Consider the following 57,671-nt stretch of genomic DNA (forward strand, 5'->3'; position numbering starts at 1 on the left):
AAAGAAGGTTCGAATCCAGTCCAAGCAGATATAGCCTGATTAAAGGTTCGAATCCCGCACCCAAAAAGGTAAGACCTGCAACGAAAAAATAGATTTTAAGGGATCGTATAAAAATATCTTCATACGTCTCCCGATTCTGTTCCTTGTTGGATTTTCCCTGTCCCCGTCTTGGAGGTTGTACAAGAACAGCAGCCAAAATACCGAAGGTAATGAGAGAAAGAATTACCTCGGGACCGACTAATCGGATAAGAAAGAAAAAGTCTTCATTAAGCTTGCTAATGGCTATAGTAGAAAGAGGTTCGCCTATAGGGGTCAACGCGGCTCCCAGACCGATCGAAAAGCAGCCCAATACGACGAACCGCACTTCGGAAGAACGTTCAAACCGTAGAGCGTTAGCGATTAAAACCAACACAAGAGCCGCGATGATCGCAGTGATAATACTGGATACTAAGCCCAGAAAGACGATAACCAAGGCGGTAAATACTCGAGCGGGCATCATTCGTCTAATACTCGAGATCGCATTCTCCAACGGGGTCTGAAACCATCTGAATAATAGACCGGCAATTAATACAGCAACTGAAATATAAATAGGGTCGAAGGCCGCTTTGAGAAATAAGGTGGGATTGAGCACCGCACTGACGATGGCGGCAAGTACCCCCATGACAAACAAAAAAAGTTCAAGATGATGTTCCACTACTTTGAGTGATAAAGGCAAGAACAAGACAAGGAGGAATATTATTACCAATCCGATGACCATGGTTAATCTTCTCCATCAGCGTATTATCCCACTCCGCTAGAATGGAACGTTATATTTATATGATCGAGGTGGGACAATCTTTCCTTTCGATTACAATTCGACTATAGTAGTACTATTGTACAAATAGAAGGTTGGTTGGAGAGGGTGGAATTTTCACGTGTGGGAAATAGTCGTGGCCATCATTTTAGGCGTTGTCGAGGGTTTAACGGAGTTTGCGCCTGTATCATCAACAGGACATATGATTATTGTCGACGATCTCTTTTTGCAATCCAAGCTCTTATTTTCTGAAGAGGTAGCCAATACGTTCAAAGTAGTTATTCAACTAGGCTCAATTCTAGCCGTTGTTATTGTCTATAAGCAACGTTTCAGAGAACTGCTGGGGCTTAAAGATCGTTCAGGACCATCTAGGCTGAAGTTGGAGACGATAGTAGTTGGTTTGCTCCCAGCTATAATCCTTGGATTCTTGTTTGAAGACTTTATCGATGAGTATTTATTTTCTATCCACACCGTTATCTTTGGATTAGTAATAGGGGCGCTGTTGATGATCGCTGCTGACCGTTTTCGACCTGTTCAACCCAAAGTTACAAATGTTGACCAAGTCAGCTACAAGCAAGCTTTCGCAATAGGGTTATTTCAATGTCTAGCCTTGTGGCCCGGCTTTTCCCGTTCTGGATCTACGATATCCGGTGGGGTCATTCTTGGATTGAGCCATCGGGCATCTGCTGACTTTACCTTTATCATGGCTGTACCCATTATGTTGGGAGCTAGTGCACTCTCGCTTTTAAAGCATTGGGAACATTTCACATTCGACACGGTGCCTTTTTTCTTAGCTGGTTTCATTAGCGCTTTTATCTTTGCGCTCATTTCGATCCGTTTTTTCCTTAATCTAATTAACAGAATTAAGCTTGTTCCTTTTGCTCTTTACCGGATCGCTCTTGCAGGACTTTTATATTTCTTGGTTAGCTAAATTACGCAAAAAGCTACTCTGCCTAAGAGTAGCTTTTTGCTAATGCTATTGGTAAAAATCTCGTCTCAACAGAACTTCCTTGGGCAGGCCCGTACCCGAGGTTCCCCGTTCGTCTGTTTCTCGTTCTTCCATAGGGTAATAGATAATGAAGCTATTTATTTTTTTCTTTGCGAGCTTCTTGGGCAGTTCCTCAAGCTCTGGATGCCAAGCCACGGTTCCAGCTCGTGCGCTTATTACGATGATAAGGTTGTCAGGATTAGGAAGGATGAAATCTTGGGTGTAAAGAGATTTCCAGCCGGGTACATATTCGATATGAGTAGGAGGCTGGTTTTTATTTTGCGATAAGTAATCCTCAAAGTCCTGTATTTTCTCCTCCATTGTCAAGCAATGCAGGGAGGCACCAAGTTCGACAGCCATGGCTTGAAGTCGAGCAAGAGATTCTCTAAAGCCATAGGCATAACGCACTCCTTTTGGAAATACCGCAAGGATTCGTTTTATTGTGGTAAGTGGATGATCTAACTTAGCGATCAGGACGGTTTGGGTAGTTTGATCCACGAATTGGTCTAATACGCTGCCAAATATTCGATGAGGCGTGGAAAGCTCAGCATTCCACCCCGCGATAATCGTTGTAATTCTTTCTTCCGTTACCGCTCTTACGATTCCATTGGCGATATTATGATCTACTCGGGTTAAAAGCTTAATGGGCACATCAGCGCCTGAGGCGTATTGCATAGCATGACCTAGTAGCTTCTCCGCGTTTTCGACTTTTCCTTCGACTCGTGAGGAACGGCTTTTGACGACGGATAGAGGATAGAGAGGTTGGTCTTGGCTGGAATGGTGGCGCAAGATAAAGGCGAGATCAAGTAAAGCTTCCATAGAGCGAGGAGATGTAATCGGAATCATAATTCTTTCAGGGGCCTCCGATTTGGTGTAAGGCTTTTGCTCTTCCTGGAAGGAGATTTTTCTCCCGAGTTTTTCTACCAGATAGGGACCTAGAATACACGTAATCAAAATTTTAATGATCACGGCATTAACAGTGGCTTGATCCAATAATCCCGTATTATAGCCTACTAAAGTAGCAGCAAGGGTAGCTGCAGCTTGCGGAATGGTTAGACCAAAGGTAATATGCAACTCATCCCGGCTATAGTTGTAGATTTTGTACGCAACCCAAGAGGCAAGATATTTTCCGATGATGACCCCAGATAAGATGAGAAAGGTTAAGAGCCAGGCTTTAGGACTGCCAAATAGTACTTTCAAGTCCATGAGCATCCCGACGGAGAGTAGGAAGAAAGGGATAAATAGGGCGTTTGCCGTGAATCGAATACGATTCATCAACGGTCCATGGCTAAATACAAGACGATTTAAGGCTAAGCCAGCTAAAAATGCGCCGATAATCGGTTGAACTCCTGCCACAATTGCAAGAAAAGCAGAAAGGAATAGCATGACGATCACAAACGTAAAGATGGTAGATCCATCTTGTGTCGTGTTCCGAAAAAACCATTTGGTTAGCAGGGGAACACCCACCGTGATCACGGCAACAAACAGAGTTAATGAAAGGAACAAAGTGAGAAGAAAGCCCCAGGTTAGGTTTCCGTTGGCAGCACCAGTGATCAAGGCAAGGGCAATGAGCGCTAAGGTATCGGTAAGCAGTGTTCCTCCGACAGCCGTTGTTACCGCCTTATTCTTAGACACCCCTAGCCGACTCGCGATCGGATAACCCAGTAAGGTGTGGGAGCCTAATATCGAGCCGAGCAAAATCGAGGCGGCGAGACTGTAGTCGAGCGTCAGCCCAATTCCCGTTCCGATTAAGAGAGGGAACATGAAAGACATGAGCCCAAACCATATACTGCGGTCACGATATTTTCGGAATCCGTCGATATCCATTTCTAATCCAGCGATAAAAATAATAAATAATAATCCGACCGTCCCAAGCAGTTCAATCGTAGCATCTCGTTGAAGCAGTCCGAATCCATGTGGTCCGATCACAATCCCGGCAAGTATGGGACCAATGATCCCAGGTATTTTCAGTGGCCGCATCAACATTGGAGTCAAAAGGAAAATGGTCATAGCTAAAGCAAAAATGATAACAGGGTGCTCTAGCGGAAGATCAAACAACTGGTTCCACCCCTCTCTAAAGCTTGGTTGTGTTGGACCATTCCTTTCATTCTATGGGGCAGGCCGGGTGAATACGACACTTGATGAATAGTTGAGTAGAAATCAATAATACTAAGCCTTAAAAACCAAGGAAAGGAAAGAGACGATGACTCAGCAGTTCAATGGACAAATTCTGCAGGGACTATGGGATAATGGCAGCCAGGAGCTTACTGTCTCTCGCATCAAGAGCGTAACTACGCAATCGGTTTGGGATGGCCATCAGATTAGAGAGATGTCCAATCAAGTTTCTAAGGCGCTGGAATTAGGGGAAGAACATATGATTGTTACCTTACGAGATGCTGTTCCCCTGGTTTTAGATCCAGATGAAATGCGTAATTTAAACGAAGATATTCATCAAATTCTGCAATTAACGAGCCGAGGATAAATGGTTTTTAGAAAGATAAAGAGGGATCTTCCCACCTGTTAGGGCTGGGGACCCTCTTTTCCCTACGATGTAATTTCTAAGGCTCCTCCGACGTCATACAATCCTAATTCAATGTCTAACTCCAGTCCTAAAGCAAGCTTAGCAAGTTGGTACCCTAAAAAAGGACCCATGGTTAGACCGGATGCTCCCAAGCCGTTAGCTACGAGAATGCCATCCCAACCTGGCAAGGCCCCGATAACGGGGAGAAAACCCGGAGTGAACGGGCGAAAACCCACTCTTGCTTCTAAAAAAGTGCTATCTGCTAAACCCGGAGCTGCATCTAGTGCATTGCTGAGCACTTCTTGGAGACCACCTGGTGTAATTCGGGTATCGAATGCCTCGATATCCTCGTGAGTTGCCCCAACAACCACTCTTTGATCCTCAAACGCCAACAAATATTGGCTGCCCGGAGGCATGACCACAGGCCAATGGTCTGTCTCGGTGTGGGGCAATTCTAAGTGGATAATTTGTGCTTTTTGGTAGGTAACTTGAAACTGGATACCTAACGGTTGAAGTAGAGGCTTTGCCCAGGCACCAGCGCAAGCAATAACGGTATCTGCGTCGAATACGTCCTCTCCCACCTTCACGCCAGTTACCTGCCGGTCTCGGTATTCAAGGCTAGCATCTCCTTGTATAAAAGTAGCTCCTGCTTTTTGAGCAGCACGCAGAAGAGCGTTGCAGAGTGCCCGGCCGTCCACTCGTGCAGCTCCTTCAACCCATAACCCTGTATATTTAGTTGCGAGAGGAGGGAATAGGGGACTGATGTCTTCTACTTGAAGTGGTGTAATGGTCCCAATCTCTGGCGCGTCCTCCTTGCGCAGAAGTGTTCGTTTTTGCATTTTGAGCAGCTTATCTGGGTCTTCGTGGAGAGCTAGCGCACCTACGCGGGCATACCCCGTATAGGTTTCCCCTGCTCGTTCAAGCTCCTCTACTAAGCCCGGATAGAACCGCGCCCCAGCCTTTGCCAGTTGGTACCAGGCTTGATTGCGCCGCTGGGAAATCCAGGGGCAAATAATTCCTGCAGCCGCATCCGTGGCTTGTCCTTTTTCTCTGCGATCAACAATAGTGACGGAGGCCCCCCGTTTGGCTAATTGATAGGCAGTAGAAGCCCCTAAGATGCCTGCGCCAATGATAATAAATGTAGGCATGAGATGATGATGTCCTTTTCTATATACTTTTGTTCTATAATATACTGATTGGTTACTATACTCAAACCAGGTAGCAATCCGGAAAATGAGGTGTACCTTGTGAGGCTAGGCTACGCAAGTATTAATTTATCGATCCCAAGCAAGTTTCGTACATGCAGGCTGCAAACGGTGGAAACCGAAGGCGTGGAAAAAGTCAAGGAGCTGACCCTGCATAATCTGGGAGAGGTTCTTAAAATTGTGAAGTGGAACATTGAACACGGTATTGGATTATACCGGGTAACCAGCAATCTTGTACCTTTTGGCAGTCACCCTATCCACTCCTGGAGATGGTGGGAGGATTCTGAAGTACTAGAGATTGCGGCTGAGATTAAACAGCTTAAAAGCCAGCACCAACTCCGCCTAACCGTCCACCCAGGCCAATTTACCCTACTGACAACGCCTAACGCTGAGGTATTGCAACGCTCTATCTGGGACTTGGAGTACCATGCAAGATTAATGGAATTACTGGATGGCGATGTGATTGTTTTGCACGTTGGGGGCGCGTATGGCGATAAAGAAGCGGCGAAAAAGAGATTTCTTCACCACTATCGTGAGCTGGATCCTAGCATTCTGAAGCTCCTTTGTCTAGAAAACGATGACAAAACCTATAATCTTCAGGATGTGGTGGAGGTTAGTTATGGGCACTCGCCACCCATTCCAATCATCTTTGATATCCACCACCACCGGTGCAACCCCTCAAGTCTGCCACTTACTGAGCTGCTGCCGAAGGTCATACAGTCTTGGGGACACGTGAGAAGACCTAAAGTCCATATCAGCTCCGGAAAAACCTCTCCGACGGATACAGCGCATCATGATTTCGTCTTCGAAGAAGACCTTGATGAGCTGCTCGCTGTGATGGGGGATCATTCATTCGATGTGATGCTTGAATCGAAGAAGAAGGATATTTCTTGTTTGAGGATCTTGAAGCATTTAGGGCGGGTGAAAGGGGAGTGAAAGAGCTCAGCGAGGGCATGAAAACGGTGGGCCGTTCAAATGGGGACGTCATCGGAGCGGAATGAGGGCATGAAAACGGTGGGGAGCTCTGATGGGGGCTTTAAAGAAATGAAGTATTCAAATCCCGTGTAGGAGTATGATACCTCGAACCCGCCTCAGATCCAAAATGAAGTAATCATAGCCTGGGTATGATACCTCGAACCCGCCTCAGATCCAAAATGGAGTAATCATAGCCTGCGTTTTGATACCTCGAACCCGCCTCAGATCCAAAATGAAGTAATCATAGCCTGGGTATGATACCTCGAACCCGCCTCAGATCCAAAATGGAGTAATCATAGCCTGCGTTTTGATACCTCGAACCAGCCTCAGTTCCAAAATGGAGTAATCATAGCCTGCGTTTTGATACCTCGAACCAGCCTCAGTTCCAAAATGGAGTAATCATAGCCTGCGTTTTGATACCTCGAACCAGCCTCAGTTCCAAAATGGAGTAATCATAGCCTGCGTTTTGATACCTCGAACCAGCCTCAGTTCCAAAATGGAGTAATCATAGGCTGCGGATGATACCTCAAACCCGCCCCGGTTCAGGGCACGAACCACGGTCTTTCGGTACCTCATCCGCCCGGTTCAGGGCACGAACCACGGTCTTTCGGTACCTCATCCGAGCGAACCGCCCGGTTCAGGGCACGAACCGCGGTCTTTCGGTACCTCATCCGAGGGATCCGCCCGGTTCAGGGCACGAACCGCGGTCTTTCGGCACCTCATCCGAGCGATCCGCCCGGTTCAGGGCACGAACCGCGGTCATTCGGTACCCTAAGCCCTCGTGTGATACCTATTATTTCCGATCTCGAGGCTGAATCCCTTTTACATGGTTTCCTTCCCCTGTATGACCATGCTGATAAAAGGGGATGCGGATCATATCGTCCTGTGACATCTCGATTTCAAAGGATTCATCGTCGCTTGCGGATGCATCTAAGTCCCACTCTTCTTCATTAACCATAATATCCCTCCTTGTCATATCTTAGTTTGGCCTGTAAGAATCAGGCATATCCAAACTGTAAACACCATTGATCCGAAGAAGCCAAAGTTTTATACTAAAGGGCATGGTTGTTTTTAGGAGAGAGGAGAAAGAAAAGTGGAAAACCAAATAGATACAAAAGATAACGGTGGGATGTTTGGCAACAAACAAACCCTGATTGTGATTATAGTGATGATTCTTGGTGTGTTTGTGGCCATTTTGAATGAAACGTTGCTTAATGTGGCAATGCCTAAAATTATGGATGAAGTAGGGATTGCTCCTGGGCAGGCGCAGTGGCTAACGACAGGATTTTTACTTGTGATCGGGGTGCTTATCCCTGTGACTGCTTATCTTATTCAACGTTTTACAACTCGGACTCTGTTTTTGTCAGCGATGGGATTATTTACGGTGGGTACCTTAGTAGCTGGGATTTCCCCGGGTTTTGCTACGTTATTGTTAGGAAGGATGCTTCAAGCTGCAGGAACGGGTTTGATGTTTCCATTGTTAACGAACGTGGTGTTTGCTCTTGTCCCTCTTCATAAACGAGGATCAGCGATGGGAACGATTGGGATTGTGATCACGTTTGCCCCGGCGATAGGGCCTACATTGTCAGGAATTATTGTGGAACATTATAGCTGGAGAGTTCTTTTTTATGGAGTGTTGCCGATTGCCTTATTTGTTATCGCTTTTGCCTATAAGAAGCTCGAAAATGTAACGGAGACGACAAGACCTAGGATAGATTTATTATCTCTTTCTTTATCTACGCTCGGTTTCGGGGGCATCGTGTATGGATTCAGCAGTGCAGGGGAGGGGCATGGTGGCTGGTCGAGCGCCGGCGTTATTCTTCCGATCTGTATCGGAGTGGTAGCTTTAGCCTTGTTTACATGGAGACAGTTGACATTAGAGCAACCATTGCTGGATTTGCGGACCTTTAAGTATGGAGTATTTCGCATTTCAACGATGATAATGATGATCGTCATGATGGCTATGTTCTCGGCCATGATGCTTTTGCCAATTTTCCTGCAGAATGCTTTGTCTTATAGTCCGCTGGAAGCGGGATTAGTTATGCTGCCAGGCGGCATTGTGATGGGGATCATGTCTCCCATTACGGGTCGTTTATTTGATAAATTTGGTGCAAAGTGGCTAGCGATTGTCGGTTTGGGGTTAATGGGGATTACTTTATCTCAGTTCGCATTTATCACCGTGTCGACATCGTATAACTTTATCCTGGTCCTTAATACCCTGTTTATGCTAGGAATTTCCATGATCATGATGCCGGTTATGACAAATGCTCTAAACGAGTTGCCGCCACCGTTGTACCCGCATGGAACGGCAATTATCAGTACGCTTCAACAGGTGTCGGGAGCGGTTGGGACTGCGTTGCTTGTCACCATCATGACAACAGGTGCACGAACTTTCTTGGAGAAGGCGGGCAGCAACACCGAAAACGCGCCCGTATTAGCGATGATGGCGGGTATGAAAAGCGCCTTTTTAGTGGCCTTTGGATTGGTGGCGATAGCGTGGGTTGCGTCGTTCTTTATCAAACGATCTAACCCAGCCAAAACAGAAGGGGTTCAGGTCGCGGTTCACTAAATTGTAAAGGGAGTCTAACATGGTGCGCTTTGGGCTGATTGGTACAAATAAAATAACCGAAGATTTTATAAAAGCAGCAAGCCAGATTGATGCTTTCTCGTTAACAGCTGTTTATTCTCGAACACAAGAACGCGCGCTGGAATTTGCTCACCAGTATGGAATTGCACATACTTTTACAAATCTTGAGGCCATGGCAACAAGTCACGAGATAGACGCTGTTTATATTGCCAGTCCCAATTCTTATCATGCGCAACAGGCAGTCCTTTGCATGAACCATGGAAAGCATGTTCTATGCGAAAAGCCTATGGCATCCAATGCAGCTGAGCTGAGCCGGATGGTTGAAGCGGCTAAACGAAATAAAGTATTGTTGATGGAAGCGATGAAACCCACGCTTGTACCGAATTTCCACGTGATCAGACAAAACTTGCATAAAATTGGGCCTGTCCGCCGGAGTGTCATTCACTACTCCCAGTATTCGTCCCGCTATGATGCATTCAAGGCGGGGGCAATGCCCAATGCGTTCAACCCTATTTTTTCAAATGGGGCGCTTATGGATATCGGTGTGTATGGTGTATACTCCACTGTTTTGTTGTTCGGCAAGCCCAAGAAGGTTCATGCGAATGCCTTTATGCTTGGATCTGGGGTTGATGGGGAAGGTAGTATCCTTCTCAAATATGATGACATGGAATCGGTTATCATGTATTCTAAGATTACCCATTCTTTTTTGCCTTGTGAAATCCAAGGAGAAAAGGGAAACATAATCTTTGATAAAGTCAATGTGCCTGGGAAGGTAGAAATACTCTACCGAGATGGGACAAAAGAAGATCTAACTGTTCCTCAAGAGCCACACTCCATGGTCTATGAGACCCGGGAGTTTGTAGAACTCATTAATCAAGGCGAACTGGAATCTCGTGTGAACTCTCAAACTCATTCCATGATCGTAATGGAGATTATGGATGAGGTTAGAAAACAAATAGGGTTAGTGTATGCGGCGGATATAAGCCTAGTCGAGGAAGACTAGGCTTTTCTTCTACCAACTGACTCCCGTTCGACCAATTCAATGTCGATTTCAGTAAAGTAAGGCAGTTCCTTTGGATCCTGAATCATTGTTAAAATGGTCTCAACAATTTGCTGGGCGATGACTTTTACGGGTGCCCCGACAGCTGTGATTGATGGCTCAAAGCTAGCCATCTGTGGGAGGTTATCATAGCTTACGAGAGACAACTCTTCTGGAATTCGAATTCCCAACTCTTTTGCCGCTCTCATGATACCTAGTGTGATATCGTAGCTTCCGCTAATGATTGCGGTAGGTTGAAAGGAAGAGTTTAATAACCGTGTAAAAGCTGCGTAGCCCTTATTAGGGCTATTTCCCTCCGTATTGATCGTCATCTCGGGATGTGTTGTAAGGCCAAAATGCATGACACCCTGGCTAAACCCGATAAACTTCTCCTGTTGGGTGATATCGGTTTGGGATAAGTCCCCGATGTAGGCCACCTTCTGGTGTCCTTTTTCAGCTAAATGCTGGACCGAAACGAAAATGGCTTTTCTCCGGTTGACATCAATGGTGGGGTAAACCGATAGGTTTGATCTCCCGTAAAATAAGAGTGGTACAGGGGAAGACAGGATATCCGTGCTTCTCTCTACAGTGTTGTCTTCTCGAAAGACAAGAATTCCGTCTACCTGGAAACGATTAAAGATAGAGACAGCAGATTCAACTGGATTGATTGATAAAAGGGTATGATAAGAAAGCTGTTCTAGCTGATCATTAATCATGGTCACTAAAGTAGACCAGGCTTGACGTTCAATGGTGGGCCAAGCGATACCGATAATATGACTTTTCTTGGATACAAGCCTCTTCGCAGCGAGGTTGGGCTGATACCCGAGCTGTTTGGCTACGCTTAGTATTTTCTCTTTTGTTTTCGGTTGTACTAAGGGGCTGTCGTTTAAAGCTTTAGATACGGTTGAATAGCTTACACCGGCCAGGCGAGCAATGTCTTTTATTGTAATACTCATAGGGTGCCTCCGCGAACAAAGTAATAATTACATTTTAAACGATTTCATCGCTAAATAAAATAATCAATATAAAGTATTGAAAAATCGGGATTTCTTCTTTATATTTAAGAATAATAACGTTGTTAATTAGGGGGTTGCGAATGGACGTTGTAACAATAGGAGAGACCATGGTTCTCTTTGTACCCAATAATGTTGGACCTTTGCGCTTTGCCAGTCAATTTGAGAAAACCGTAGGAGGAGCAGAGTCGAACGTAATGATCGCTCTTTCTCGTCTAGGACATGAAACAGGCTGGATTAGCCGACTCGGTGAAGATGAGTTTGGCTTGTATATCCGTCAGTTCATTCGGGGGGAAGGGATAGACATTTCCCGTGTAACTTATGATACGGCTTATCCGACTGCCGTTTTCTTTAAGGAGCGCCAAGCCGCACAAGACCCTAAGATCTACTTTTACCGTAAAGGGTCCGCTGCTAGCCAAATGACGCCGGAAATGCTCGATGAAGCTTATATTGCTCAAGCGAAAATTCTGCATTTGACAGGCATACTTCCTGCCCTGAGTCCATCCTGCAGGGAAACGGCTTACCGGGCCATTGAGATCGCGAGGAAGCATGGGCTTAAAGTGGTATTTGATCCTAACATTCGCCTGAAGCTATGGAGTAAAGAAGAGGCAAAGGAAGTGCTGATGGACTTGGCTAGCCGCTGCGATATCGTGATGCCGGGCATCGAGGAAGGAGAAATCCTGACAGGTGAGACCGAGCCGGAACGTATTGCTGCAGCCTTATTGCGCAATGGAGCACAGGCTGTGGTGTTAAAGCTAGGAGAACAGGGAGCGTTCTATGCCACTCCTGAACAGCAAGAGTATGTAGCTGGCTACCCGGTTAAACAGATCGTGGATACCGTAGGGGCTGGAGATGGCTTTGCTGCGGGTTTTCTTTCGGGACTTCTGCGCGGTTGGTCTTATACGGAGGCTGTTCGCCTCGGAAACCGGATCGGAGCCTTTGCTTTAACCGTACCAGGAGATGTTGAAGGATATCCGTTTTGGTCACAAGTGGATCCGAATGCAAAAGCACAAATTTTAAGATAACGGGAGGAATGAATGATGTTTGAGAAATTAGTCAATCTACAGAAGCTTTTAGAAAGTGGTGTTGTAGCGGTTATCCGAAAGGTGCCTTTAGAGAGCATGGAGCAAGTGGGGCTGGCTTTAGTAGAAGGTGGTGTAACGGCACTGGAAATCACTGTGGATCATCCAGATTCTTTCGCAGCCATTCAAACGCTTTCTCGCACGCTGAAAGGTCGAGCCATTGTGGGTGCAGGGACGGTATTAGACAGCGAGTCCGCTCGTTTAGCCATTCAGCAGGGGGCGGAATTTGTCTTTAGTCCTAGCTTACACCCGGATGTGATCCGTACGGCGTTACGCTACGGAAAAATTGTAGTTCCAGGCGTGATGACACCAACGGAAATGATCCAAGCGATGGAGCTTGGTGCGGACATGGTCAAGGTCTTCCCAGCAACAGGTTTAGGTGTCAAGTACATTAAAGACGTCAAAGGCCCTTTTGCTCATATTCCAATTATCCCAACAGGCGGAGTGAACTTAGAAAATGTGGCGTCCTTTATTGATGCAGGCGTTGTTGCGGTAGGCGTGGGCGGAAATCTTGTCAATGCCAAGGCGATTGCTGCCGGTGATTTTGCTTCGATTACAGAAACGGCCAAGCAATATGTTCAAGCGATTCAGGAAGCGCGTAAAAATCTATAAGGATAAAAAAGCCAAACCACTCAAGGTTTGGCTTTTTTAATCTAGGAATATCTGCGTTGCCTACTAGTGGTTATTGTTTTTCTTAGCTCCTGAATTAGATTTCGAAGCTCTTCGTTTTGCTTCTTGATTTCTTGTAATTCTAACTTTAGATAGAGTACCTCATGGAGAAGAGAATTCATAGGATTAGGTTCTTCTACTGGCTTCTTTTCCGTGCTGGTGCCAAGCTTCATAAGCTCTGATACGGTGCTTTTAACCTTATCTTCCATTAAAAGATTCGTAGCAAGCTTCATAATGCCATTGATATCAACGGGTTTTTCATTCTTAATTAGTTCATTTACGGTATCCTTAAACTCTTGTTCATTTTTCATTATTGGATTCACCTCCTGATGATGTTAGTGTATGGTAACGCCGTTTATATCGTTTTAGCCTGAAATTAAAATCAACTACTACCTACCATAAGAAAAGTCCCATAGAAGATGAGCTAGGTTCTCCTATGGGAATCTATCAAACTTCGGTTTTATTAAGCGATGCCCAACAGTTCTCGAATACAGCCTACTATCGTTTCACGCTGCTCTGGCGTACCAAGAAGTACGGCTACAAGTAAAGCTACCAGGAGCAGAAGCACAAGTACAATGGTCACAAGATTAATGTCCATGGTGTTCCTCCTTTCTGGTGTAACAATAGTTTTAGGGTTATCCCTTATACTAATCTATGAAATGGAGAATAGACATGTTCTAAGCAAAAGTCCTATTTTCTAGTAAAAATAAAAAATCAGCTAGTTTCATAGAGTTTCATCAAGAATAGTAGACGGTCATAACGTCTAGTTCAAACTCCTGTTACGTGACATATAGTAAAGTATACTGTCCAAGGTCACACCAAGTGACACCTAGCCCATCTTGAGAATACGATAATTCTATATCCCCTTGGTCAGAACCGGTGAAAGGGGGGAAAAGAATGGCCTCCATTCAAAAAAGTGTGGACTCGTCGAGTTTAGCGGAAGTTGTTGATCGAATTCTTGATAAGGGTGTCGTCATTGATGTTTGGGCGCGCGTATCCTTGGTGGGAATTGAACTTCTTACAGTTGAGGCTCGAGTCGTCATTGCAAGTGTGGATTGTTGGCTTAAGTATGCGGAAGCAGTGGGTCTGCTTACACCTGAGCCTGAAACAGAAACAGTTTAATATCCAAAGAGCCAAGGCTATGGGAAGCCTTGGCTTTCATTTCTTATTTTTTCGGAAGGAGAATAGAGCAAGGTGAGTAGCTTATTTATTCAAACTCCTTTTTTCAAGGCCATAACGGACCGGTCACTTCAATATCTTGCCGCCGGTTTTCCGATTCACTTTGTTGGGCCAACGGGTGTTGGCAAAACAAGCCTTGCCATCTATATTGCGGAGCAGCTAGAGCGCCCGGTGACAATCATTCGGGGAAACGACGAATTGACCAACAAGGATTTACTTGGTGGAAACTATGGAGTGTCTAAAAAGGAAACAATAGATAATTATATCCATTCCGTCCTAAAAAAAGAGCAGGAAATCAAGCCTTTGTGGATTCATGGAAAATTAACAGAAGCAGTCAAGAAGGGTCACACTCTAATTATTGATGAATTTACCCGTTCAAGGCCTGAAACGAACAATATATTTCTTTCCGTCTTAGAAGAGAAAGTACTACCTCTTTATGGAAACCCCACGGAGTCCCACATTCCAGTACATCCCCAATTTAAAGCCATATTCACAAGTAATCCCGAAGAGTATGCAGGTGTTCATCAGACGCAGGATGCTCTGCTTGACCGTTTAATTACAATCGATTTAGATTACTGCGATTTAGAGACCGAGGTGGAAATTATTAGACATAAGACGGAATTAAGTTTAGAAGAAGTCCAATTTATTGCAGCTATTGTTTCTAAAATTCGTACTGCCTGTATGGAAGAGAATAAGCAAGGTCCAAGTATTCGAACTTCTCTTATGATAGCGACGATTGCCAAGAAGTCTAAGATAACGATTCACCCGAAAGACGAGCAATTTCGTATGTTATGCACAGATATGCTTTGGGTACCCATGGCCCGTTCTCATCAGCATATGGATAAATTATCAATCAAGAGATATATCCTCCAACAGCTTAATCGGATAAAGAAAGGAAGAGTAAAATGAGCGAGATACCCGGTATCTATGTTTTTTGTGCTTTTCAGGCTGATGTTCCGGAAGCCTTTGGCACAGCCATATTGAATGGCAATGAAACCCCCGTTTTTAGCCTTCGATACAAAGACATTGCGTTAGCGGTCTGTCAAGTTGACCAGGAAGTCTTGCCGACCAGAGAAAATTTAATGGCTCATCAGAAAGTCATAGCTAAAGTGATGGAAAAGCATGCCGTGGTACCCATGAGTTTCGGGAATGTTTTTCATGATGAAAAGAATGCGCTTTATATAACAGAGCATCTTTACGAACAACTTCGAGAGTTGTTGCCTCATTTAGAGAATAAAATCGAGGTTGGATTAAAAATAGTGGCAGAGGAGCACTGGTTGCAAGAAGAATGGCAAAAGGATCCCACATTTAAAAAATGGAGTGGCAAAGGAACGCTACAGTCTGCTGGGGCATTTTATGACAGAATCACAATGGGGGAACTGGCGCAAAAGTTTTTCCTGTCTCTTCGAAGCAAGGTGGAGACAGACATTTATGTTCCCTTATCGGTACTTGCTGAATCTTCAAAGCTAAACGATGTACTTTCTGAAAAAATGCTCCTCAATGCTGCTTTCCTCATTGATCGCAATTTAGAAAAGGAATTTGATGAAAAAGTTAATAGTCTATTTGAGGAGTGGGAGGGCAAAGTGGTTTTTAAGTATAGTGGGCCTTGGCCCGCCTACAATTTTGTTAATATACGGCTCAAAATAGAAGGTAGCTCATGATACACAAACTTTTTACGTTACCGATACGGGCACTACTTGTTCTTGGTGAAAAAGTTCAAGAGGAAGCAGAGAATGAGTTATATAACATTCAAAAACTGCAGCAACAACTGATCCAACTGCATATGATGTACGAAAACGGGGAAATCGCCCAGAACTTATATCAACAAAAGGAACAAGAGTTGCTTCAGAGATATAAAAAGGCGAAAGATCGGGAAAAGTCATAGGGAGGAGGAGTACGTCTTGAGCACCCTTGCGCGGTCCATATACATGTATGGACTGATTCCAACAAAAGAAACAAAACAAACCGATATTCCTGTATTCAGTGGTATAGATCACAGTAAAGGGTACTTGATAACCATTAGGGAAATATCGGCTATCGTTACAGAAGTGGATGCAACCGATTTCTCACAAGCACAGGTGGATACGCTAATAAAAAAAACCGAATGGCTGAGGGAAAAAGCCCTGCACCATCATGAGTGTATTGCACTCTTTCATAAGCTCTTTACCGTCTTCCCAATGACCTTTTGTACTGTATTCTCCAATCGGAACAATCTGATTGAGACGATGGACCAAAAATATGAAGAACTGGTAGAAAGATTAGCTTATCTTGAGCAAAAAGAGGAGTGGAACCTCAAACTATTCTGTAACCTAGATAGATTTAAAGCTTATGTTAGGCAGCATAATCCCGTCGTAGAGGATTATCAAGGCAAACTGCGTGGCATGTCGGCTGGAAAAAAATATATAATGCAGAAAAAACTCGAAGCGATTTTTAAAGCCGAATTGGAAAAAGAACAATGGAGAAGATGGGAAGTTGTCCATCAGGACCTTTTAGGTTGGGCGACCGATTCCCTCATCCGAAAGAACTGGGGTAAAGAGGTAACTCTTCGAGAGGAAGAGATGCTTTTTAATTATGATTACCTCGTCCATAAGGATTGTTCGAGTCAATTTTTAGAGAGGGTGATTGAAAAGAAAACCCTTTTAGCAGAACTTGGATGGAGTTTGGAGATATCAGGCCCTTGGCCGCCTTATCATTTTTCTAAGCATCAAAAGGGGGTCTCTTAAAGTTGGTAGAGGGTCATTTTAATGAAGACCTTACTTTGTTGGACCTGCTAGATGGGATTATTGATAAAGGAGCGGTACTAACTGGGGAATTGATCATATCAATTGCGGACATCGATCTAATTATTATTGATTTGAGATTACTTATTTCAACGATTGAGACGGTGATGAAACAATATGAGTCGGATCAAACTTGAGAGTAAAAGCGTGGAGCAGGGATTGGCAAAGTTAGTGTTAACCATAATAGAACTACTTCGGCAGTTATTGGAACGGCAGGCATTGCGAAGAATAGACCAAGGATCTCTCTCAGAAGATCAAATAGAACAACTAGGCTTAACCTTGATGAGGCTAGAGGAAAAAATGCTTGAGTTAAAGCTTATCTTCGGATTGGAAGAGGAAGAATTAAATATTGATCTAGGTCCGCTGGGGAAGCTGTTGTAGGTATGGCCATTCAATCAACATCACAATCGAGTAACCTATTGGAAGTGTTGGAAAAAATATTAGACAAAGGTGTTGTTATTGCAGGAGACATCAAAATTTCTTTAGCCGATGTAGATCTGCTTACAATTAGGATTCGATTATTAGTTGCTTCCGTAGATAAAGCGAGGGAAATTGGGCTAAATTGGTGGGAAAGCGATCCATATTATTCAGCTAAAGCAAATTATTTGCTAGAAGAAAATAAAAGATTGAGTAAACGAATACAGGAATTAGAATTGCTATCTGTAGTTGAAGACGATAAGAAAATAAAGGACCCGTAAGGGTCCCCTTAGGCAAAGGTTGAAATCGCATTCAACTTCCGATAAAGCGTGTTTCGGCCGATATTTAACATCTTGGCCGCCCGGCTGATGTTGCCATTGGTTTGTTTTAGTACCTGCTCTATAAGCTGCAGCTCATGTTCTTTGATGCTTGTGACAGGTTCTATTGCAACCGATTCCACTTGCGGGCAGCAAATCGACTGAAGAAGAGACCTTGTGATCGGCTGGCCATCGGCAAGAAGAGCAGCTTGTTGTAGGACATTTTGAAGCTCTCTAAAATTCCCGGACCAGGTGTGGCTCAAAATAAACTGTTGGGCGTCGTCTTGTAGAACGGCTTTTTCCCGCAGGAAGGGCAGCTTGGACAAGACATGCTCCGCCAGCAGAATTAAGTCTTGCCGATCCCGCAAGGCTGGCAGCTTTAAGTTGAAGCCATTTAAACGAAAGTATAAGTCGGCACGGAAGCGTCCAGCTTCAATTTCTTTTTGCAGGTCCTTGTGTGTAGCAGCAATGATTCGGACATCAATCGGTCTCGGCGAGATGCCGCCAATCCGAGTCACGCAACGCTCCTGTAACACGCGAAGTAAGGTGGCTTGTGCCGTTAAGGGCATATCTCCAATCTCGTCTAAGAAGAGGGTTCCTCCGTTGGCTGCTTCAAATTTTCCGGCTTGTCCGTTGCTCTTCGCGCCCGTAAAGGCGCCTTTCTCATAACCAAACAGTTCACTTTCTAACAGACTTTCTGGGATAGCGCTGCAATTGAGGGCAATGAAGGACTTGTCTGCACGTGGGCTTGCCCCGTGAATGGATTGGGCGAAAAGCTCTTTTCCCGTTCCGCTTTCCCCGTTAATGAGCAGACTGATATCAATCCTAGCGACCTTCTGGGCAATGGCGATGGTTTCTCTCATATGGGGATCGTCTTGTATAATATCGGAAAAGTGATATTGGTTCGTCAGGGTGTCTTTCGTTTTTTGAGTTTCTCCCTGCAGGATGGCTATGGACGAACCGTCAAGGTGACGAGTGGAGAAGACGACGTTCTTGCAGGCATATTTTTCTTGCTGATCCAGTTTGGTCATTAAGCCGGTAATGGCTTGCCCGAGAACGTCTTCTTCGGACCATCCGAGGGCAAACTTGGTTGCAGGATTAATGCGAACCACTCGACCCTTATCGTTGAGTGTAATCAGAGGAGATGGGTGCTGATCAAAAATAAATTCAAGATCTTTTATGATAGTCATCGAATCCTCCTGAGTGTTGAGTGATGTAACACTTATAAACTAAGCAAAATCCGTTCCAACTCAAACAAAGGGTAAACTTACTAAATTCACAGGAGAATGACAAAAAAACGGCAAATCTGAACGAAAAATCGTCCGCTGTGCCGTTTTTTTGTCAATTTTTCTCACTAAGAACATAACGAATCACGCGATTCGTCAAATTTAACTTTTGGGATAACAGCTTTCGATTTCCGTTGGTCTCCAAAAGCCCCTTTTGTATAATCTTGCGGCCTACTTCGATTTCAATTTTTTTAATCTTTTTCATGACCTCTTGATAGTCTAGTTCATCAATGGAAGGCAGACGTTGTACAAAGTTCTCAATGAACTGATCGATTTCACCGTTGATCCCATCCTCTAACAAAACGGAGGGGATATTTGGTGAAGAGTTTTCCTTTTCCCAAAGCATGGTTGGAAGAAAGTCGGACCGTATGGTCTTACAGTCATGGATGGCAATGGTCTGGTTTAGGATATTGATTAACTGACGGATATTCCCTGGCCAAGCATACGTTTTTAACACGTGTAGGGCGCTTGAGTCGATTTCGATTCTGCCCTCATATTTTTTTTCCAGGTAATGGCGACAAATAAGGGGTATATCTTCTGCCCGTTCACGGAGAGGGGGGAGATGAAGCTTGACCCCCTCTAATCGATACAACAGATCAGACCTGAACCGATGCTTTTCTACTTCTTCTTCTAGATTGCGATTAGTTGCAGCGATAAACCGAATATTGCTAGTAATGGGTGTCTCGCTGCCTACGCGCATGAACTCCCCGGTTTCCATCGCCCGAAGCAGTTTGACTTGGATAGGGAAAGGAGACTCCCCGATTTCATCAAGGAAGAGGGTTCCTTGATGAGCGAGCTCAAAAAATCCCTTGCGTGTTTTCACGGCATGGGTAAAAGCGCCTTTTTCATGGCCAAACAGTTCACTTTCCATCAAAGAATCAGGGATAGCTCCACAATTAATGCCGATAAAGGGACCCTGTGAACGCATGCTGGTCCCGTGGATAAAACGAGCCATCAATTCTTTTCCCGTACCTGTTTCCCCTTGGATGAGAACATTGATGTTCTTTTTTGCTAGTTTATAAGCGATAGACATCAGATTCGCCAAGGGGCTAGAAGTAGAGTAAGTGATTCCATATTGCAGCGCATGATAGGATAAGTCTTGTGGATCGTGTGTGGTGAATGAGTCCAGGATCGGGTTTAAAACATTTTCGAGTGCCTCTAGATCATCAAACGGCTTTTCCAAATAGTCTTTTGCACCGTTTTGAATAGCGGTGATCGCCGACTGAATGGTACTGTAGCCGGTCATGATGATGACCTCACAGGCTGGATATCTTTCCTTGAGTAAGGTTAGAAGCTCCAAGCCGTTGGCGTCTGGAAGCTTCAAATCTACCAAGGCTAGATGAAAGAGGGTAGCAGGATCCGAGAGAATGGCTTGAACCTCTCTACCGCTGTTGGCAATCCGAACTTCGCAGTTTTTTCCTTCCAGCAGATAGGTGAAAAAAGAAGTGACTTCCACTTCGTCATCAATCACAAGTACATGTCTTGTTTCTGTCATTGTTTAATCTCCTCGCTTGATATGGGGAGCATGATCGTAAATTGGGTATATTCTTGTTCTTTGCTCTCTACCTTGATTTGTCCATGGTGGGATTCAATAATCCCCAAACTGACGGACAGTCCTAATCCGGTTCCCTTAAGATTTTCCTTCGTGGTGAAGAAGGGATGAAAGATCTTGCCCATATCTTCTTCCTTAATGCCTGAGCCATTGTCATGTACCGTGAGCGTAATATAGCTCTTCCCTTCCATAAACAATACGTCCGTTATTATTTGGATTAAAGCATTCTCCTTGTCTTGTAAGGCATCCCGGGCATTCAAGAGCAAATTAATCAGGACTTGCTCAATTTGCTGTCGGCTCCCTTTAAGGGGAGGGAGTTTCGGGTTCTTACTAATCTCAACCATTACCCCGGATACCTTTAGCTGATAGCCAATCAGGCTGCAGACATCGTCAATGAGGCGGTCTACATCAATTTCTTCAAAGCGGTACTCATCCTGTCTGCTGAAGGTGAGAAGATTTTGGATAATTCTTTTGCTGCGAACACCGCACTGATAGACATCCTGTAGCATCCGGCTCGACCTTTCGTTTACCGTTTCCCTAAGTAGCAGTTGGGTGTTTCCGAGGATAGCTGTCAGCGGACTGTTCAGCTCATGGGCAACCCCTGCTGCCATTTCTCCGATTGCAGCCAGTTTCGCAGATTGGATAAGCTGGGCTTCTATTTTTACTTTTTCACAAACATCCTTATAAAGCAGAATATTTTCGATGGCCACGCCGGCATAATCTGCCACACTTCTAAAAAACTGCCCTTCCTCTTTTGGATAGGAATGGTGGCTAAGCATGGTGAGAAATCCAATGGCCTTATCGGAATGGCTACGTAACAACACTGAGGCCCTATCGTAGTCAGGAAATTCTCGTTCTAGAAGTTGATTTAAGCGTTTGACAGACAGCTTATCGTCCATGTTCCAGGACCGATGCATTGACCATGTGGTTCCGCCTGGCATTTCCATAGGGGCGATATAAAAAGATAAAGAAGAACGATCGACTAAAGTCAAGACGAGCAGCTTAAAGCTAATAACAGGGATTAACTGGACTGCTATATATTCCGTAACCTCTTCCCAAGACATATTTACATGAATCCGTGTCAGTTGATTTAATACTTCTAGCTGCTTATTTTTTCGCTGCATCTCATGAACCAAATGGGTGAGTTCAACGTAATAGTTTTTTCTCGAAGATTGAATTCCTGTTAGTTTCTCAAGCATCTCGAGCTTCTTATCCATGAGACCCTCCGCGGAGAGCCTGCTTGAAGAGGATACCGACCTCTTTTTCCGTTAGATCGCGTGGGTTGGTAATCATGCAAGCATCCTGTATGGCATTTCGGCTAAGGGCCTCGATTTGATCCACTTGTAGCCCGAGGATCGATAAGGATTCCGGGATCTCTAGATCCCTTGAGATTTCTTTGACCGCTTGAACCGCGCTGTGAGCAGCTTGGCTTAAGCTCATCCCTTCGGTGGAGATTCCAAATGCTTCTGCCATTTGCTTGTACTTATGCGGACAAGCAATCGCGTTGTACTCCATAACATAAGGTAGCAAGATCGCATTGGCCTCGCCGTGGGGTGTATCCAGAAAACCGCCCAGCTGATGGGACATGGCGTGTACAGCGCCAAGAATCGCGTTGGAGAACGCTATCCCAGCTTGCAGGCTCGCCATAGCCATAGCCTCTTTGGCTTCTTTGTTATATCGGCTGGCTGTAGAGGGTCGTAAATACTGGGAGATCAGCTTTATGGCATGGAGGGAATAGCCTTCAGTCAATGGTGTTGCAGCAAGGGAGATGTAGGATTCGATTGCATGGGTTAAGGCGTCCATTCCCGTGTTGGCGGTTAGGCGGCTATCTTTGCTCATCAGCGTTTCGGGATCGACAATGGCAATGTCAGGGATGAGAGATTTGGACACAATGGTCATTTTAAGCTTGCGAGTAGAATCTGTTATGATCGAGAATTGTGAAACTTCCGAGCCTGATCCCGCTGTGGTGGGAAGAACCACAATAGGGGGAAGCGGCCGTGAGATTTTATCCACGCCCTCATAATCGTGAATAGCTCCTCCATTGGTCGAGAGCAGGGCTACCGCTTTTGCCGCGTCTAGGGCACTGCCTCCACCGATGCCCAATACGGCATTGCAGTGGCTATCTTTATATTCTACTAACCCTCTGTCGATTTCATAGTCTTTGGGGTTTGGAGTGCTGCCAAGCCATAGATGATAGTCAAGGCCGCTCTGTTCCACATACCTTATGGCTTCCTGCACCCAGCGTTGTTCGGCGATGCCTTTATCACTGACAATAAATACTTTCTCTGCACCTAAACGACAGAGGCTTTCTCCCACTTGACTGATGGAACCGCTGCCAAAGATGATTTCCGGTGTGATAAACTTTGATATTTGCATGAAGTTCCTCCGTTTTCCTTTTCTCTCATTCTAAGACATGCAGACCCAGCCGCCAAGTATTTACAAAAAGTATTTTTATTGGACAAGCATGCCAGATTTTTATAATGATCTGTCATTTTGATTATAGATGGAATGTCTATAACCCTTTAAGCTTAAGATTAATAGAGCTAGGGTGAGGGGGCTTAAGGACCATGACAGATATCGGAGAGCTGGTAAAAAGGCTGAATCGATTGGTGTTTTCTTTGTTGTTGGTAGGCCATAAGAAATGTGATGCGACTTGGTACCAATCTCCCAGAGAGCATCCCTTTCATTCATTATGGCTTGTTGTCAAAGGGCGAGGGGAATTTACGATTGATGGAGTCCACTATCCTGTCGAGCAGGGGAAGCTTTTCTTTTTTACTCCAGGTATGGTCTGCGAGAGGGTATCAAACCCGGAAAATCCCTTAGAATATTATTTTTTGAGGTTTTCTTTCGCAGAAGCACATCAAGATAAAGAGGACTGGCAGCTGCTATCCTCCAAAAGTCTCCAGTTTCCCTTACGAGGGATGTATTCGCTCCAGAACCCATTGCCGATTATTAAGGTGGTTGAGCAATTGGATTATTACTGGAAGAGAAGAGGGTCCATCATTCAAATGAAACGCAAGATCTTTTTCCAAGAGCTTCTGCTACTCATTATGCAGGATCTACGGGTTCAAAAGATGGAAGGCGACACTAATATGATGCTTGATCGGACGATAGATTACATGGTGAACCACTATCAGGAAGCCGTCGCTCTGGAGAATCTGGCCAATATCGCGGGCCTAAGCTTAAGTCACTACTCACGACAGTTTAAAAAATATATGGGCTATACGCCCATGGAATATTTGACACATCTGAGAGTTGATCGTGCAAAAGAATTGCTCATATTATCTGATTATCGTTTGAAGGCGGTCGCGGAAAGTGTAGGCTACCAAGATGAGTTTTATTTCAGCCGGGTGTTCAAGAAAATCGAAGGTGTTTCCCCGACAGAATTTGTAAAGCTAAACAAAATGAGACCGGCTACTTAGCTCGTACAGGATAAATGGAAAGGGGTGGTCAAAAGCGACCACCCTTCATAAGGTTTTCCTAGAGGCTGAGCCCAGGCCTCTATTTTGGATCGAATACAACCGGGAATAAAACCCTTTTTTCTTCATTAATTGATGATGCGTTCCCATTTCTCGAATGCGCCCTTGATGCAGAACGATAATTTTATCCGCATGTTGAATCGTGGATAAGCGATGGGCGACGATTAAAGTGGTTCTGCCGTTTGACACTTGGCGGATTGCCCTCTGAACTTTTTGTTCGGTTTCCGTATCAATATGCGCCGTGGCTTCATCGAGGATCAAGATATCAGGCTCCGTGACGAAGGCTCTTAAAAAGGATAGCAGCTGTTGCTGACCGGAGGATAAAGTTAAGCCTTGTTCGCCAAGGGGCGTCTGATATTGATTAGGCAGCTTTTGAATAAATTCATCGGCTTGCAACGCTTTAGCCGCATGACGAATATCACGGGTGGGAAGTCCGTTTTGATCCAGCCGGATATTAAAGTCTACATCTCCCCGAAACATGAAGGTGTCCTGCTGGATAATGCCGATATGCTTTCTTAAGTCCTCCATGGCCATGTCACGGATATCAATTCCATCAATCTGAATACTTCCTTTTTGAATATCATAGAAGCGATTAATAAGCTGAATGATGGAACTTTTGCCCGCTCCCGTGGCCCCGACAAAGGCTACGGTTTCTCCAGGCTCGATATGAAAACTCAGATCCTTCAGCACCCAATTATCCTCATCATAAGCGAACCAAACTCGATCAAATTGGATGGCCCCTTGGACTTTCTCGGGAAGAGGAATCGTTTCGGATTTATTTAGAATTTTCGGCTTCTCTTCTAATACCTCAAAGATCCTCTCGGAAGAAGCCAGTGCTGTTTGGATTTGATTAAATCGGTCAGCTAGGTTCATTAGGGGTTGAAAGAATTCACGGGAATAGTGAGTGAAGGCATAAACGATCCCAAACGTAATTTCCCCGCCTAAAACGGATTTCCCACCATACCAGATGATAAGAGCAAGGGCAAGGTTGCCGAGAAAACCAATCAGGGGATTAAAGATGGAATTGATGACTGTCGTTCGCATCCCCGCACGGTAGTGCTCCTCATTAAGATCTCGAAATTTTTCCCACTGCTTGAATTCCCGCGTAAACATTTGGATCGTTTGCATCCCGGAAAGGTTCTCGGCGAGGTAGGAATTTAAGCGGGAGAGTACCGCTCGAATATAACGCTGGGCCTCGCGTGTAACCTTCTTATAATAAAGGGTGCTTACGACGAGCAAGGGAATCACGGTAAAGCAGATCAGGGTAAGTTTAAAGCTTAACTGTAGCATAATGATGACAATTCCAATAAGAATACAAATCTCTTTTACCAAATTGACAATCACTTGGGAATAAAGCTGGTTCAGCGCTTCAACATCATGGGATACCCTTGTTACAATCCGCCCGACCGGATTTCGGTCAAAGAAGCCAATGTGCATCTGCGTCAAATGGCGAAACACTTTTTCCCGAATATCAAATATAATTCGCTGCCCTGAATACTGAAGCATATTCGTCTGAAAATACTCCAATAGCGAAGCCCCAACTACGGTAAGAAGAAAGAAGATTCCCAGGTAAACCAACCCTGTATAGTCCTGTTGCCTGAAGAGCTCGAGGTCCGATTCGCTTAGCTTCGTTGCAGGGTACCGCAGGTCTTGGGATACAAGAAGGAGTTGCTGACCTTCATGAAGGAGAGCTGGTTCGTTTCCACTTCCTATCCATCCCGAAACCATGTAATGCTGGTCTTCTAAACGAATAATTTGAGCAGGAGAAAGGCCACCAATGTCCGTGTTGTGTTTTACTCGTGCGTAAGCTGCATGATTCCATTGGATGATCGGTTCCAGGCCCTTTTCTTTCAGCTCTTCCACGGAACCTGCAGCCATAGGGGATTGGATTCCATTGATGCGATCATCTATGGCTATTTTGATAATATAGGGGCGCGCCAGGGCTGCAAGGACGATTAAGCCAGCCATAAAAATAGCAATCAAAATGGTTCGTCGATAGGGCTTTGCAAACCGAAGCATCTGCCTCCATAACTGCCCATCTTTCATAGAGAGTGTCCTCCTTCACTCCATCTGCCCTCGTGCTCAAGATCAAAGCCTGCTTGCTGGATTTTGTACATCTGGGCATAAATCCCTTCTTGCTGGAGAAGAGAATAATGGTTTCCCTGTTCAATGATTCTTCCGTTATCCATGACAATGATCTGATTGCAATCCATGATAGTTGATATCCGGTGGCTAACCATGATGGTCGTTCTTCCCTGTTTTACCTTCCTAAGTCCCTCTAAAATTTGCTCTTCGGTTTGGGCATCGACAGCAGAAAGACTGTCATCGAAAATGAGAATGGGCGGATCCTTAATCACCGCTCTAGCAATACTCACTCTTTGACGCTGACCACCCGACAAGGAGGTTCCCCGTTCGCCTAATGGGGTGTCAAACTTCTTGGGAAAATGAACGATATTCTCGTAAACTTGGGCCAGTTTAGCTGCTTCCTCAATGTGGCTTTGCTGATAGCTCTTGGGGTCAAAAGCGATATTTTCAGCAATCGTTGTAGAAAATAAAAAGTTTTCTTGGGGAACGAAACCAATGGATTCCCTTAGAACACGGAGAGGGATCTGTGAGATTTCTAGCCCGTCAATGAAGATCGTTCCCTTCGGCGGATTATACATTCTCATCAGCAAGTTCACGAGAGTGGTTTTCCCGCTGCCAACCTTTCCGACGATCGCGATGCTGCTCCCCTGTGGAATGCTAAGATTAATGTCTCTAAGCGTAGGGGAGTGGTCCCCCGGATAGGTGAAGCTTAAATGAGAGACTTGAATGCTCCCGTTAAGGGAGGTAATGGGCAATACTTCAACATCGTCCTGGACTGCGGGCTTCAGAGCTAAAATTTCCCGTAATCGAAGATCCGCAGCTCTTCCTCTTTGCAAAGTATTGATCACTTTCCCGAGGTTTTCTACCGGAGAGACCAGGAAAGATAGGTATGTATTAAAAGCAACGAATTCCCCCAGCGTAATGGTTCCTCTCATGGTTAGAATTCCTCCAAATAAAACCGAGATCAGGTAGCTTAGCCCTACAATGCCTTGGCTGATGGAAGTGAATAAAGAGTTCGAGCGAATGAGATTGCGGTTTGCCATGACGTTATTTTGATTATCTTCCATAAATTTCTTCATCTGATCCTGTTCCTGCACGTAGGCTTTGACTACTCTGATGCCGGCGCAAAACTCCTGAACTCGGCTGGCCAATAGGCCGATAGCCTCTTGGACTCTTAAGGAGCGTTCTTGAATCTGGAATCGAAATTTATAGGCCATGTAGGATAGAGCGGGCAGAGGCAGCATAACGAGCAGGGTAAGGGAGGCGTGAATGGTTGTAGACATTGCAATTACCGTAACGGTGATCAAGATCACGGCTTCCACGGTCATAAAAACGCCTTGCATGGCCACATCGCGAGTCACGTTCACATCGTTAATCGCATGAGACATCAGATCCCCGATGCGTTGCCGCTTGTAATATTCTGGGGGCATCTTCTCCCATTGCTGAAATAGCCGATCCCGAATGTTCCTTTCGAGCTGCCGTGATAAGCGGAAAATATAAATTCGGCTGGTAGAACGAAAGAAAGCCACTCCGAATCCGATGGCTGTAATCCATAAAGCAAGCTGAAAGGTGTCAAAAAAGGTGATCGTTAGGGATTGTACTCCATTCGTAAACTTTTCCAGTAAACGAGGAATAACAAGCTGCAGTAAGCAAGATATGGACAATAAGGCAGCTCCAAAGAGATACTTTCCTTTATGCAAACGGACATATTCAGCGAATAATGATCGTGAGCCCAAGCGCTTCCTCCTCCTTAGAAAAAAGGTTGTGCCTATAGATTAAGGCTTTATAAGAGGTCTATCCATGGATAATAGCGCTGTATTTCATGGATTATTTTGATGCTTGGGGAAACCTGCATAATCATTTCCTCTTACTCTCCTTACTGGAATACAATCCGATTTTATTGATTATAGACAATATTTGTCTAATCTAATATAAGTAAATTCATAACATTCTTTTTTTTGAGGTCAAGCATGGAGGAATTCGAAAAGTATATTCACACCGTAAAAGAGTTTGCTGATCATGTGCTCCGCTATGGAAAAGACCAGTATGGAGAATCGTCAACCCCCTTATTTGTTGATGGGCTAAACGTAACCACCTATGAACCCGTCAAATGGCTTTCAGAGGGAATGGAATGGATACTCTCCACTTTGATAAAGAAGATAATACGATTCATCCGATCCTGACAGATGGTACACGATTAACCGGGCTCATCATGGAAAAAAGCGGATACTACGGAAAGCAAGGAGAAGCCTTGCCTTCGGAGCGGGCGAATCTCTTATGGATGTGGTCGTATGCCAAAGGATATCGATTATCAAGGAATATACAGCTATGGGAAATTGCCCGAAGCGTAGGAAACAATTGGGAGTTGGGGGATATCGGTGAAGCTCCGGGCGAAGAGCCACGGCTAAATGAATGGTCGGCTTGTTCGGATCCTATTGGAATTTATGCCTTGATCGAGCTGTATCGCGCAATCGGTAAAAAAGCCTACCTAAATCTGGCTCAAAGAATTGCGGATAACATCATTGCTTTCAAGTTCCATAAGGGCTTTTTCCTGCCAATTAAACCGTTTCCGTTTGAAGCGGTTTTTTTCTAGCTGGTTTTATTTGTTTTACAAATTCAATATATTCACTATTCCCAAATAAAAAAAATACGATAAAATAGAAATACATAAATTCTATTCTTGGAGATCAAACTGAGGTGCATTTTGAAACCGTTTATTACGAGAGTTTTTTTTTCATCGTTTAAATCTACGATTTTGACCTTGTTTCTGCCGATTATTGTGATCTGTATCTTGGTAACAGGGTTTGTCTCTTACTTTTTGGCATCCAGCCAATTGCAGGAAAATGCTTTTAAGAGTATTAATGATACTGTCTTTCAAACGAAGAGCTATTTGGATAACCAATTGCGCGATGTTTTCGAACAGCTGGTAGCGCTGTCAAATCATCCGGATACACTGTCTGTCATAGCCAGGCATCCATCGGATATTGGTCCTTCGGATTATATAAGAATGGACACCCACTTAAGCCGGATCGCTTCTTTCAATCCGATCATAGAATCCGCATTAATTCATCTCCATGATGGTAAGTTCGTGCTTTTTCGCAGCGATGATCAGTGGGCTAAGGTGCGTTTTTCCTATCCTGATTATCGCGAACGATTCCAGGGGGGACAGGAAGATTTCTATTGGCAGAATCTTCACCAAGATGACATCTTTATCAGCTCGCGCGAGGAAAGTGAAGTGGTTAGCGTATTCAAGCTGATTGGAAAAGAACAGGCAAAGGCGAATGGGGTCCTCTTGTTTCATATCAATCGAGACTTTTTTCGCAACGTATTCAACGACTCACTCATCGGAGAAAACGGATACTTAGTTTTAGTGAACCAAGAGGGCGTAATGAGCTTTAAACAAGTAGATGAGGAGTACCAGCTTAATGATGAGGTGCTGAAACATCTACAGGGCATCACCAAGGACCAGGGACGCTTTGAATTTCAAAAGCCGAATGGAAAAAAAATGTTGGTGATCTATGATACGCTCAGCGTCAATCGTTGGAAGGTAGCGGCCGTGTTCCCAGAAGAGGATCTTCTGAAGCGTGTTGATTACATTAAAGTCGTGACCTTGATCGTGGCTGTCCTACTCATTATTGTGGCTGTGTTTCTAGCCAGCATGATTGCCAGATACATTACCCGGCCCATTTCCTACCTTGTCAACAGCATGAAGGGGTTTGAAAAAGGCAATATGGAAGTGAAGCTCGATGTGGTGGGAGCTAGTGAAATCGGGCTATTGTATAAGGGAGTTCGGGATTTGGTGGTTCGAGTCAATCGTTTGCTGGATCAGATTCGCGCTGAGCAGGAGACGAAACGGCAATTGGAGCTTGCCGTGATGCAAGCGCAGATTAATCCTCACTTTCTTTACAATACCTTATATTCCATCAAAGGGCTTTCGGACATGGGATTAAACAAGGAAGCAAGCTCCATGGTCACCGCGTTGTCTAACTTTTTCCGAATCGGAATCAGTCGAGGGCAAGAGATTATCAGAGTGCAAGAAGAAGTTGAGCATATCAGCAACTACATGTTCATTCAGGAAATGCGCTACGGCGATGATTTCTCCTATGACATCGAGGTTGAACCCAGAATCTTGCATGGACAAATGATCAAGTTAACCCTGCAACCCTTGATTGAAAACGCTATTTATCACGGAGTGAAGCAAACGAGAGGGATTGGACATATTCAAGTGAATGGGTATCTCCTTGACGAGGATATTTGCTTCGAGGTCAAAGATAACGGGGCAGGCATGAGTAAGGAACGACTAGAGGAAATCCGAAAAGGCTTAAGTGATAAGGACCCAGCCAAACTAGGCTTCGGTGTACGGAGCGTTCATGAACGGATTCAGCTCCATTATGGAGAGAAGTATGGACTGACAATTGACAGCGAGGAAGGAAAAGGGACGATAGTCAAAGTCTTAATTCCTCTGTTGGAAGGATAGGTGAATGAAATGTACAAGCTTGTAATTGTAGACGATGACCGTATTATACGTCGAGGCCTATCAAGTATTTCGTGGGAAGACTATGGTTACCAACTGGTGGGGGAAGCCCCTGACGGGGAAAGAGGATTAGAGGTGATTGCCGAGGAGCGGCCGCACATCGTCATTTCGGATATCAAGATGCCGTTTATGGATGGGTTGGAAATGTCTCGGATTATCAAAGAAAAGTATCCCGAAATCAAGGTGATCCTGCTTACGGGCTACGATGACTTTAAATTCGCGCAGGAAGCAATTAAACTTAGAGCTTATGACTATCTTCTCAAACCGGTAGACCGAGAAGTGCTCATCGAAAAGGTAAAGCTCGCTTCAATGGAATGGGAAAATGAGAGAAAAGCGGAAAAGCAAATTAAGGAAGGTATGCCCTTTCTTCGCCAGCGATTTCTAAAAAGGCTCTTCTATCAGCAGGGTCGGCAGGGAGACTTGCAGAAGGAGATGGAGTTTCTTGGCATCAACCTGACTGGTCGTCATATGGCTGCATGCTTAATTAAGCTCGACGAATATAAGCAAGCCGAGATAATGGAAAAGGAAATGCTTAAGTACTGCGTATTTAATATTGTTGAAGAAATCCTGCATAAAGAAAATCACGGGTTAGTGTATGATTCTGAAAGCGATGAGCTTATCGTGCTGTACACTAATGATGAAGAAGTAGATGAAGCACGTCAGGGTTTCTATCGTTTCGCCGAACATATTCGGGAGAACGTCAGTCTTTATCTGAAGACAACGGTGACAATCGCTCTTGGACGAATGTATGGTGACATATCGGAGGTTGCATTATCTTACGAAGAGGCTCGCTCGGCGATTGAATTTCGCCATTTGATTGGAAAGGATCAAGTGTTTTCCATCGAGGATACGGGTTTGGCTCCTAATCCAACTGCGAATAAAAGCAAAGGGTTGGAGAATGAGCTGGTCTTGAAAGTCAAGCTTGGCTTGGCTCAGGAAGTGAAGGATCTCCTGTTGAATATGCATGAGCAATGGCGTGAGGAGAAAAAGTCCCTGCATCACGTTCGACTCATGGCCCTGCAACTGGTTGTCCTGCTGTTCCGCGAGGCAGAGGAGTGGGCTAAGGATTGGGTGGAGGATCACCGTGAGGATCTAGGTACCCATTACCATGAAATTCATGAGCTGCAAACGGCACAGGAAATTGTGGCGAAGTTAGAAGAAACGACGTCCAGTTTGTTATCCTTTGTTAAACAACAGCGAGAGAGCCAGAAGAATGCGACTGTTGATAAGGCTATGAGATATATAGAAGAAAACTTCCATCAGGAGGGACTTTCCCTGCAGGATGTTGCCAAAGAGGTTCATATTAGTCCGACCTATTTAAGCATTCTATTTAAGCAAGACAAGAACATCAACTTTTCGGAATTCGTTCTAGAAACGAGAATGAAGAAAGCCATGGAGCTTCTTCGACAACAAAATCTCAAGGCTTATGAAGTGGCCGAAATGGTAGGCTATAACAATCCGCAATATTTTAGCGTAAGTTTTAAAAAATATACCGGGTATTCGCCACTGGACTTTAAAAAACAAGCATAAGGGGATGAGAGGAATTGAAGGTTCGTACCCTTTTAAGATTGAGTTTAACAGGGATGTTCCTACTAGCCGGCTGTGGATCCACTCCTGACTATACCATCATCGTAGACGGGACCGAAGATTCTCAAGCACCTGAAGAGGATGAAGTGGTGTTAACCTTCTGGGACTCCAATGCTGGCCCCCAGAGAACTCCCTATTATCAGGAGCTAATCACGCAATTTGAAGAACAACATCCCAATATTCGGGTGGAGTACGTGGGGATACCTAACAAAACCAATATCCAGAAGTACAATGCTGCCATCGCGGCTAACGATACTCCGGATGTGGCTGAAATCTATCCGAGCTGGCTCGCTTCGTTTACGCAACGGGGAGCCCTGCTCCCTTTGGATCCTTTTTTTGAGGAATGGAGCGAAAAGGAAAAGATCAGCAAAGAGGCAATCCAGTTTAACCGAGAAGTCGTGGCTGATCAACAGCTCTATGCTATACCGAATACACAAAACATGGATATTCTATGGTACCGTAAGGATTGGTACGAAGAAAAAGGGGTCAAACCGCCTGAAACGTGGGATGAATTCTTCACTTCTGTGAAAACGCTAACCGATAAGAAACTCGATCGCTATGGTTATACTATTCGGGGTGGAAAAGGAAGTTCTTTTCAGCTTCAACGAATGATGTATGCGTATTCAGGGATTGATCTGTATTTCGACGCTCAGGGAAAAAGCACCATCAACGATCCCCTGCATGTAGAGTTTTTGAAAAAGTACATGAGTTTGTATAAACAGTACACGCCGGAAACAGATGTAACGAACTCATATAAGGAAATGCTTGCCGTTTTTGTTACAGGAAACGCAGCGTTGGTACAACATAATATCGGCTCTTACGCCGAAAATAGTCAAAAGCTGAGACCAGAGGAGTTTGCGGCACTGCCTTTGCCTAAGACGGTTCAAGGACGTTTTGTAGTTGAAGGTGGAAATACGAGCGGATATGGGATCTTTAAAAATACGGAGCATCCTAAGGAAGCTTGGCAATTGGTCAGCTTTCTATCTTCCGCGCAAGCTCAAAGCTACTGGAACCAGCAAATCGGCCAACTGCCTACGCATTCCGATGTGTTAAAAGAGTCATGGGTGAGAGAGGCCGAGCATATTCAAACCGCCTTCCGTGTGCTCGAAGATCCTGCAACCCGGTACTACAATCCGCCTTTTTACTTGCCTGAGTACCGCTCTATCCTCGATAATATTGTGGACCCAGGCATTCAGTCGGTGTTGAGCCAAAAGAAGTCGATAGAGGAATTTTTGTATGAATGGGCGAATGCCATGGAAAAATCGAAACAGAAGTATGAAAGTGCTCTTAAAAAATAAGAGCGCTTTTTTTTTCATTTTTTAAAATGATATAAAAATCTAAAACGTTTCCCTAAAGATATTTAATTCTGGAAAAACGTCGAAACCACTACAATAAAGCTATAGCAAACGACGAGAAAGGAGAGCTTACGATGCAGAATGGATTACGCTTACAAAAAGATGTAAAGCTGTCGACCCCGGTTCAAGCTAAGGGAAGTCAAAAGTTTAAACTTGAAAATTGGCTTCCTTACTTGTTCCTTACGCCCACCACGTTACTAATTCTTGGCTTTTTGATTTACCCTTTTACTAACGTGTTTTATTACAGTCTTCAACACTATAATCTAAACACACCTTTTTACAACGGATTTATTGGGTTAGAGAACTTCGTTACTCTCTTTAATGACCCGCAGTTCTACTCTAGTTTAGGAATCACCTTTAAATGGGTAACATCCCAAGTCCTACTCCAATTGGTCTTCGGAATGGTGCTTGCCTTAATTCTCAATCAATCGTTCCGTTTCCGGGCCTTCATCCGCGCGGCTGCCTTCACCCCTTGGGCTATCTCCGGAGTATTAGCCTCTGTTATGTGGTCGTTGATGTATAACGAGCATATGGGAGTTATCAACGATATGTTCCAAAGGGTTGGGTTGATTGAACAAAACAGAGCTTGGTTGGCAGATTCAGCCACAGTATTCATCTCCGTTGTCATTGCCGAGTTATGGAGAGGGATTCCGTTCTTCGCCATTACCTTGTTGGCAGGACTACAAAGTATCCCGGAAGAGCTTTATGAAGCTGCGAAAGTGGATGGAGCGGGAAGATGGAAAACATACTGGTACATTACGCTTCCGCAATTGAAGAATACGATTGTCTTAACAACATTGCTCCGTACGGTTTGGGAGTTTAATAACGTAGATCTCATTTTTAACCTCACAGGCGGCGGGCCAGCGCATCAGACTACGACACTAACCATGTATATAGCAGAACAAGCTATACACGGAAACAACTTCGGCTATGGATCAGCTTTAACCGTAGTATCTTGCGGAATTCTACTTATCTTCGCTGTTGTTTATCTGAAGGTTACTCGTTATGAGAGGGAGGGTTAAGCTAACATGAATTTTTCTATCAAATCAGATCGCATCTTGTTTTTCTACGCTCCGCTGATCATGATGATGTCGTTCACCTTGTTCCCTTTTTACTGGACGATTAATACCGCTCTAAAGCATGAAGGGGACATCATCAAGCGGCCACTCGAGTACTTCCCAAGTTCGTTTACTTTAGACAACTTCGTATCAGCTTGGACGAATGTCGGATTTTCAGTTTACTTTAAGAACAGCCTATTTATCGGGGTTTGCACCATGGCGATCGTGCTTGTCCTTTCGATCTTGGGGGGGTATGCACTAAGTCGTTACCAGTTCAAAGGGAAACGTGCCTTTCTTCTTATGCTGCTAGCTACGCAGTTCGTACCAAGAGCCATGCTGATTATACCGTTGTTCATCATCTTTAAGAATCTTGGGTTGATCAGTAATCCTTTATCCTTGATTATCACGTATGCAGTTATTGAACTTCCGTTTACAACGATTTTGATGATGGGCTTTATCTCAAATGTACCGCGAGAGCTAGAGGAAGCGGCGATGATCGACGGCTGTAACAGATTGCAAGCCATCCGCCATGCAGTATTCCCGCTCTTACTGCCAGGAATTGTAGCGACAGGCGTGTTTACCTTCATCTACACCTGGAACGAATTCTTACTTGCACTAATGCTAACCAATCAGCAATCAAAGTTTACGCTCCCTATTGGGTTAAGTTATATGATGGGTGAATTCAACATCAATTATGGAACTCTTGCAGCGGGTAGTGTAATCGCTATCATCCCAGCTATCATTCTTTTCGCTTATGCGCAGAAGTACTTAGTCAACGGCTTGGGTGGAGCAGTAAAAGGATAAAAAACAAAAAAACAACATTGGAGGTCAAATCAGATGAAGAAAAAATGGTATCAATCTTTCCTTGCAACAAGCTTAGCCGCTACCCTTTTACTGACCGGTTGTGGAGGGGGCTCTCAACCCTCTACAGCAATTAAGGAGGAAGGCCCGAAGCCTGCAGAGGCTCCTGTTGAAAACGTTAAAATTACATTCTGGGACGAAAATGCTGGACCTCAACGTACACCTTATTACGAAGAGTTGATTAAGCAATTCGAAGCAGAAAATCCAAACATTAAAGTCGAGTATGTGGGGATCCCGAATAAGTCCTCCAAGCAAAAGTATGATGCCTCTATCGCAGCGAATGATACACCAGATGTAGGGGGCGTACAAACAAGCTGGATCGCAGATTTCTCCGCGAGAGAAGCACTAGTTCCTCTAGATGATTACTTTAACCAATGGGAAGATAAAGAAAAGATCAACCGCGGTGCGATCGACTTCAACCGTTCTGTTTCTCTAGACGGAAAGTTATATCAAATTCCTACAACGCAAAACCTTGATATCCTATGGTATCGTCCAGACTGGTATCAAGAAGCAGGTCTGAAGGCTCCTGAAAATTGGGATGAGTTCTTCACGGCAGTAGAAAAAATGACCGATAAAGGGCAAACCCGATTCGGATTCACGATTCGTGGCGGAAAGGGAGGATCCTTCCAGCTTCAACGTATGATGTATGCGTACTCCGGAATTGGTGAGTACTTTGATACAAATGGAAAAAGCACAGTTAACGATCCGAAGCACGTTGAATTCGTAAAGCAATACCTTGGCATTTACAAGCAATACACCCCTGAAAGTGATATCACAAATGCTTATAAAGAAATGATTGCTGGCTTTGATACAGGGGCTGTGGCATTGGTACAGCACAACATCGGTTCTTTTGCCGAGCATGAAAAGGCTCTTCAGCCAGGTCAGTTTGCAGCCCTTCCACTTCCTAAGACTGCTGACGGTAAGTACACGGTAGAAGGCGGAAACACAAACGGTTATGCAATTTTCAAGACCACGAAGCACCCAGATGCAGCATGGAAATTCGTAAGCTTCCTTGCTAACGCAAAGAGCCAAAGTTACTGGAACCAAAACATCGGTCAGATTCCTACACACTCCGACGTGTTGAACGAGCAATGGGTTAAAGATGCACAGCATATTCAAACCGCATTTACAGTTCTAGAAGATCCGAACACCGTATTCTACAACCCGCCGTTCTATCTTCCAGACTACCGCTCTATCCTAGACAACGTGGTTGATCCTGGTATCCAAGGTGTTATGAGTGGCAAGAAGACTGTAGAAGACTTCCTAAATGAGTGGGCAGCAGCAATGGAAAAGTCTAAGCAACAGTTTGATGCTGTAATGAAGAAGTAATGAGATTCGTAGCTTCCAAAAAGTCGCCTGGGCGCGACTTTTTGGGCTATCACTTGGTTGGGCTGGGCGGACATAGGGTTCGCTATTATCGTGAGAAAGGGCACATCTGGCTGGATATAGGACATTGAGTTCGTTATTTGTCTAAAAACGGGATGTATGAGTAGTATTTTTACTAAATAACGGAGCCTATGTCCGATCACCTTTCAATATTTAAAATGATAGCCATTTAGCGGATCTCATGTCCGCATCGGAATAAAACATACAAAAAGGAGAGAAATAACAATGGAAATCAGACATGCAGGAAACCCGACAGATGCAAAACACTATACTACGGAGAGATTAAGAAAAGAGTTCCTAATCGAGAGCTTGTTTGTAGACGGGGAAGTAAAAATGGTTTATACACACTATGATCGCTTTATTATGGGTGGTGCGGTTCCTACTCAAGGAAAGTTATATGTGGAAGCTGCCGATCAATTAAAGACGGACTACTTTTTAGAGCGCCGTGAAATGGCTGTTATTAATATTGGAAATCCCGGATTGGTTCGAGTGGACGGAGAAGATTATGAATTAGGGAAGAAAGACTGCCTGTATATTGGCCTTGGCAAGCAAGAAGTAACATTCCAAAGTGTAGATCCAGCGAATCCTGCTCGTTTCTACTTTGTATCTTCCACGGCTCATAAAGAATACCCAACAAAAAAGCTGGGCATTGAGCAAGCTGAGCCGACACATCTGGGATCGGACAGTGAATCCAACAAGCGAACCATCTACAAGTATGTTCATGCTGATGGAATTCAGAGCTGCCAGTTGATGCTTGGCATGACGATTTTGGAGCCCAACAACATGTGGAACACCATGCCAGCACACCTTCATGACCGTCGTATGGAAGCCTATCTCTACTTTGATATGGATGCAAACGCTAGAGTATTCCACTTCATGGGTGAGCCGAGCGAAACACGCCACTTAGTGGTTGCCAACGAGCAAGCCGTAATTTCTCCAAGCTGGTCTATTCATTCAGGAGTAGGTACGAGCAACTATACCTTTATTTGGGCGATGGCCGGTGAGAACTACACGTTCAAGGACATGGACTTTGTGGAAATGAAAGACTTGAAGTAGGGGGAGGAAGAAGCATGATTGATTTGAATGTGAGCCGCTACCTTGAAATTGCAGAGCAAGCCTGTCAGGAACTCATGAAGACTTATTCGCCAAGCGAATTGCCACCGGCAAATCATTGGCACTACCATCAGGGTGTATTTTTATATGGGATGCAGCGAGTCTGGGAGAAAACAGGCAAAGAGGAATATTTCCAATATATCAAAGCGTATATTGATTTATTAGTAGATGAAGAAGGTAATTTCCTATTTGATCGCGATCAATTGGATTCCATCCAAGTGGGAATCTTATTATTTCCTTTATTAGAAAGAACAGAGGATAAGCGTTATCAAATCGCTGCCGACAAGTTAAGAAATTTATTTCATACGTTAAATAAAACCTCTGAAGGCGGTTTTTGGCATAAGGATAAGTATCCTTATCAGATGTGGTTGGATGGGTTGTACATGGAGGGGCCGTTTGCCCTTCTGTACAGCCGTAAGTTCAACCAGCCTGAGTTGGTTGATATGGTGGTTTATCAGGGATCTCTAATGAGATCTCATATGAAGCATGAAACGGGATTGTTGTTCCATGCGTGGGACGAGAAAAAGGCACAGCCATGGGCTAATAAGGAAACAGGTTGTTCTCCTGAGTTTTGGGGTAGATCCGTAGGTTGGTATGGTACGGCCTTGGTGGATATTTTGGAGTTAATGCCAGAAGACCATCCAGGACGTGCAGATTTCATTCAATCCTTACAAGATTATGTTCGTGGGTTAGCACAGTTCCAAGATGAGAAAACCGGTCTGTGGTATCAAGTCGTGGACAAAGGGGATCGAGCGGATAACTGGCTTGAATCTTCGTGCACCAGCTTATTCGTCTACACCATCGCCAAAGCAGTAGAAGCTGGATATATTGATGCGGAATATTTGAAAGTGGCACAAAAAGCGTACCAAGGACTGTTAGACCATATGATCGTGTCTGAAGAAGGTAAGTGGATCATGAAGGGCATTTGTATTGGAACGTCTGCAGGGGATTATGACTATTACGTAGGTCGACCAACTTCAGAGAACGACCTACATGGAGTAGGGGCCTTTATCTTGGCTACGATGGCGCTTGAAAAACTTGTTGGAAGGGAGGCTTAATCGAGGATGAGCCGTTTGTTTAATCTTGAAGGAAAAACTGCCTTAGTAACCGGTGCTAGAACAGGGATCGGTCAGGCTATGGCTGTCGGTTTGGCTGAGGCAGGGGCGAACCTGATTCTTCTTGGACATCAGGACAACATGCAAGAAACGGAAGCCAAGATACGAGATCTGGGCAGAAGCTATGAGACGGTTTTGATTGATCTTTCTCGTACGGATGAATTAGTGGAAAAAGCAGAACAGCTAGCTAGCCAATTCCAAATTGACATTCTTGTAAACAATGCGGGAATCATTCGAAGAGAACCTGCAGCCCACCACTCGCTTGAAAATTGGAAAGCAGTGATTGACACAAATCTAAATTCCGTCTTTATTTTGTCTCAAGCATTAGCTAAGCCCATGCTTGAGCGCAGAAGCGGAAAAATCATTAATGTAGCCTCCCTTCTGTCATTCCAAGGCGGCATTAATGTGCCGGGCTATACTTCTGCTAAGCATGCCGTGGCTGGCTTGACCAAAGCATTGGCGAATGAATGGGCACCTCACGGAGTGCAAGTCAATGCCATAGCCCCAGGCTATATTGAAACGAATAATACCGAAGCCTTGCGCAAGGATGAAGAGCGCAGTGCATCGATTCTAGCACGGATTCCTGCCGCTCGCTGGGGAAGTCCTGAGGACTTAGCTGGAGCTGCTGTTTATTTAGCATCACCAGCATCGAATTACGTGACAGGCCATGTTCTTGTTGTTGACGGTGGATGGATGGCGAGATAAAAGAAAGAAGGTGTCCTTAAAAAAAGGACACCTTCTTTTCCACTCTTGCCAAAAAGCCAAAGGTCGTTTATGATGTTAACAACGTTGTTATTATCTGAATAAACAGAGAAAGGGTGGGAAGATGAAGGATGATCAGCATCGTATTACGTATCCATCCCTTTTGCGCTTTTTTATTCCACTAAGCTTTTCTGCGACACTAGTGACTCTATCTCATGTCATTATTAACAGCACGTTGGCTAGGGCCCAAAACCCGGCCATGGTCATTGCAAGCTACTCTATTGCGTTAAGCTTTTTTGGGATTCTGGAGAAGTGTGTGGTGATTTTTCGGCAGTCCTCGTCAGCCTTGGTACGAGACCGCGTCTCCTACCGAGCCATGTTTAGTGTATCGGCCTATATTTTGGGTGCGGTTCTCGCTATTTCCTTAATCATTGCCCATACGGAGATCGGAAAATGGATTTTCACCTATGCGTTTGGGGTGAAGGAGGAGTTGTTGCAGCCTACTCTAAATGCTTATCAGGTACTCCTGTTTGTGACCGTCTTTTCAGGCATTCGCTGCTTTTACCAGGGAATCATTATCTATCACTTACGGACGAAGTGGATGACGATCATGATGTTGGTCCGGATAGCCATGATGATGGTAATCGCATTTATTGTGCTGAAGAAGGGTTGGGTTAATCAAGGGGTTGTAGGAGCTTATATCTTTCTTTTTGGAATGGCTGTGGAGGCCCTTGTGAGCGGGTTGGAAGGCAGATTCTTGGCCAAACAGCTTCCGGAAAAGCAACCGGAGCATACCATTGAGACTCAATCGCAAATCTTTTTATTCTATCGCCCCCTATTGATGGCATCGCTTATTGCAGTATTAATTAATCCTTCCATCAATGCCACTTTAGGCTGGAGTGAAAAAGGAGCGGTAGCGGTAGCAGCCTTTGCCGTTGCTGCCTCGGTTACGCAGCTATTTATGAGCTTTACTTCCTATATGCATCAGATAGCGATTAACTTTTATCGTAAAGACCCACAAAAGGTCCTACGCGTCACTGCCGTATTAGGTTTGATTCCATCCGTATCCCTTCTTTGCATTTCCTTTACTCCAGCAGGGGAATGGATCTTGACTAGTGTGATGGGGGTTAAAGGGGAGTTGTTCAAAGAAAGTTTGATCACCTTGCGTTTTTTTGTTTTTTTAGCCCTGCTGTTCCCTTTTCTCGATTTTCTCAATGGAATGCTGATCTTAAGTAAAAGAACCCATATTTTGATGATCTCTCAAACCGGTAATCTGCTAACTACTTTATCGGTATTGGGGATTTTGCTATACGTCGCCCCTCAGATCGGAGGAGTCATCGGGATTGCAGCGATGGCGTCAGGCGTTCTTATGGAGCTACTTGTTGTATTGTGGTTTAGGCCAATGAATTTGGATCATATTAATCAAGCAAATAAAGGGGTTAGAGCCGTATGAATATACTCATTACTGATTTTGGTGCCATACCTGATGGACGGATAGATTGCACAGAAGCCTTCAAGAAGGCGATAGAGGTGGTTTCGCAAGCAGGAGGCGGCCAGGTCACGGTACCGGCAGGTTCCTATTTAACAGGTCCGATCCACTTAAAAAGTAATATCCAGCTTCACGTAGAAAAAGGGGCTACGATTACTTTTCGACATAATCCTAAAGCCTACTTGCCATTGGTTCGTACGTTCTGGGAGGGAGTAGAGCTCTATAATTACTCTCCTTTGATCTATGCCTATCAGCAAGAGAATATTGCGATTACGGGAGAAGGAGTATTGGATGGCGGAGGAGAACCATGGTGGCCGTGGAAAGGAAAACAGGAATATGGGTGGAGTGCAGGAACTCCTCACCAGGAAGCGGGGAGAGCGCTACTGTTTCAGATGGCGGAAGATCATGTGCCGGTGGAGCAGCGCCGTTTTGGGGAAGGGTTTTACTTGCGTCCTAGCTTTATCCAGCCGTTTGAGTGCCGTAACATTCGTATTGAAGGAGTTACCGTCATTAATTCCCCGATGTGGCAGATCCACCCTGTGCTTTGTGAGGATGTAGTGATTGAGCGCGTAAAAATCATGGGACATGGTCCAAACAATGATGGCGTGGATCCTGAGTGCTGCAAAAATGTGCTGATTAAGGATTGTTATTTTGATAACGGTGATGACTGTATCGCCATCAAATCGGGAAGAAACGCCGATGGACGACGGATCGGGGTAGCGTCCGAAAACATTCGTATTACGGGCAACTATATGAAGGATGGACACGGAGGAGTGGTTATCGGCAGTGAGATTTCTGGAAGTGTTCGGAATGTGCATGCCGAAGGTAATGTGTTTGATAGCCCGAATTTGGATCGGGCGTTGCGTATCAAAACAAATTCCGTACGTGGAGGCGTCATTGAAAATATCTACTTTGGTAACAACATCGTGAAACGTGTAGGCGGAGAAGTGATCCAAATTGATATGGAATACGAAGAAGGAGATGCAGGGGACTTTACTCCTTTGGTACGAAATATTGAGGTAGAAAACGTGCGAAGTGAAGAGGCGAATGTTGGCGTTTGGATCAAAGCGTATGAGCGTGCGCCCGTTGAGAATTTGACCATTCGGAATTGTAGATTCGATGGGGCAAAAACACCTTTGGTCATTGAAAATGTAAAAGAAATGAAAGTCGAGGAATTTTATATTAACGGGAAGTTAGTTGGCGATAAATGGTCCCGCATAGTTAAATAATTTTGGTTGAAAAATTTACTATATACCATTATATTTATTAATAACAACGTTGTTAACAAGGGTGAGGTGTTCACATGAAAATACATCCCGAAGATTCGGTGTTTATTGCATTACAACCGCTGACAAAAGGCGAGAAAGTAACGGTTCAAGGCAAAACTGTAACCGTTCAAAACGATATCCCTTTTGGACATAAAGTAGCGTGGAAAAATCTACAGCAAAATGAAAACGTGATTAAGTTTGGTTATCCAATCGGAAGAGCGAAAGAACCTATCCAAGAGGGTGAATGGGTCCACACCCATAATGTAACAACGAATCTCGATGGAGTCCTGGAGTATGAGTTTCAGCCCACAGCGGCTAAAGTACAGCGTGTGAACTCAGAACTAACCTTCCCTGGCTATATTCGAAGCAATGGTGACGTCGGAATTCGCAATGAAATTTGGATTATCAACACGGTGGGTTGTATTAATAAGACGGCCGAGCTGCTGGCAAAGAAAGCGAACGATCTGTATAAGACCGTTGACGGTGTGTATCACTTTGCCCATCCATTTGGCTGTTCGCAGTTGGGTGACGATTTGCAAAATACACAAATGATCCTTTCTAATCTGGTTCACCATCCGAATGCAGCTGGTGTACTCGTTCTCGGTCTAGGTTGTGAAAACAATTATGTGGAGCTGTTTAAGAAAGTACTTGGAGATATCGATCCAGATCGCGTGAAGTTTCTTGTCAGCCAGGAAGTGGAGGACGAATTAGAAGCAGGATTGGAAAAGATTGAGGAGCTTGTTCAGTATGCTGAGCAATTCAAGCGCCAACCCGTACCAGTATCGAAGCTAAGAGTAGGACTCAAGTGCGGGGGATCTGATGGATTCTCTGGCATTACGGCCAATCCGCTGGTTGGTGCTTTCTCGGATCTTCTCATTGCCCATGGCGGTACGACCATTATGACAGAAGTTCCCGAAATGTTCGGAGCAGAAACCATTCTACTCGAACGCTCTGCCAACCAGGAAGTATTTCAAGAAACCGTAGGGCTGGTCAACGATTTTAAGAACTACTTTATCAAGCACGACCAAGTCGTCTACGAAAACCCTTCACCTGGAAATAAAGCAGGCGGAATTACCACTCTCGAAGAAAAGTCGCTTGGCTGTGTACAAAAGGGCGGATTCGCCGAGGTGGTGGACGTTCTCCCTTACGGCGGCCGAGTAAGTAAAGAAGGACTCAATCTTGTACAAGGGCCTGGAAATGACTTGGTCTCAGTGACCGCGCTCACCGCGGCAGGAGCCCATATCGTGCTTTTCACCACCGGAAGAGGAACGCCGTTCGGCGGACCTGTACCGACAGTAAAAATTTCAACGAACTCCGCTCTTTATGAGAAGAAAAAGCGTTGGATTGATTTTAATGCAGGCCAGCTGATCGAGGGTAAAGACATGGATACGCTGAAGCAAGAATTATTCGAGTATATCCTCGAGATCGCGGCAGGTGAAACAAAAACGAATAATGAAGAGCATGGATTTAAGGAAATTGCCATTTTCAAGGACGGCGTTATTTTATAAATCGAGGAGGAACTTAATTGTGCAAAAGCTAACCAAGCAGCTTATTCCGGCGGATCAGCGTTTTGACCATCTGCCAGAGAAGATCATTCAGTTCGGTGAAGGGAATTTCCTCCGAGGGTTCGTGGATTGGATGGTGCAGGAGTGTAATAAGCAAGGACTGTTTAATGGGAGAGTGGTGGCGATTCAGCCAACTCCCCATGGGAAGGTTGTTCCCAAGTTAAATGCTCAGGATGGTCTGTATACGCTTGTAATCAGAGGAATAGAGAACGAACAAGTCATCGATCGTACGGAAGTAATTTCTTCGATTAGCAGAGGAATTAACCCTTATACGGATTGGGCAGAGGTACTAAAAGTGGCGGAAAACCCTGAGGTGCAGTTTGTCTTTTCCAACACGACTGAGGCGGGCCTCACCTATGCGAAAGAGGAGTATAATCCTGAGCAAGCTCCCCTTTCCTATCCTGGAAAGTTAGCCGCATTTCTTTATCACAGATACCAAACCAATGGCACCGGCATGGCCATCTTCCCCTGCGAGTTAGTAGAGAGCAATGGAGATCTGTTAAAAGAAATTGTCCTTACGATCGCAGAGGATTGGAAGCTTCCTGAGGCGTTTAAAGAGTGGATCAACGAGCATAATCTTTTCTGCAATACTTTAGTCGATCGTATCGTTACGGGCTTTCCTAAAGATAGCATAGAAGAGTATAGGGAGCGTCTGGGTTATGACGATGAGCTGTTAACGGTAGGCGAGCCTTATCATTTGTTTGCCATTGAAGCTCCAGAGAAAATCGCTGATGCTATTCCTTTTCACCTGGCGGGCCTCAATGTTCACTGGGCGGATGTGAGATCATTTCGGGAGATTAAGGTTCGAATTTTAAACGGCGCTCACACGCTTATGGTACCGGTCGCTTTTCAAGCGGGGAAGGATACCGTACTTGAAGCCATGGAAGAGGCTACGCTTCGACCCTTTATTGAAAAAGGAATCTATCAAGAGATTTTTCCTATCTTAGAGATGCCGATCGCCATGAAGAAGCCTTTTGCGGATTCCGTCATTGAACGCTTCCTCAATCCTTTTAATAAACACTATCTTCGGGATATTGCTCTAAATTCATTCTATAAATTCCGTACGAGACTGTTGCCTACTTTACTCGAAACGATCGAGCAACAAGGAAAACCACCAGAGGCGATTAGCTTTTCCTTTGCGGCATTGCTTTCCCTCTATCGCGGAAAGCAGGCCGCTGAGAACGAACTTACAGGAATAAGAGGAGAGGAAGTCTACAGCTTAAGGGATCAGCCGGAAGTGGTCACTTTGCTCGCTAGTCTTTGGTCTGCGTATGAACACGACGCTCTTCGTTTAGAGGAACTTGTAGGAAATGTCCTTAACCAAGAAGCATGGTGGGGGCAAGATCTAACTCAAGTCCCGCACTTAGCGGAAACCGTGTATAGCTATCTAAGTCAGATTGTGCAGCATGGAATGAGAGAATCACTTTTAAACCTAACGGAGGGGAAATAAAAATGAAGAAATTCCTAGATGAGAACTTCTTATTGTCTAATCAAACGGCAGTTGAGCTTTATCATCAATATGCAAAAGAAATGCCGATCATCGATTATCATTGCCATTTAAGTCCACAGGAAATCTATGAAAACAAAAGTTATAAAAATCTGACGGAAATCTGGCTATACGGCGACCATTATAAGTGGAGATTGATGCGCGCTAATGGTGTAGAGGAGCAAAACATTACGGGAGATGGAGCGGACTATGAAAAGTTCTTGTCTTATGCTAAGACCGTTCCGATGACGATCGGAAATCCTCTTTATCACTGGTCTCACCTGGAGCTTCAGAGATATTTTGGAGTAACTGAACTTTTAAATGAGAAAAATGCTCCTGTGATTTGGGAAAAGGCGAATGCGATCCTGACCGGAGGCGGGTTCGGAGCTAGAGACATTATCCAGAAGTCAAATGTAAAAGTGGTGGTGACGACGGATGATCCGGTTGACACTCTAGAATACCATGTGAAAATTAAGGAAATTGAAGGATTTGATGTGGCGGTTCTTCCCTCCTTTAGACCAGACAAGAGTCTAGAAATTAATCGAAAGGGCTTCGTCGATTGGGTGCACAAGCTCGAGCAAGTCTCTAATCAGTCGGTCTATACCTACGATGAGTTCTTATCGGCTCTGGAATCCCGTGTGAGATTCTTCCACTCGGTAGGAGGACGCGTGTCGGATCACGCCCTTGACTATGTACCGTATGCAGATACCACGAAGGAAGAAGCAGCCGAAATCTACGCTAAGGCAATTCAAGGCCAGACCGTTAGTTTAGAGGAAGAGAAAAAGTATAAAACCTATACCTTGGTGTTCCTCGGAAAGCTATACCATGAACTTGGTTGGGCCATGCAGTTCCATATCAACGCAGCGAGGAATAACAATACAAGAATGTTCCAGCAGCTAGGGCCAGATACAGGGTATGATTCTATGAACGATAGCTCGATCGCTTATCCTCTAAGCCGTCTGCTAGATATCTTAGCTACCGATAATCAGTTGCCAAAAACCATCTTGTATTCCTTAAATCCGAATGACAACCCAATCATCGCCACCCTAATGGGATCCTACCAAGGGGGAGGAGTCGCTGGTAAGATCCAGTTCGGTGCAGCTTGGTGGTTTAATGATACCAAAGAAGGCATGATTCAGCAGATGAAAACGCTGGCGGATTGTGGGTTGTTAACGCGCTTTGTCGGGATGCTGACCGACTCTAGAAGTTTCTTGTCTTATACGAGACATGAGTATTTCCGTCGCATCTTGTGCAACATGATCGGGGAATGGGTCGAAAATGGAGAGTTCCCAGATGACAAGGAATTGCTAGGTTCCATTGTCGAAAACATTTGCTATAACAATGCTAAAGAATATTTTGGTTTTTAGGTAAATTGGCCGGTAAAGAGCTGATCCCAGAGTTAGTTGGGGATCAGCTCTTTTTGGGCAGATAAGAATTTATAAAATATCTTGAATTCTTTATCTGCATAAGTGCAACTAAGCTGCCGCCTGCGCCTTTTAAGGCTTGGCGCCAGCCAAATTTTCTTTAGTTTGAATCCACTTCATCATTTGTTCATCTTTCGAGGATATAATCCAATACAAAGATTTGTTTCTTGACGCGAAATAGTTTTCTGACTACTATATATTTCGGGATAGAAAATTTTCGATATAAGAAATAGTGAGTAGGTGAGGTAAGAAAGTGGAAAAATTGGCGAAGTTGCTGTTGGATCATAATAAGCTCTTCATGAGCATCGTCACTCATGAACTAAAGAAACAAAATATAACCATACCCCAGGCTATTGTTATCGACACAATTAAGGACGAAGCGAAAACCATCGGGGATATTAGCAAGGCCATCGACCTTTCTTACAGTACCGTTTCGGGGATTATCGATCGGCTGGAGCGGGACGGTCTTGTAGAACGATACCGGAATGAGACCGATCGCCGGGTGGTGTGGGTCAGACTTACGGAGAGATGCCAAGATTTTCACCAAACCAATCCCATCGTCAACCCTGATTTTTATAGGGAGATGTTTCTTGGCATGTCCAAAGAGGAAGAAGAGGGGATTATGGCCTCTCTTTCCATACTCCAAGTTTATTTTGAACAACATACCAAGTCACTGAATGTAAGGAAGGGAAGTGAGTCCTAAATGCATATCTCCGATTTAGCGATTAGACGACCGGTTACCGTTTGGATGATTATTGTAGCCATGCTTATTTTTGGATTTGTCTCCTTTCCAAAAATGGCGGTTGACCTGTACCCCGAACTAAATCTTCCCGTGGCTGTTGTCGTCACGAGTGTAGATGGGGGGACGCCTGCCGAGGTAGAGAAGCTCGTGACGAAGCCTATAGAAGAAGTGTTGGCTTCCGTTGCCAATGTAGATCAAATTTCTTCCAATTCAGTTGGAGGAGCTTCTCAGGTTATTGTTCAATTTAATTGGGGAACCGATCTAGACCAGGCCACCCTCGATATGCGAGATAAGGTGGATATGGTCAAGGGCATGTTGCCGGATACGGCTCAATCCCCTCGGATCCTACGCTTTGATCCGAATGCTCAGCCTGTCATGACGATCGCTCTAACAGGCAATCAGAATCCCGCAGAACTAAAGTCTATCGCGGATAATGTAATCAAGCCTCGACTCGAACGCGTCGACGGTGTTGCGTCTGTAGGAATTCTGGGTGGACAGGATCGCTATGTTGAAGTGATGCTAGATCCATTGAAGCTCGAGGTGTACGGCATTACCCAAGATCAGATTCGACAAGCACTAGCATCGAATAACCTCTCAGGGTCCGCAGGGTCCGTAAAACAAGGGGCGGAAGAACTCAGTATTCGTGTACAAGGTGAGTTTAGAAACGTGCAAAGCATAGGAGAAACGCCTATTGCCGTAGCCGGAGGAAGTATTCCTCTGAAGGATGTGGCCACCGTTTCGGATACGTTGGCGGATGTGAAGCAGTTAAGCTTTTTAAACGGGGAGCCGAGCCTTGGATTAACCGTAACGAAGGCTTCCGGGGGGAACACCGTGCGTGTTGCCGAGACAGTAAATAAGGAGTTAGAAAAGCTAGAGAAAGAACTGCCCGAAAACGTGAAACTGACCGTCATAGTGGATCTTTCCCAGTACATTAAGGATTCCATTAACACCGTGGCAGAGCATGCCTTGTTGGGTGGACTATTTGCCATCCTGGTCCTGTATCTGTTCCTCAATAGTGCCAGATCCACGTTGGTCGTATCCATTGTTATTCCGATCTCTGTCGTTGCAACTTTCTCCCTGATGTATTTCTCAGGTCAAACGATCAACTTAATATCACTAAGCGGTCTTTTATTAGGTCTTGGTTCCCTAGTGGACTTCGCGGTCGTTATATTAGAAAATATTTTCCGACTTCGCCAGCAAGGCAAAGGCATGTTGGAAGCGGCTCGAGAGGGTTCGAAGCAAGTGGGGAACGCCGTGATGGCTTCTGCAATGTCCCAGATCGTTGTATTTTTACCAATCGTCTTCGTTGACGGAATTGCCGCCGAATTGTTTGGACCGCTAGCCTTAACGGTAATCTTTTCTCATATTGCTGCGCTAGTGGTGTCCATTATGCTTGTTCCAATGTTGAGTTCTCGCTGGATTAACACGATACCTGATGAATCGATTTATCATGCCGGAACTTATAAAGGAAAGAATCCGGTAATTTGGTTTAACATAGGCTTTGAAAAGTTGTCTGCCGCGTATGGAAAACTGCTGGCCTGGGCTCTAAGAAAGCGAAAGACCGTGTTGGTCCTTACCGTATCTCTATTTGTCGGTTCAGCTGCGTTGGTGCCGATGGTAGGGATGGAGTTTATTCCGAAAATGGACCAAGGACAATTAAGTGTCAGCGTCAAGATGCCTGCAGGAACCGTTATTGAAGAAACGGCTCACGTGGTGTCCCAAATTGAGGATGTGATTCAGGAAGTGCCTGAGCTTGAAAAGATGTATACCTCCGTTGGGTCAACGGGTGGCCCCGCCGCGTTCTCTACTGGGGCTACGAACCGAGCTCAGATTGATGTGATCTTGCTTCCGCTAGATCAACGCAACCGTTCCACGGAACAAGTGATGCTGGATTTGCGCTCCACTCTTACCTTTATTCCTGATGCCGAGATTAACGTGACTGAATCCCAGCAAGGTGCTGGTATGGCAGGATCTGCGCTTCAGGTGAACTTGAGAGGGGATAACTTAGACACTTTAAAAGATATTTCAGATATCATTGCAGGAGAAGTGCAGCAAGTAGAGGGTACGCTAAATGTGAAAACATCACTCGATGCGACCCAAGAAGAGTTCCAAGTGATCATGGATCCGCAAAGGTTAAGTCAGTATGGAATAACGACGGGCCAAGTGTTAAGTGTCGTCCGTACGGCGTTTGAGGGACAAAAGGTGACCCAATACCGTACAGGTGATGATGAAATCGACGTAAGGATAAAAATGCCAGCGGAATACAAGGAAGATGTCTCGTATTTAGAGCGATTGCGGATTACCACTCCTCAAGGAGCAGCCGTAGCATTAAGTTCTGTTGCTACCATTACAAGAGAAGATGTGCCGCAGACGATCACCAGATCGAATCAAACGCGCCAAGTCTCCATTACGGGGGACGTGGCTGGACGGGATCTAGGGTCTGTCTCCCGAGATATTCAGGCTCGTCTGGACAAGCTGCAGCTTCCTGAAGGTTACCAAGTAGAATTTGGCGGACAAAATCAGCAGATGACCGATTCGTTCAAGCAGCTAGGTTTAGCCATGCTCTTGTCCATTGTTTTCGTTTATATGGTGATGGCTGCCCAGTTTGAATCCTTATTTAGTCCATTTATCATCATGTTCTCCATTCCGCCTACCTTTATAGGTGTCGTTTTCGGTCTGGCTGTCACGGGCAACGCCCTGAGTGTCATGGCTATTATCGGTTATATTCTGCTGATCGGGATTGTGGTCAATAATGCGATTGTACTAATGGACTATATTAACCAGCTTCGTCAAGAAGGTCTTGAAAGAACGCAAGCCATTCTCCAAGCAGGTCCGGTTCGATTGCGTCCAATCCTTATGACGACATTATCCACCATTTTAGCGATCTTACCGCTTGCTTTTGGAGGGGGAGCCGGAAATGAAGGACAGGCACCTATGGCAATTGTCGTCACCTTTGGATTAAGCTTCTCTACGCTCGTGACGCTTATTCTTATTCCAGTGGTATACAGTTGGTTCGACGATCTTGGCCTCAAGTGGAAAAATCGTAATAGAAATAAGATAAACGTTACTACACCATCCGAAACGAATGTAGAGTTGTAACGGGGGAGGGGAAGATTGGAATGGTTAACAATAAAAAGAAATCTTTTTTGCTCATGTTAGCTTTATCTGTAGCCATTGTAGGTTGCTCCAAAAATGATGAGGTATCATCTGCCCAGGAGGAGACGGTTGTACCTGTGCAAGTGGATGTGGTTCAAGAGGGGGCTGTTGATGCACAGGCGGGCATCAGCGGCAAACTAGCTCCAAATGAAAGTGTTCAGGTGGCGCCAAAGGTCAGCGGTAAGATAACCAAGGTTCATGTGACTTTAGGGCAGCAAGTTAAGCAAGGTGACCTTCTGTTCGATCTCGACCAAAGTGATCTAGCCAACGCAGTAAAGCAGGCCCAATCTGCTGTGAATGTGGCGGCGGCCAACCTTAAACAAGCTGAAAACAGCTCCAATCAAGGCGTTAATCAAGCGCAGGGAAGTGTTGCACAGCTTAATCATTCTATCACGCAAGCGCAAACTGGGTTGGAGCAAGCTCACGTGGGGTTGACTCAAGCGCAGCAATCGTATCAGGATGCGCAAATCAATGAGCAGCGAACAAGGCAGCTTTTCGAGGCTGGAGCCGTTCCTATGGTTGAAATGGAAAGAGCCGAAACCGCGTTGAAAAATGCAGAGTCTGCTGTGAAAAATGCAGAGCTTGCCCTGAAAAATGCGGAGACGAATATTGCCAACGCCAAGTCCTCCTATGAAAACGCACAAAAATCCTTGAAAAATGCCCAAAGTAAAACCGCTGTGGATGTCGCTCGAGCTTCTCTAGAACAGGCCCAGGTGAATCTTCAGAATGCGAGAGATCAATTGGCTAATGCCTTGGTGCGGGCCCCGATTTCAGGTGTTGTATCGTTAGTTCAAGGAGCGACAGGACAAATGGCTTCACCACAAATGGCCGTCGTTCATCTTGTGAATATCAATCCGATGATGGTGAAAGCGAATCTTTCCGAGAATGAGTTGACTACGGTTAGCTTAGGAAACAAGGTAGCTCTTGAGATCCCTGCGTTGAAGAAAAATCTCGAAGCTACCGTGTCCGCGATCAGTCCTGTAATGGACTCACAGCTAAAGGCCTACCCGATTGAGATTTCCATCCCAAACCCAACAGGGGATCTCAAGGCAGATATGGTGGTTAATGTAAAAGTATCTTCAGCTGCTGCGGAGGCTAAATCCCTCATCATCCCTCGTAAGGCCGTTATGGAGGAGCAAGGGAAACGATACGTGTATAAGCTCAACGGGGACGTAGCCACGAAGATAGAGGTACAAACCGGAGAGGAAGCCAGCGACTCAGTAGAAATCCTTTCAGGACTTCAGTTGCAGGACCAAATCGTAGTAAAAGGACAAACACTGCTTCAAGATGGTAGTAAAGTTCAGATTCAAGATTTGAAGTAAATGGCAGAATCCCCCTGGAAATATAGGGGGATTTTTTTGTTTTCTGAGGGAAAAGTAAAGAAACTATTTTATAGGATAAGGAGGATTGATGGTGGAACCCATTTTTTCTGTTGAGCATACGATCATTTTCTTTCTTCTTCCCCTACTCAATTTTGCCTTAGCGATTTTCATAATCTACATGGAACGTCGCAATATCAGTTCAACCTGGGTATGGTTAATGGTGCTTCTGTTATTGCCGGTCGTTGGGTTTGCTTTATACATGATATTTGGCCAAAACATAAGCCGGGAAAGAATCTATAGGTTAAAAAGCAAGGGTCATGATCATCGAAACGAATCAGTTGATGAACAAATGGCTGAAATCAAGCGAGGGATGCTCCTTTCCACTAAGTATCTTAGTAAGTACCAGCATCTGATTTCCATGAACCTGGTCCATAATGATTCTCTATTGACCCAAGATAATGAAGTGCAGGTCTTTACGACAGGTCAGGACAAATTCAAGGTCCTGCTTGAACAAATCGAACAAGCAAAGGCCCATGTCCACCTGCTTTACTATAAAATGGCTAGTGACGGGTTGGGGAGTAGAGTTCTTGATGCATTGGTTCGGAAGGCCCAAGAGGGGGTGGAGGTTCGAGTCATCTACGATGACGTGGGTTCCACAGGCTTGCCGAAGGAGTTCTTTGCACCGTTGGTGAAAGCAGGAGGAAAGGTATTCTCCTTTTTTCCTTCTAAAGTGTCATTCCTTAATGGAAAGTTAAACTTCCGAAATCACCGAAAGATTGCGGTCATAGATGGGCGCATTGGTTTTGTTGGAGGATATAATATTGGGGATGAATATCTCGGTCTGGATAAGAACATCGGAAATTGGCGTGACACACATCTCATGATTAGAGGGGGAGCGGTCCAACGCCTGCAGTCACAATTTTTGTTAGACTGGAACGTGGCAGCCGATGATGTCATGACATATGATCCCAAGTACTTCCCCGAAGGAGAAGCGAAGGGAAACATGGCCATTCAAATCGTTTCTAGCGGTCCACATTCGGGGCGAGAAGAAATTAAAGACGCGTTCCTCAAGCTGATTTTCCAAGCCAAAAAAAGTATTTACGTTCAGACCCCTTACTTCGTCCCAGATGAAAGCATGTTGAATGCATTACGCATTGCAGCGTTTTCCGGGGTTGATGTGCGTGTAATGATTCCAAAAAAACCGGACAGTCGAATCGTCGGTTGGGCGTCACTTGCTTATCTATCAGACCTGGTGCAAGCGGGAGTGAAATGTTACTTATATGACAATGGATTTTTGCATGCGAAAACCCTTGTCATCGATCGTGAGGTAGCTTCCGTCGGATCGACCAATATGGATAATCGCAGCTTTAAGCTGAACTTTGAAGTAAGCGCCATTCTTTATGATCAACAGTTAGCCTGTCAGCTCGAGAATATTTTTAATCAGGATATGCAGCATTCCGTCCTTCTTTCTCAAGGGGAGGGGCGTCTCGGTCGAGTCAAGGAATCCGTTGGGCGCTTGTTGTCACCTATCTTGTAATATTAGAAGGAGTGCTCTTGTTGGCACTCCTTTTTCTATCGTTTGACAAGTACTTTGAATTCGTTTTTACTGAAGTGAGAACTAAACGAGATTGGAGCACTGAATGATGTACAGCAACTTACAAGATTGCATTACAGATTTAGAGAAGCATGGACACTTGGTTCGTATACGGGAGGAAGTTGATCCCTATCTCGAGATGGCCGCGATTCATTTAAAAGTGTACGAGGCTGGCGGTCCAGCCCTTTTATTTGAAAATGTTAAAGGTTCTAAGTTTCGGGCCGTGTCCAACCTTTTTGGCACCCTCGAGCGGAGTAAGTTTATGTTTCGAGACACTCTAGAAGCCGTTCAGAATGTCATTGCCTTACGCAATGATCCGGCGAAGGCCTTGAAAAATCCGTTTGGTCATATGAAGAGCGGGTTGGCTGCCATGAAGGCCTTACCGTTGAAGACTACAGGAGGTCAGCCCGTAACGGCACAGGAAATTCAAATTTCAGACCTTCCACTCATTCAACATTGGCCAATGGATGGAGGAGCCTTTATTACCTTACCTCAGGTCTATTCCGAAGATCCAGACAAACCCGGAATTATGAACTCGAATCTAGGCATGTATCGGGTTCAGCTTACGGGCAATGATTATGAAGTAAATAAGGAAGTCGGTGTACATTACCAAATTCACCGGGGGATCGGGGTTCATCAGGAAAAAGCGAATAAAAAAGGTGGACCGCTAAAGGTCAGTATTTTTGTAGGAGGTCCTCCGGCTCATACCCTATCAGCTGTTATGCCGCTACCGGAAGGAATGAGCGAAATGACCTTTGCAGGTCTGCTCGCTGGCCGACGCTTTCGCTACAGTTATGTGGACGGCTTTTGCGTCAGTAATGACGCTGACTTTGTCATTACAGGGGAGATTCATCAAGGAGAAACGAAACCGGAGGGGCCGTTTGGCGATCACCTCGGCTACTATAGCTTAACTCATCCATTCCCATTAATGAAGATTCATAAGGTCTATGCTAAACCCAATGCGATTTGGCCGTTTACTGTCGTGGGACGACCTCCACAAGAAGACACATCCTTTGGCGCCTTGATTCATGAATTAACCGGTGACGCCATTAAACAGGAAATTCCAGGGGTAAAAGAAGTGCACGCGGTCGATGCCGCTGGTGTTCACCCCTTACTTTTTGCCATTGGAAGTGAACGATATACCCCTTACCAGCCGGTCAAACAACCCTTAGAATTGTTGACGATTGCCAACCGCATCTTAGGTACCGGACAACTAAGCCTGGCCAAGTATTTATTTATTACAGCCGAAGAAGATCAACGTGTCGATACACATGATGAGCTAGGCTTTTTATCGTATATCTTAGAACGTATCAATCTTCATCGAGACATTCATTTTTATACCAACACCACCATAGATACCTTAGATTATTCAGGCACTGGTTTAAATACGGGAAGTAAAGTTGTCTTCGCTGCTTACGGCAATAAAATAAGAGAGCTATGCATCGAAGTACCAGACGCCTTGAAGGGATTGCAGGGCTTTGTTAACCCTCGACTTGTGATGCCAGGAGTCGTAGTGATGGAGGCATCCAAATTTACCGAATACACACAAGCTGAACGCGAAATGCATGTCTTAAGTGAAGCGATTCAAGCTAGAGGATCCATGGCCGGATGTCCGATGATCATTGTAGCGGATGATAGTGACTTTATCAGTGCTCACATGAATAATTTCCTTTGGGCAACGTTTACCCGAAGCAATCCATCGCATGATATCTACGGTGTGAATAGCTACTACGAGAACAAGCATTGGGCTTGTGACAATGTGATAATAGATGCCCGTATCAAGACGCATCACGCACCACCCCTCATCCCTGATCCGGCAGTGGAGAAGAAGATCGAGCGTTTCTTTGTCAAAGGGGCTGTTCTGGGCGGATTAAAGGGGTTGTAAAGGGGAGATATTCGGAGAGCCGAGGCACGGATCGGGGCAGCAAAGCTTTGGTTTGGTGCCCTCTTGGGGGGCTGGGGCCTGAGTTAGGGCATCAAAGCCCCCGTTTGATGCCCTAAAACCACTCGGGAGCCGGGATCAGGGAATCAAAGCTGCCGTATGATGCCCCGAAATCGCTCGGGATCCGGGATCAGGGAATCAAAGCTGTCGTATGATGCCCTGAAACCGCTCGGGATCCGGGATCAGGTCATCAAAGCTGCCGTATGATGCCCCGAAACCGCTCGGGAGCCGGGATCAGGGAATCAAAGCTGTCGTTTGATGCCCTAAAACCACTCGGGATCCGGGATCAGGGAATCAAAGCTGTCGTTTGATGCCCTAAAACCACTCGGGAGCCGGGATCAGGTCATCAAAGCTGCCGTATGATGCCCCGAAACCGCTCGGGATCCGTGATCAGGGAATCAAAGCCGTCGTATGATGCCATGAAACCGCTCGGGAGCCGGAATCAGGTCATCAAAGCGGTCGTATGATGCCCTGATTCCGTTCGGGAGCCGGAATCAGGGCATCAAAGCGGTCGTATGATGCCCCGAAACCGCTCGGGAGCTAGGATCAGGGAATCAAAGCGATCGTATGATGCCCTGAAACCGCTCGGAGGTTAAGATCAGGGAATCAAAGCGGTCCTATGATGCCCTGAAACCGTTCGGGAGCCGTGATCAGGGAATCAAAGCGGTCGTATGATGCCCCGAAACCGCTTGGGAGCCGGGATCAGGGAATCAAAGCTGCCGAGGGCCGAAATGGAGGCACCATAGCTGTTGTATGATGTACTGAAATCTCCCGAGGGCCGAAATGGGGGTATCATTGCTGCCGTATGATGCCATGAAATCCCCGTTTGATACCCTCTAAGTGAGCTGTGGACCGGATCAGGGCACCAAACCCCGTTTGATGCCCTCCAAAGGCCCTGAATATCAGAACGAATGCCGAAAAAAGAGGGCGTCCTTCCATATTGGACGCCCTCTTTTCGCATTATATAGGCAGAATGAAAAAGTAGATCATGAAAAAGTGTAGCAGCGTACCCAATGCCACGAAGCAATGGAAGGTTTCATGAAAATAACGGAACCTCTTGGTGCCGTAGATTACGCCTCCAATGGTATAAGCGATTCCTCCAGCAATCATCAAGGTAATAGCGCCCATCGGCAGTAATCTAAGAAACTCTGCAAAAGGGATAATCGCGACCCAGCCTAGACCAAGGTATAGTAAAGTCGATATCCATCTCGGCATTTGCATAAAAAAGATTTTTAGGAAGGTTCCTAGCGCTACAATGGACCATACTAGGATCAGAATGCTCCACTTCCAAGTGCCTTCAAGACCGAAATAGCTAACTGGCGTGTAGGTTCCGGCGATTAAGAAAAAAATAGCGATGTGGTCGATTTTTCGAAGTAGGAGAGTCTTCTCAGGTGTGGTTCGAATCCAGTGATAAAGACTGCTTGCCCCATAAAGCAATATCACACTCACCCCAAAAATGGCCGATGTGATCATTTTGGAAGGGGAGGGAGCTGATCCTATAAGAAAAAATAAACCAACGATTCCTGCAAGGAACGGAATAAAGTGAGTAAGCGTATTTCCAGGCTCTTTCATGCGCAAAAAATTCAAACCAAAGACCTCCGAAGCGTTTTTTTCAATTATACTGCGCGGGCTCGAGGGTGTCGATAGTTTAGGGATGACGTCACATTTTCTTCTAAGATTGAATCTCAACCCACTTCTCGGCCCAATTTTGCAAATCTCTAAAGATCGGCTCTAGAGCCAGGCCTTTATCCGTTAGAGAATATTCAACGCGCACCGGTACTTCGGCATAGATCCTTCGGTTGACTAGCCCTTCTTTTTCTAATTCCTTCAATCGTTCTGTCAGCAGTCGTCCACTAACAGGGAGAGCGGATTCTATCTCTGAAAAACGTTGAGGACCTGAGAGGAGCTGGAACAAGATTAATCCGGTCCAACGCTTGCCTAGCAACTGCAAGGCTATCTCAATTCTAGGTCATAACTGATGCATACTTATCACCTCACAATCTGT

General features: G+C 45.1%; 52 protein-coding genes (1 of these 52 running past the window's edge). 36 read left to right on the plus strand and 16 right to left on the minus strand.

The features are described from left to right. On the minus strand, positions 1-757 hold the 5' portion of the coding sequence (locus EIZ58_RS03985; RefSeq protein WP_134699207.1) for a DUF1646 family protein. It extends 257 nt beyond the left edge of the window; the window shows 757 of its 1,014 coding nt (coding positions 1-757); it begins with the start codon at positions 755-757; its stop codon lies off the left edge, out of view. 157 nt (positions 758-914) lie between these two features. Between EIZ58_RS03985 and EIZ58_RS03990 the strand changes: the two genes are divergently transcribed. Then, on the plus strand, positions 915-1,724 hold the full coding sequence (locus EIZ58_RS03990) for an undecaprenyl-diphosphate phosphatase (RefSeq protein WP_134699208.1): 810 nt from the start codon (positions 915-917) through the stop codon (positions 1,722-1,724). A gap of 45 nt (positions 1,725-1,769) precedes the next feature. On the opposite strand, the gene EIZ58_RS03995 is transcribed toward EIZ58_RS03990, so the two are convergent. Beyond that, positions 1,770-3,839 carry a cation:proton antiporter gene (locus tag EIZ58_RS03995; protein ID WP_134699209.1) on the minus strand — a complete coding sequence of 690 codons (2,070 nt, stop codon included), beginning with the start codon at positions 3,837-3,839 and terminating at the stop codon, positions 1,770-1,772. A 145-nt stretch (positions 3,840-3,984) separates the two neighbouring features. Here EIZ58_RS03995 and EIZ58_RS04000 point away from each other — a divergent pair, with 145 nt between their 5' ends. Beyond that, positions 3,985-4,263, plus strand: a complete 279-nt coding sequence (locus EIZ58_RS04000) for a hypothetical protein (RefSeq protein WP_134699210.1) — start codon at positions 3,985-3,987, stop codon at positions 4,261-4,263. Positions 4,264-4,325: 62 nt separating this feature from the next. Here EIZ58_RS04000 and EIZ58_RS04005 read toward each other — a convergent pair whose 3' ends face one another. Beyond that, positions 4,326-5,450, minus strand: coding sequence for an NAD(P)/FAD-dependent oxidoreductase (locus EIZ58_RS04005; protein ID WP_134699211.1), 1,125 nt, complete (start codon positions 5,448-5,450; stop codon positions 4,326-4,328). 99 nt (positions 5,451-5,549) lie between these two features. Between EIZ58_RS04005 and uvsE the strand changes: the two genes are divergently transcribed. Then, positions 5,550-6,443, plus strand: coding sequence for a UV DNA damage repair endonuclease UvsE (gene uvsE / locus EIZ58_RS04010; protein WP_167577477.1), 894 nt, complete (start codon positions 5,550-5,552; stop codon positions 6,441-6,443). Between the two features lie 471 nt (positions 6,444-6,914). Here the strand turns inward: uvsE and EIZ58_RS33050 are convergent, their stop codons facing one another. After that, on the minus strand, positions 6,915-7,058 hold the full coding sequence (locus EIZ58_RS33050; protein ID WP_167577478.1) for a hypothetical protein: 144 nt from the start codon (positions 7,056-7,058) through the stop codon (positions 6,915-6,917). A 217-nt stretch (positions 7,059-7,275) separates the two neighbouring features. Continuing rightward, the gene (locus EIZ58_RS33055; RefSeq protein WP_167577479.1) at positions 7,276-7,440 is read right to left on the minus strand and encodes a hypothetical protein; all 165 of its coding nucleotides are present in this window, start codon (positions 7,438-7,440) and stop codon (positions 7,276-7,278) included. Between the two features lie 171 nt (positions 7,441-7,611). Between EIZ58_RS33055 and EIZ58_RS04015 the strand changes: the two genes are divergently transcribed. Next, the gene (locus EIZ58_RS04015) at positions 7,612-9,051 is read left to right on the plus strand and encodes an MDR family MFS transporter (protein WP_167577529.1); all 1,440 of its coding nucleotides are present in this window, start codon (positions 7,612-7,614) and stop codon (positions 9,049-9,051) included. Between the two features lie 19 nt (positions 9,052-9,070). Beyond that, complete coding sequence (locus tag EIZ58_RS04020) at positions 9,071-10,072, plus strand: Gfo/Idh/MocA family protein (protein WP_134699213.1); 1,002 nt, start codon at positions 9,071-9,073, stop codon at positions 10,070-10,072. On the opposite strand, the gene EIZ58_RS04025 is transcribed toward EIZ58_RS04020, so the two are convergent. Further along, complete coding sequence (locus tag EIZ58_RS04025; protein WP_134699214.1) at positions 10,069-11,064, minus strand: LacI family DNA-binding transcriptional regulator; 996 nt, start codon at positions 11,062-11,064, stop codon at positions 10,069-10,071. The two genes, EIZ58_RS04020 and EIZ58_RS04025, sit on opposite strands and share 4 nt — an antisense overlap. A gap of 140 nt (positions 11,065-11,204) precedes the next feature. Here EIZ58_RS04025 and EIZ58_RS04030 point away from each other — a divergent pair, with 140 nt between their 5' ends. Then, a complete protein-coding gene (locus EIZ58_RS04030) occupies positions 11,205-12,146 on the plus strand; it encodes a sugar kinase (protein WP_134699215.1) in 942 nt (313 codons plus the stop codon). 15 nt (positions 12,147-12,161) lie between these two features. Then, positions 12,162-12,815, plus strand: coding sequence for a bifunctional 4-hydroxy-2-oxoglutarate aldolase/2-dehydro-3-deoxy-phosphogluconate aldolase (locus tag EIZ58_RS04035; RefSeq protein ID WP_134699632.1), 654 nt, complete (start codon positions 12,162-12,164; stop codon positions 12,813-12,815). A gap of 41 nt (positions 12,816-12,856) precedes the next feature. Here EIZ58_RS04035 and EIZ58_RS04040 read toward each other — a convergent pair whose 3' ends face one another. Continuing rightward, complete coding sequence (locus EIZ58_RS04040) at positions 12,857-13,183, minus strand: hypothetical protein (RefSeq protein WP_134699216.1); 327 nt, start codon at positions 13,181-13,183, stop codon at positions 12,857-12,859. Between the two features lie 152 nt (positions 13,184-13,335). Then, positions 13,336-13,470 (minus strand): hypothetical protein, encoded by a 135-nt coding sequence (locus EIZ58_RS34765; protein WP_255438182.1) that lies wholly within the window; start codon positions 13,468-13,470, stop codon positions 13,336-13,338. 299 nt (positions 13,471-13,769) lie between these two features. Between EIZ58_RS34765 and gvpA the strand changes: the two genes are divergently transcribed. The 8 genes from gvpA to EIZ58_RS04080 all read left to right on the plus strand — a co-directional run bounded on the left by gvpA (position 13,770) and on the right by EIZ58_RS04080 (position 17,529). Further along, the gene (gene gvpA, locus EIZ58_RS04045; RefSeq protein ID WP_134699217.1) at positions 13,770-13,994 is read left to right on the plus strand and encodes a gas vesicle structural protein GvpA; all 225 of its coding nucleotides are present in this window, start codon (positions 13,770-13,772) and stop codon (positions 13,992-13,994) included. 72 nt (positions 13,995-14,066) lie between these two features. Further along, on the plus strand, positions 14,067-14,960 hold the full coding sequence (gene gvpN / locus EIZ58_RS04050; protein WP_134699218.1) for a gas vesicle protein GvpN: 894 nt from the start codon (positions 14,067-14,069) through the stop codon (positions 14,958-14,960). Then, positions 14,957-15,712 carry a GvpL/GvpF family gas vesicle protein gene (locus EIZ58_RS04055; protein ID WP_134699219.1) on the plus strand — a complete coding sequence of 252 codons (756 nt, stop codon included), beginning with the start codon at positions 14,957-14,959 and terminating at the stop codon, positions 15,710-15,712. The genes gvpN and EIZ58_RS04055 overlap by 4 nt, the downstream gene beginning before the upstream one ends. After that, the gene (locus tag EIZ58_RS04060; RefSeq protein ID WP_134699220.1) at positions 15,709-15,936 is read left to right on the plus strand and encodes a gas vesicle protein GvpG; all 228 of its coding nucleotides are present in this window, start codon (positions 15,709-15,711) and stop codon (positions 15,934-15,936) included. The genes EIZ58_RS04055 and EIZ58_RS04060 overlap by 4 nt, the downstream gene beginning before the upstream one ends. A 16-nt stretch (positions 15,937-15,952) precedes the next feature. After that, positions 15,953-16,774: a GvpL/GvpF family gas vesicle protein gene (locus tag EIZ58_RS04065; protein WP_134699221.1), complete on the plus strand. Its 822-nt coding sequence runs from the start codon at positions 15,953-15,955 to the stop codon at positions 16,772-16,774. A gap of 2 nt (positions 16,775-16,776) precedes the next feature. Next, complete coding sequence (gvpJ, locus tag EIZ58_RS04070; protein ID WP_134699222.1) at positions 16,777-16,968, plus strand: gas vesicle protein GvpJ; 192 nt, start codon at positions 16,777-16,779, stop codon at positions 16,966-16,968. Beyond that, positions 16,949-17,212: a gas vesicle protein K gene (locus tag EIZ58_RS04075; RefSeq protein WP_134699223.1), complete on the plus strand. Its 264-nt coding sequence runs from the start codon at positions 16,949-16,951 to the stop codon at positions 17,210-17,212. Before gvpJ ends, EIZ58_RS04075 begins: the two co-directional genes overlap by 20 nt. Before the next feature lie 2 nt (positions 17,213-17,214). Further along, complete coding sequence (locus EIZ58_RS04080) at positions 17,215-17,529, plus strand: gas vesicle protein (protein WP_134699224.1); 315 nt, start codon at positions 17,215-17,217, stop codon at positions 17,527-17,529. A gap of 8 nt (positions 17,530-17,537) precedes the next feature. Here the strand turns inward: EIZ58_RS04080 and EIZ58_RS04085 are convergent, their stop codons facing one another. From EIZ58_RS04085 to EIZ58_RS04100, 4 genes are all read right to left on the minus strand, one after another. Continuing rightward, positions 17,538-18,755, minus strand: a complete 1,218-nt coding sequence (locus EIZ58_RS04085; protein WP_134699225.1) for a sigma-54 interaction domain-containing protein — start codon at positions 18,753-18,755, stop codon at positions 17,538-17,540. A gap of 151 nt (positions 18,756-18,906) precedes the next feature. Then, a complete protein-coding gene (locus tag EIZ58_RS04090) occupies positions 18,907-20,346 on the minus strand; it encodes a sigma-54-dependent transcriptional regulator (RefSeq protein WP_134699226.1) in 1,440 nt (479 codons plus the stop codon). Then, complete coding sequence (locus EIZ58_RS04095; protein WP_134699227.1) at positions 20,343-21,620, minus strand: sensor histidine kinase; 1,278 nt, start codon at positions 21,618-21,620, stop codon at positions 20,343-20,345. The genes EIZ58_RS04090 and EIZ58_RS04095 overlap by 4 nt, the downstream gene beginning before the upstream one ends. Continuing rightward, a complete protein-coding gene (locus EIZ58_RS04100; RefSeq protein WP_134699228.1) occupies positions 21,613-22,779 on the minus strand; it encodes an iron-containing alcohol dehydrogenase in 1,167 nt (388 codons plus the stop codon). The genes EIZ58_RS04095 and EIZ58_RS04100 overlap by 8 nt, the downstream gene beginning before the upstream one ends. A gap of 191 nt (positions 22,780-22,970) precedes the next feature. Here EIZ58_RS04100 and EIZ58_RS04105 point away from each other — a divergent pair, with 191 nt between their 5' ends. Next, the gene (locus EIZ58_RS04105) at positions 22,971-23,825 is read left to right on the plus strand and encodes an AraC family transcriptional regulator (RefSeq protein WP_134699229.1); all 855 of its coding nucleotides are present in this window, start codon (positions 22,971-22,973) and stop codon (positions 23,823-23,825) included. Positions 23,826-23,870: 45 nt separating this feature from the next. On the opposite strand, the gene EIZ58_RS04110 is transcribed toward EIZ58_RS04105, so the two are convergent. Both EIZ58_RS04110 and EIZ58_RS04115 read right to left on the minus strand, forming a co-directional pair. Further along, entirely contained in the window at positions 23,871-25,928 is a 2,058-nt protein-coding gene (locus tag EIZ58_RS04110) for an ABC transporter ATP-binding protein (RefSeq protein WP_134699230.1), read from the minus strand. Next, complete coding sequence (locus tag EIZ58_RS04115) at positions 25,925-27,703, minus strand: ABC transporter ATP-binding protein (protein ID WP_134699231.1); 1,779 nt, start codon at positions 27,701-27,703, stop codon at positions 25,925-25,927. The genes EIZ58_RS04110 and EIZ58_RS04115 overlap by 4 nt, the downstream gene beginning before the upstream one ends. A 395-nt stretch (positions 27,704-28,098) precedes the next feature. Here EIZ58_RS04115 and EIZ58_RS04120 point away from each other — a divergent pair, with 395 nt between their 5' ends. From EIZ58_RS04120 to EIZ58_RS04215, 20 genes are all read left to right on the plus strand, one after another. Continuing rightward, positions 28,099-28,560, plus strand: coding sequence for a hypothetical protein (locus EIZ58_RS04120; protein WP_167577480.1), 462 nt, complete (start codon positions 28,099-28,101; stop codon positions 28,558-28,560). Between the two features lie 111 nt (positions 28,561-28,671). Continuing rightward, a complete protein-coding gene (locus EIZ58_RS04125; protein WP_134699233.1) occupies positions 28,672-30,444 on the plus strand; it encodes a sensor histidine kinase in 1,773 nt (590 codons plus the stop codon). Positions 30,445-30,453: 9 nt separating this feature from the next. Then, positions 30,454-32,031: a response regulator transcription factor gene (locus EIZ58_RS04130; RefSeq protein ID WP_134699234.1), complete on the plus strand. Its 1,578-nt coding sequence runs from the start codon at positions 30,454-30,456 to the stop codon at positions 32,029-32,031. A 14-nt stretch (positions 32,032-32,045) separates the two neighbouring features. Beyond that, the gene (locus EIZ58_RS04135; protein WP_240688933.1) at positions 32,046-33,386 is read left to right on the plus strand and encodes an ABC transporter substrate-binding protein; all 1,341 of its coding nucleotides are present in this window, start codon (positions 32,046-32,048) and stop codon (positions 33,384-33,386) included. Between the two features lie 131 nt (positions 33,387-33,517). After that, positions 33,518-34,465: a carbohydrate ABC transporter permease gene (locus tag EIZ58_RS04140; protein WP_134699235.1), complete on the plus strand. Its 948-nt coding sequence runs from the start codon at positions 33,518-33,520 to the stop codon at positions 34,463-34,465. Between the two features lie 6 nt (positions 34,466-34,471). Continuing rightward, positions 34,472-35,305 (plus strand): carbohydrate ABC transporter permease, encoded by an 834-nt coding sequence (locus EIZ58_RS04145; RefSeq protein ID WP_134699236.1) that lies wholly within the window; start codon positions 34,472-34,474, stop codon positions 35,303-35,305. Between the two features lie 33 nt (positions 35,306-35,338). Next, complete coding sequence (locus EIZ58_RS04150) at positions 35,339-36,691, plus strand: ABC transporter substrate-binding protein (RefSeq protein ID WP_134699237.1); 1,353 nt, start codon at positions 35,339-35,341, stop codon at positions 36,689-36,691. A 282-nt stretch (positions 36,692-36,973) separates the two neighbouring features. After that, positions 36,974-37,804, plus strand: a complete 831-nt coding sequence (gene kduI / locus EIZ58_RS04155) for a 5-dehydro-4-deoxy-D-glucuronate isomerase (protein WP_134699238.1) — start codon at positions 36,974-36,976, stop codon at positions 37,802-37,804. Positions 37,805-37,818: 14 nt separating this feature from the next. Beyond that, the gene (locus tag EIZ58_RS04160) at positions 37,819-38,919 is read left to right on the plus strand and encodes a glycoside hydrolase family 88/105 protein (protein WP_134699239.1); all 1,101 of its coding nucleotides are present in this window, start codon (positions 37,819-37,821) and stop codon (positions 38,917-38,919) included. A 6-nt stretch (positions 38,920-38,925) separates the two neighbouring features. Continuing rightward, positions 38,926-39,681 carry a 2-dehydro-3-deoxy-D-gluconate 5-dehydrogenase KduD gene (kduD, locus tag EIZ58_RS04165; protein ID WP_134699240.1) on the plus strand — a complete coding sequence of 252 codons (756 nt, stop codon included), beginning with the start codon at positions 38,926-38,928 and terminating at the stop codon, positions 39,679-39,681. A gap of 121 nt (positions 39,682-39,802) precedes the next feature. Continuing rightward, entirely contained in the window at positions 39,803-41,131 is a 1,329-nt protein-coding gene (locus EIZ58_RS04170; protein WP_134699241.1) for a multi antimicrobial extrusion protein MatE, read from the plus strand. Next, positions 41,128-42,396: a glycoside hydrolase family 28 protein gene (locus EIZ58_RS04175; protein WP_134699242.1), complete on the plus strand. Its 1,269-nt coding sequence runs from the start codon at positions 41,128-41,130 to the stop codon at positions 42,394-42,396. Before EIZ58_RS04170 ends, EIZ58_RS04175 begins: the two co-directional genes overlap by 4 nt. A gap of 74 nt (positions 42,397-42,470) precedes the next feature. Then, the gene (locus tag EIZ58_RS04180; RefSeq protein ID WP_134699243.1) at positions 42,471-43,943 is read left to right on the plus strand and encodes a UxaA family hydrolase; all 1,473 of its coding nucleotides are present in this window, start codon (positions 42,471-42,473) and stop codon (positions 43,941-43,943) included. Between the two features lie 19 nt (positions 43,944-43,962). Further along, positions 43,963-45,450 (plus strand): tagaturonate reductase, encoded by a 1,488-nt coding sequence (locus EIZ58_RS04185; RefSeq protein ID WP_240688934.1) that lies wholly within the window; start codon positions 43,963-43,965, stop codon positions 45,448-45,450. A 2-nt stretch (positions 45,451-45,452) separates the two neighbouring features. Next, complete coding sequence (uxaC, locus tag EIZ58_RS04190; protein ID WP_134699244.1) at positions 45,453-46,853, plus strand: glucuronate isomerase; 1,401 nt, start codon at positions 45,453-45,455, stop codon at positions 46,851-46,853. A 310-nt stretch (positions 46,854-47,163) separates the two neighbouring features. Then, the gene (locus EIZ58_RS04195) at positions 47,164-47,613 is read left to right on the plus strand and encodes a MarR family winged helix-turn-helix transcriptional regulator (protein WP_240688935.1); all 450 of its coding nucleotides are present in this window, start codon (positions 47,164-47,166) and stop codon (positions 47,611-47,613) included. Then, complete coding sequence (locus EIZ58_RS04200; protein WP_134699245.1) at positions 47,614-50,751, plus strand: efflux RND transporter permease subunit; 3,138 nt, start codon at positions 47,614-47,616, stop codon at positions 50,749-50,751. Between the two features lie 20 nt (positions 50,752-50,771). Next, on the plus strand, positions 50,772-52,130 hold the full coding sequence (locus tag EIZ58_RS04205; RefSeq protein WP_134699246.1) for an efflux RND transporter periplasmic adaptor subunit: 1,359 nt from the start codon (positions 50,772-50,774) through the stop codon (positions 52,128-52,130). A 91-nt stretch (positions 52,131-52,221) separates the two neighbouring features. Further along, positions 52,222-53,667 carry a cardiolipin synthase gene (cls, locus tag EIZ58_RS04210; protein WP_240688936.1) on the plus strand — a complete coding sequence of 482 codons (1,446 nt, stop codon included), beginning with the start codon at positions 52,222-52,224 and terminating at the stop codon, positions 53,665-53,667. 106 nt (positions 53,668-53,773) lie between these two features. Next, entirely contained in the window at positions 53,774-55,609 is a 1,836-nt protein-coding gene (locus EIZ58_RS04215) for a UbiD family decarboxylase (RefSeq protein WP_134699248.1), read from the plus strand. A gap of 1,017 nt (positions 55,610-56,626) precedes the next feature. On the opposite strand, the gene trhA is transcribed toward EIZ58_RS04215, so the two are convergent. Together trhA and EIZ58_RS04225 are read right to left on the minus strand one after the other, a co-directional pair. After that, the gene (gene trhA / locus EIZ58_RS04220; protein WP_240688937.1) at positions 56,627-57,253 is read right to left on the minus strand and encodes a PAQR family membrane homeostasis protein TrhA; all 627 of its coding nucleotides are present in this window, start codon (positions 57,251-57,253) and stop codon (positions 56,627-56,629) included. Between the two features lie 85 nt (positions 57,254-57,338). Continuing rightward, entirely contained in the window at positions 57,339-57,617 is a 279-nt protein-coding gene (locus EIZ58_RS04225) for a winged helix-turn-helix transcriptional regulator (protein ID WP_240688938.1), read from the minus strand. Between the last annotated feature and the right edge of the window lie 54 nt (positions 57,618-57,671).

The sequence above is a fragment of the Ammoniphilus sp. YIM 78166 genome (assembly GCF_004522215.1).
Lineage (GTDB): Bacteria > Bacillota > Bacilli > Aneurinibacillales > RAOX-1 > YIM-78166.

What these genes read in the sequence shown, in the direction of transcription:
- EIZ58_RS04000 (WP_134699210.1), top strand. Translation starts at nt 3,985, where the DNA reads ATGACTCAGCAGTTCAATGGACAAATTCTGCAGGGACTATGGGATAAT.
- EIZ58_RS04005 (WP_134699211.1), bottom strand. Translation starts at nt 5,450, where the DNA reads ATGCCTACATTTATTATCATTGGCGCAGGCATCTTAGGGGCTTCTACT.
- EIZ58_RS33050 (WP_167577478.1), bottom strand. Translation starts at nt 7,058, where the DNA reads ATGAGGTACCGAAAGACCGTGGTTCGTGCCCTGAACCGGGGCGGGTTT.
- EIZ58_RS33055 (WP_167577479.1), bottom strand. Translation starts at nt 7,440, where the DNA reads ATGGTTAATGAAGAAGAGTGGGACTTAGATGCATCCGCAAGCGACGAT.
- EIZ58_RS04015 (WP_167577529.1), top strand. Translation starts at nt 7,612, where the DNA reads ATGTTTGGCAACAAACAAACCCTGATTGTGATTATAGTGATGATTCTT.
- EIZ58_RS04020 (WP_134699213.1), top strand. Translation starts at nt 9,071, where the DNA reads ATGGTGCGCTTTGGGCTGATTGGTACAAATAAAATAACCGAAGATTTT.
- EIZ58_RS04025 (WP_134699214.1), bottom strand. Translation starts at nt 11,064, where the DNA reads ATGAGTATTACAATAAAAGACATTGCTCGCCTGGCCGGTGTAAGCTAT.
- EIZ58_RS04030 (WP_134699215.1), top strand. Translation starts at nt 11,205, where the DNA reads ATGGACGTTGTAACAATAGGAGAGACCATGGTTCTCTTTGTACCCAAT.
- EIZ58_RS04035 (WP_134699632.1), top strand. Translation starts at nt 12,162, where the DNA reads ATGTTTGAGAAATTAGTCAATCTACAGAAGCTTTTAGAAAGTGGTGTT.
- EIZ58_RS04040 (WP_134699216.1), bottom strand. Translation starts at nt 13,183, where the DNA reads ATGAAAAATGAACAAGAGTTTAAGGATACCGTAAATGAACTAATTAAG.
- EIZ58_RS34765 (WP_255438182.1), bottom strand. Translation starts at nt 13,470, where the DNA reads ATGGACATTAATCTTGTGACCATTGTACTTGTGCTTCTGCTCCTGGTA.
- gvpA (WP_134699217.1), top strand. Translation starts at nt 13,770, where the DNA reads ATGGCCTCCATTCAAAAAAGTGTGGACTCGTCGAGTTTAGCGGAAGTT.
- EIZ58_RS04055 (WP_134699219.1), top strand. Translation starts at nt 14,957, where the DNA reads ATGAGCGAGATACCCGGTATCTATGTTTTTTGTGCTTTTCAGGCTGAT.
- EIZ58_RS04060 (WP_134699220.1), top strand. Translation starts at nt 15,709, where the DNA reads ATGATACACAAACTTTTTACGTTACCGATACGGGCACTACTTGTTCTT.
- EIZ58_RS04075 (WP_134699223.1), top strand. Translation starts at nt 16,949, where the DNA reads ATGAGTCGGATCAAACTTGAGAGTAAAAGCGTGGAGCAGGGATTGGCA.
- EIZ58_RS04080 (WP_134699224.1), top strand. Translation starts at nt 17,215, where the DNA reads ATGGCCATTCAATCAACATCACAATCGAGTAACCTATTGGAAGTGTTG.
- EIZ58_RS04085 (WP_134699225.1), bottom strand. Translation starts at nt 18,755, where the DNA reads ATGACTATCATAAAAGATCTTGAATTTATTTTTGATCAGCACCCATCT.
- EIZ58_RS04090 (WP_134699226.1), bottom strand. Translation starts at nt 20,346, where the DNA reads ATGACAGAAACAAGACATGTACTTGTGATTGATGACGAAGTGGAAGTC.
- EIZ58_RS04095 (WP_134699227.1), bottom strand. Translation starts at nt 21,620, where the DNA reads ATGGATAAGAAGCTCGAGATGCTTGAGAAACTAACAGGAATTCAATCT.
- EIZ58_RS04100 (WP_134699228.1), bottom strand. Translation starts at nt 22,779, where the DNA reads ATGCAAATATCAAAGTTTATCACACCGGAAATCATCTTTGGCAGCGGT.
- EIZ58_RS04105 (WP_134699229.1), top strand. Translation starts at nt 22,971, where the DNA reads ATGACAGATATCGGAGAGCTGGTAAAAAGGCTGAATCGATTGGTGTTT.
- EIZ58_RS04110 (WP_134699230.1), bottom strand. Translation starts at nt 25,928, where the DNA reads ATGAAAGATGGGCAGTTATGGAGGCAGATGCTTCGGTTTGCAAAGCCC.
- EIZ58_RS04120 (WP_167577480.1), top strand. Translation starts at nt 28,099, where the DNA reads ATGGATACTCTCCACTTTGATAAAGAAGATAATACGATTCATCCGATC.
- EIZ58_RS04130 (WP_134699234.1), top strand. Translation starts at nt 30,454, where the DNA reads ATGTACAAGCTTGTAATTGTAGACGATGACCGTATTATACGTCGAGGC.
- EIZ58_RS04140 (WP_134699235.1), top strand. Translation starts at nt 33,518, where the DNA reads ATGCAGAATGGATTACGCTTACAAAAAGATGTAAAGCTGTCGACCCCG.
- EIZ58_RS04145 (WP_134699236.1), top strand. Translation starts at nt 34,472, where the DNA reads ATGAATTTTTCTATCAAATCAGATCGCATCTTGTTTTTCTACGCTCCG.
- EIZ58_RS04150 (WP_134699237.1), top strand. Translation starts at nt 35,339, where the DNA reads ATGAAGAAAAAATGGTATCAATCTTTCCTTGCAACAAGCTTAGCCGCT.
- kduI (WP_134699238.1), top strand. Translation starts at nt 36,974, where the DNA reads ATGGAAATCAGACATGCAGGAAACCCGACAGATGCAAAACACTATACT.
- EIZ58_RS04160 (WP_134699239.1), top strand. Translation starts at nt 37,819, where the DNA reads ATGATTGATTTGAATGTGAGCCGCTACCTTGAAATTGCAGAGCAAGCC.
- kduD (WP_134699240.1), top strand. Translation starts at nt 38,926, where the DNA reads ATGAGCCGTTTGTTTAATCTTGAAGGAAAAACTGCCTTAGTAACCGGT.
- EIZ58_RS04170 (WP_134699241.1), top strand. Translation starts at nt 39,803, where the DNA reads ATGAAGGATGATCAGCATCGTATTACGTATCCATCCCTTTTGCGCTTT.
- EIZ58_RS04175 (WP_134699242.1), top strand. Translation starts at nt 41,128, where the DNA reads ATGAATATACTCATTACTGATTTTGGTGCCATACCTGATGGACGGATA.
- EIZ58_RS04180 (WP_134699243.1), top strand. Translation starts at nt 42,471, where the DNA reads ATGAAAATACATCCCGAAGATTCGGTGTTTATTGCATTACAACCGCTG.
- uxaC (WP_134699244.1), top strand. Translation starts at nt 45,453, where the DNA reads ATGAAGAAATTCCTAGATGAGAACTTCTTATTGTCTAATCAAACGGCA.
- EIZ58_RS04200 (WP_134699245.1), top strand. Translation starts at nt 47,614, where the DNA reads ATGCATATCTCCGATTTAGCGATTAGACGACCGGTTACCGTTTGGATG.
- EIZ58_RS04205 (WP_134699246.1), top strand. Translation starts at nt 50,772, where the DNA reads ATGGTTAACAATAAAAAGAAATCTTTTTTGCTCATGTTAGCTTTATCT.
- EIZ58_RS04215 (WP_134699248.1), top strand. Translation starts at nt 53,774, where the DNA reads ATGTACAGCAACTTACAAGATTGCATTACAGATTTAGAGAAGCATGGA.